This window comes from Gordonia heveisoli (assembly GCF_030315745.1).
Lineage (GTDB): Bacteria > Actinomycetota > Actinomycetes > Mycobacteriales > Mycobacteriaceae > Gordonia.
Genome location: NZ_JASXSH010000025.1, coordinates 1 through 54,441 on the forward strand (window position 1 = coordinate 1; position 54,441 = coordinate 54,441).

General features: G+C 67.3%; 46 protein-coding genes and 3 pseudogenes. 19 read left to right on the forward strand and 30 right to left on the reverse strand.

Going from position 1 to position 54,441, the window contains the following annotated elements; all coding sequences use genetic code 11:
* Positions 1 to 80: 80 nt before the first annotated feature.
* Together QSJ18_RS17860 and clpB are read right to left on the reverse strand one after the other, a co-directional pair.
* Positions 81 to 677, reverse strand: a complete 597-nt coding sequence (locus QSJ18_RS17860) for a DNA-3-methyladenine glycosylase I (protein WP_286327984.1) — start codon at positions 675 to 677, stop codon at positions 81 to 83.
* 123 nt (positions 678 to 800) lie between these two features.
* A complete protein-coding gene (gene clpB / locus QSJ18_RS17865) occupies positions 801 to 3,353 on the reverse strand; it encodes an ATP-dependent chaperone ClpB (protein WP_286327985.1) in 2,553 nt (850 codons plus the stop codon).
* A gap of 305 nt (positions 3,354 to 3,658) precedes the next feature.
* Between clpB and QSJ18_RS17870 the strand changes: the two genes are divergently transcribed.
* Together QSJ18_RS17870 and QSJ18_RS17875 are read left to right on the forward strand one after the other, a co-directional pair.
* The gene (locus QSJ18_RS17870; protein WP_286327986.1) at positions 3,659 to 4,927 is read left to right on the forward strand and encodes a cytochrome P450; all 1,269 of its coding nucleotides are present in this window, start codon (positions 3,659 to 3,661) and stop codon (positions 4,925 to 4,927) included.
* A gap of 35 nt (positions 4,928 to 4,962) precedes the next feature.
* The gene (locus tag QSJ18_RS17875; RefSeq protein ID WP_462476116.1) at positions 4,963 to 5,448 is read left to right on the forward strand and encodes a cupin domain-containing protein; all 486 of its coding nucleotides are present in this window, start codon (positions 4,963 to 4,965) and stop codon (positions 5,446 to 5,448) included.
* A gap of 18 nt (positions 5,449 to 5,466) precedes the next feature.
* Here QSJ18_RS17875 and QSJ18_RS17880 read toward each other — a convergent pair whose 3' ends face one another.
* Positions 5,467 to 6,474 (reverse strand): LacI family DNA-binding transcriptional regulator, encoded by a 1,008-nt coding sequence (locus QSJ18_RS17880; protein ID WP_286327987.1) that lies wholly within the window; start codon positions 6,472 to 6,474, stop codon positions 5,467 to 5,469.
* A 146-nt stretch (positions 6,475 to 6,620) separates the two neighbouring features.
* Between QSJ18_RS17880 and QSJ18_RS17885 the strand changes: the two genes are divergently transcribed.
* On the forward strand, positions 6,621 to 7,808 hold the full coding sequence (locus tag QSJ18_RS17885; RefSeq protein WP_286327988.1) for an acyl-CoA dehydrogenase family protein: 1,188 nt from the start codon (positions 6,621 to 6,623) through the stop codon (positions 7,806 to 7,808).
* On the forward strand, positions 7,805 to 8,956 hold the full coding sequence (locus QSJ18_RS17890) for a CaiB/BaiF CoA transferase family protein (protein ID WP_286327989.1): 1,152 nt from the start codon (positions 7,805 to 7,807) through the stop codon (positions 8,954 to 8,956). Before QSJ18_RS17885 ends, QSJ18_RS17890 begins: the two co-directional genes overlap by 4 nt.
* A 31-nt stretch (positions 8,957 to 8,987) precedes the next feature.
* Here QSJ18_RS17890 and QSJ18_RS17895 read toward each other — a convergent pair whose 3' ends face one another.
* From QSJ18_RS17895 to QSJ18_RS17905, 3 genes are read right to left on the reverse strand one after another with little or no spacing between them, the layout of a single operon-like run.
* A complete protein-coding gene (locus QSJ18_RS17895) occupies positions 8,988 to 9,572 on the reverse strand; it encodes an SGNH/GDSL hydrolase family protein (protein ID WP_286327990.1) in 585 nt (194 codons plus the stop codon).
* 56 nt (positions 9,573 to 9,628) lie between these two features.
* A complete protein-coding gene (locus tag QSJ18_RS17900; RefSeq protein WP_286327991.1) occupies positions 9,629 to 9,787 on the reverse strand; it encodes a hypothetical protein in 159 nt (52 codons plus the stop codon).
* Entirely contained in the window at positions 9,780 to 10,526 is a 747-nt protein-coding gene (locus tag QSJ18_RS17905) for an SDR family NAD(P)-dependent oxidoreductase (protein ID WP_286327992.1), read from the reverse strand. The genes QSJ18_RS17900 and QSJ18_RS17905 overlap by 8 nt, the downstream gene beginning before the upstream one ends.
* Before the next feature lie 178 nt (positions 10,527 to 10,704).
* On the opposite strand from QSJ18_RS17905, the gene QSJ18_RS17910 reads away from it, so the two are divergent.
* Positions 10,705 to 11,094, forward strand: coding sequence for a nuclear transport factor 2 family protein (locus tag QSJ18_RS17910; RefSeq protein ID WP_286327993.1), 390 nt, complete (start codon positions 10,705 to 10,707; stop codon positions 11,092 to 11,094).
* Between the two features lie 20 nt (positions 11,095 to 11,114).
* Here the strand turns inward: QSJ18_RS17910 and QSJ18_RS17915 are convergent, their stop codons facing one another.
* Complete coding sequence (locus QSJ18_RS17915) at positions 11,115 to 12,101, reverse strand: GlxA family transcriptional regulator (protein WP_286327994.1); 987 nt, start codon at positions 12,099 to 12,101, stop codon at positions 11,115 to 11,117.
* Positions 12,102 to 12,226: 125 nt separating this feature from the next.
* Here QSJ18_RS17915 and QSJ18_RS17920 point away from each other — a divergent pair, with 125 nt between their 5' ends.
* Complete coding sequence (locus tag QSJ18_RS17920) at positions 12,227 to 13,771, forward strand: DJ-1/PfpI family protein (protein ID WP_286327995.1); 1,545 nt, start codon at positions 12,227 to 12,229, stop codon at positions 13,769 to 13,771.
* Here QSJ18_RS17920 and QSJ18_RS17925 read toward each other — a convergent pair.
* From QSJ18_RS17925 to QSJ18_RS17935, 3 genes are read right to left on the reverse strand one after another with little or no spacing between them, the layout of a single operon-like run.
* Entirely contained in the window at positions 13,671 to 14,528 is an 858-nt protein-coding gene (locus QSJ18_RS17925; protein ID WP_286327996.1) for a sulfurtransferase, read from the reverse strand. The genes QSJ18_RS17920 and QSJ18_RS17925 overlap by 101 nt on opposite strands.
* A gap of 10 nt (positions 14,529 to 14,538) precedes the next feature.
* On the reverse strand, positions 14,539 to 15,414 hold the full coding sequence (locus QSJ18_RS17930) for a ribokinase (RefSeq protein ID WP_286327997.1): 876 nt from the start codon (positions 15,412 to 15,414) through the stop codon (positions 14,539 to 14,541).
* Positions 15,415 to 15,437: 23 nt separating this feature from the next.
* Entirely contained in the window at positions 15,438 to 16,199 is a 762-nt protein-coding gene (locus QSJ18_RS17935) for an MBL fold metallo-hydrolase (RefSeq protein ID WP_286327998.1), read from the reverse strand.
* Between the two features lie 34 nt (positions 16,200 to 16,233).
* On the opposite strand from QSJ18_RS17935, the gene QSJ18_RS17940 reads away from it, so the two are divergent.
* Positions 16,234 to 18,243: a phage holin family protein gene (locus tag QSJ18_RS17940; protein WP_286327999.1), complete on the forward strand. Its 2,010-nt coding sequence runs from the start codon at positions 16,234 to 16,236 to the stop codon at positions 18,241 to 18,243.
* On the opposite strand, the gene QSJ18_RS17945 is transcribed toward QSJ18_RS17940, so the two are convergent.
* The 4 genes from QSJ18_RS17945 to QSJ18_RS17960 all read right to left on the reverse strand — a co-directional run bounded on the left by QSJ18_RS17945 (position 18,230) and on the right by QSJ18_RS17960 (position 21,663).
* Positions 18,230 to 19,006: an enoyl-CoA hydratase gene (locus QSJ18_RS17945; protein ID WP_286328000.1), complete on the reverse strand. Its 777-nt coding sequence runs from the start codon at positions 19,004 to 19,006 to the stop codon at positions 18,230 to 18,232. The genes QSJ18_RS17940 and QSJ18_RS17945 overlap by 14 nt on opposite strands.
* A gap of 11 nt (positions 19,007 to 19,017) precedes the next feature.
* Positions 19,018 to 20,124 (reverse strand): enoyl-CoA hydratase/isomerase family protein, encoded by a 1,107-nt coding sequence (locus QSJ18_RS17950; RefSeq protein WP_286328001.1) that lies wholly within the window; start codon positions 20,122 to 20,124, stop codon positions 19,018 to 19,020.
* 103 nt (positions 20,125 to 20,227) lie between these two features.
* Positions 20,228 to 21,094 carry an SDR family oxidoreductase gene (locus QSJ18_RS17955; RefSeq protein WP_286328002.1) on the reverse strand — a complete coding sequence of 289 codons (867 nt, stop codon included), beginning with the start codon at positions 21,092 to 21,094 and terminating at the stop codon, positions 20,228 to 20,230.
* Between the two features lie 74 nt (positions 21,095 to 21,168).
* Positions 21,169 to 21,663, reverse strand: coding sequence for a MarR family winged helix-turn-helix transcriptional regulator (locus QSJ18_RS17960; protein WP_286328003.1), 495 nt, complete (start codon positions 21,661 to 21,663; stop codon positions 21,169 to 21,171).
* A gap of 165 nt (positions 21,664 to 21,828) precedes the next feature.
* Here QSJ18_RS17960 and QSJ18_RS17965 point away from each other — a divergent pair.
* A pseudogene (locus QSJ18_RS17965) lies at positions 21,829 to 23,323 on the forward strand (MFS transporter).
* An 87-nt stretch (positions 23,324 to 23,410) separates the two neighbouring features.
* On the opposite strand, the gene QSJ18_RS17970 reads toward QSJ18_RS17965, so the two are convergent.
* Both QSJ18_RS17970 and QSJ18_RS17975 read right to left on the reverse strand, forming a co-directional pair.
* Complete coding sequence (locus QSJ18_RS17970) at positions 23,411 to 24,154, reverse strand: GntR family transcriptional regulator (RefSeq protein WP_286328004.1); 744 nt, start codon at positions 24,152 to 24,154, stop codon at positions 23,411 to 23,413.
* A 22-nt stretch (positions 24,155 to 24,176) separates the two neighbouring features.
* A complete protein-coding gene (locus QSJ18_RS17975; protein WP_286328005.1) occupies positions 24,177 to 25,328 on the reverse strand; it encodes an acyl-CoA dehydrogenase family protein in 1,152 nt (383 codons plus the stop codon).
* Between the two features lie 165 nt (positions 25,329 to 25,493).
* Between QSJ18_RS17975 and QSJ18_RS17980 the strand changes: the two genes are divergently transcribed.
* Together QSJ18_RS17980 and QSJ18_RS17985 are read left to right on the forward strand one after the other, a co-directional pair.
* The gene (locus QSJ18_RS17980) at positions 25,494 to 26,492 is read left to right on the forward strand and encodes a MaoC family dehydratase (RefSeq protein WP_286328006.1); all 999 of its coding nucleotides are present in this window, start codon (positions 25,494 to 25,496) and stop codon (positions 26,490 to 26,492) included.
* Between the two features lie 44 nt (positions 26,493 to 26,536).
* Positions 26,537 to 27,691: pseudogene (locus QSJ18_RS17985) on the forward strand (CoA transferase); the annotation flags it as partial.
* Here QSJ18_RS17985 and QSJ18_RS17990 read toward each other — a convergent pair.
* Positions 27,579 to 29,042 carry a hydroxysqualene dehydroxylase gene (locus QSJ18_RS17990; RefSeq protein WP_353507225.1) on the reverse strand — a complete coding sequence of 488 codons (1,464 nt, stop codon included), beginning with the start codon at positions 29,040 to 29,042 and terminating at the stop codon, positions 27,579 to 27,581. The pseudogene QSJ18_RS17985 and the gene QSJ18_RS17990 sit on opposite strands and share 113 nt — an antisense overlap.
* Before the next feature lie 126 nt (positions 29,043 to 29,168).
* On the opposite strand from QSJ18_RS17990, the gene QSJ18_RS17995 reads away from it, so the two are divergent.
* Entirely contained in the window at positions 29,169 to 30,236 is a 1,068-nt protein-coding gene (locus tag QSJ18_RS17995; RefSeq protein WP_286328008.1) for a phosphotransferase, read from the forward strand.
* A 105-nt stretch (positions 30,237 to 30,341) separates the two neighbouring features.
* On the opposite strand, the pseudogene yddG reads toward QSJ18_RS17995, so the two are convergent.
* The 13 genes and pseudogenes from yddG to QSJ18_RS18055 all read right to left on the reverse strand — a co-directional run.
* Positions 30,342 to 31,193 (reverse strand): annotated as a pseudogene (gene yddG / locus QSJ18_RS20205) (aromatic amino acid DMT transporter YddG); the annotation flags it as partial.
* The gene (locus QSJ18_RS18000; RefSeq protein ID WP_286328009.1) at positions 31,190 to 31,696 is read right to left on the reverse strand and encodes an acyl-CoA thioesterase; all 507 of its coding nucleotides are present in this window, start codon (positions 31,694 to 31,696) and stop codon (positions 31,190 to 31,192) included. The pseudogene yddG and the gene QSJ18_RS18000, both read right to left, overlap by 4 nt.
* A gap of 78 nt (positions 31,697 to 31,774) precedes the next feature.
* Complete coding sequence (locus tag QSJ18_RS18005) at positions 31,775 to 33,136, reverse strand: MFS transporter (protein WP_286328010.1); 1,362 nt, start codon at positions 33,134 to 33,136, stop codon at positions 31,775 to 31,777.
* Between the two features lie 5 nt (positions 33,137 to 33,141).
* Entirely contained in the window at positions 33,142 to 33,903 is a 762-nt protein-coding gene (locus tag QSJ18_RS18010) for an SDR family NAD(P)-dependent oxidoreductase (protein ID WP_286328011.1), read from the reverse strand.
* A complete protein-coding gene (locus QSJ18_RS18015; protein ID WP_286328012.1) occupies positions 33,896 to 35,293 on the reverse strand; it encodes a protoporphyrinogen/coproporphyrinogen oxidase in 1,398 nt (465 codons plus the stop codon). Before QSJ18_RS18015 ends, QSJ18_RS18010 begins: the two co-directional genes overlap by 8 nt.
* 22 nt (positions 35,294 to 35,315) lie before the next feature.
* The gene (locus tag QSJ18_RS18020) at positions 35,316 to 37,352 is read right to left on the reverse strand and encodes an oxidoreductase (protein WP_286328013.1); all 2,037 of its coding nucleotides are present in this window, start codon (positions 37,350 to 37,352) and stop codon (positions 35,316 to 35,318) included.
* A 32-nt stretch (positions 37,353 to 37,384) separates the two neighbouring features.
* Entirely contained in the window at positions 37,385 to 39,031 is a 1,647-nt protein-coding gene (pruA, locus tag QSJ18_RS18025) for an L-glutamate gamma-semialdehyde dehydrogenase (RefSeq protein WP_286328014.1), read from the reverse strand.
* A 48-nt stretch (positions 39,032 to 39,079) separates the two neighbouring features.
* Entirely contained in the window at positions 39,080 to 40,321 is a 1,242-nt protein-coding gene (locus QSJ18_RS18030; protein WP_286328015.1) for an NAD(P)/FAD-dependent oxidoreductase, read from the reverse strand.
* The gene (locus QSJ18_RS18035; protein ID WP_286328016.1) at positions 40,318 to 41,040 is read right to left on the reverse strand and encodes a GntR family transcriptional regulator; all 723 of its coding nucleotides are present in this window, start codon (positions 41,038 to 41,040) and stop codon (positions 40,318 to 40,320) included. The genes QSJ18_RS18030 and QSJ18_RS18035 overlap by 4 nt, the downstream gene beginning before the upstream one ends.
* 26 nt (positions 41,041 to 41,066) lie before the next feature.
* On the reverse strand, positions 41,067 to 41,480 hold the full coding sequence (locus QSJ18_RS18040) for a RidA family protein (RefSeq protein ID WP_286328017.1): 414 nt from the start codon (positions 41,478 to 41,480) through the stop codon (positions 41,067 to 41,069).
* Between the two features lie 174 nt (positions 41,481 to 41,654).
* Entirely contained in the window at positions 41,655 to 42,395 is a 741-nt protein-coding gene (locus tag QSJ18_RS18045) for a GntR family transcriptional regulator (protein ID WP_286328018.1), read from the reverse strand.
* Positions 42,396 to 42,571: 176 nt separating this feature from the next.
* Entirely contained in the window at positions 42,572 to 43,471 is a 900-nt protein-coding gene (gene thpD / locus QSJ18_RS18050) for an ectoine hydroxylase (RefSeq protein WP_286328020.1), read from the reverse strand.
* A gap of 160 nt (positions 43,472 to 43,631) precedes the next feature.
* On the reverse strand, positions 43,632 to 44,324 hold the full coding sequence (locus QSJ18_RS18055) for an AfsR/SARP family transcriptional regulator (RefSeq protein ID WP_286328021.1): 693 nt from the start codon (positions 44,322 to 44,324) through the stop codon (positions 43,632 to 43,634).
* Between the two features lie 317 nt (positions 44,325 to 44,641).
* On the opposite strand from QSJ18_RS18055, the gene QSJ18_RS18060 reads away from it, so the two are divergent.
* The 8 genes from QSJ18_RS18060 to QSJ18_RS18095 all read left to right on the forward strand — a co-directional run bounded on the left by QSJ18_RS18060 (position 44,642) and on the right by QSJ18_RS18095 (position 54,375).
* Entirely contained in the window at positions 44,642 to 47,086 is a 2,445-nt protein-coding gene (locus QSJ18_RS18060; RefSeq protein ID WP_286328022.1) for a hypothetical protein, read from the forward strand.
* A complete protein-coding gene (locus QSJ18_RS18065; protein WP_286328023.1) occupies positions 47,083 to 48,324 on the forward strand; it encodes a hypothetical protein in 1,242 nt (413 codons plus the stop codon). Before QSJ18_RS18060 ends, QSJ18_RS18065 begins: the two co-directional genes overlap by 4 nt.
* A gap of 27 nt (positions 48,325 to 48,351) precedes the next feature.
* Positions 48,352 to 48,768 carry a hypothetical protein gene (locus tag QSJ18_RS18070; protein WP_286328024.1) on the forward strand — a complete coding sequence of 139 codons (417 nt, stop codon included), beginning with the start codon at positions 48,352 to 48,354 and terminating at the stop codon, positions 48,766 to 48,768.
* A gap of 33 nt (positions 48,769 to 48,801) precedes the next feature.
* On the forward strand, positions 48,802 to 49,944 hold the full coding sequence (locus QSJ18_RS18075) for a hypothetical protein (protein ID WP_286328025.1): 1,143 nt from the start codon (positions 48,802 to 48,804) through the stop codon (positions 49,942 to 49,944).
* 13 nt (positions 49,945 to 49,957) lie between these two features.
* Positions 49,958 to 52,054, forward strand: a complete 2,097-nt coding sequence (locus QSJ18_RS18080; RefSeq protein ID WP_286328026.1) for a DUF7868 domain-containing protein — start codon at positions 49,958 to 49,960, stop codon at positions 52,052 to 52,054.
* Positions 52,051 to 52,818 carry a copper chaperone gene (locus tag QSJ18_RS18085; RefSeq protein ID WP_286328027.1) on the forward strand — a complete coding sequence of 256 codons (768 nt, stop codon included), beginning with the start codon at positions 52,051 to 52,053 and terminating at the stop codon, positions 52,816 to 52,818. Before QSJ18_RS18080 ends, QSJ18_RS18085 begins: the two co-directional genes overlap by 4 nt.
* Before the next feature lie 168 nt (positions 52,819 to 52,986).
* Entirely contained in the window at positions 52,987 to 53,358 is a 372-nt protein-coding gene (locus QSJ18_RS18090; protein ID WP_286328028.1) for a hypothetical protein, read from the forward strand.
* A gap of 171 nt (positions 53,359 to 53,529) precedes the next feature.
* A complete protein-coding gene (locus QSJ18_RS18095; RefSeq protein WP_286328029.1) occupies positions 53,530 to 54,375 on the forward strand; it encodes an HpcH/HpaI aldolase/citrate lyase family protein in 846 nt (281 codons plus the stop codon).
* The last annotated feature ends 66 nt before the right edge of the window (positions 54,376 to 54,441 follow it).

Below are 54,441 nucleotides of genomic sequence, written 5' to 3' on the forward strand. Positions count from 1 at the left end.
CGCCACCAGAAACTTGGCGTCAGTACCGGCCACGGCAGAACACCCGCACGCACTCCGAATGAGAACGAGCCGGCGAACAGTCAGCGACGCGCGACCGACGACCGTGCCTGCGTGACCGCGGCACGGGTCACACATTCGTGGGCGTGGTCGTTGACGATGCCACTGGCCTGCATGAGTGCGTACATGGTCGTCGGCCCGACGAACCGCCACCCGCGCTTCTTGAGGTCCTTCGACAGCGCGAGTGATTCGGGTGAGGTCGTCTGACTGTGCGGCTCGGGTTCCGCAGCCGGCTCGTAACGCCAGAAGTAGCCGGGCAGTGAGCCTTCGGCGTCGATGAGGTCGGCCGCGTGCCGGGCATTGTTGATGACTGCCTCGATCTTGCCGCGATGCCGCACGATCCCGGCGTCGCCCAGTAATCGTGTGACGTCGGCGTCGGTGAACCGGGCGACCTTCTCGATGTCGAAGCCCGCGAAGGCAGTCCGGAAGTTCTCCCGTTTGGTGAGGATGGTCCGCCAACTCAACCCGGCCTGAAACCCTTCGAGCGATACCCGTTCGAAGAAGGCGTTGTCACCGTCGAGGGGGTATCCCCATTCGGTGTCGTGATAGGTGGTCTCCGGTTCGCGTGCCGCCCAAGCGCACCGGGTCACGCCGTTGTCGTCGGTCGTCACGTTGCCCACGCACCCACCATAGCGGGGGGCTACCGGTTCTCAATAGCGGAACCAGCGTCACCGACCAGCGACTCGGGCCCCTGAGGTTGCCTGCACCTCAGGGGCCCGATCATGGTCGGCCACAGCCGATCGTCAGCCGACGACCAGGGATTCACCGTCGGGACTGACATTCACCGGCACAACATCGCCGTCGCGGACGTCGCCGGCCAGCAACGCCTTGGCCAGCTGGTCACCGATGGCCTGCTGCACCAGCCGGCGCAGCGGCCGCGCGCCGTAGAGCGGGTCGAAACCGCGTTCGGCCAGCCATTCCTTGGCCTTCGGCGTGACCTGCAGTTCCAGTCGGCGCTGCGCCAGGCGCTTGCCGAGCTGGGCCAGTTGGATGTCGACGATGGACACCAGTTCCTCGGGGCTCAGCGCGTCGAAGATGACGACGTCGTCGAGCCGGTTGATGAACTCCGGCTTGAAGGCCGCGCGCACCGCCGCCATCACCTGATCCTTGTCGCCACCCGCACCCAGGTTGGAGGTGAGGATGAGGATGGTGTTCCGGAAGTCCACGGTCCGGCCCTGACCGTCGGTCAGGCGACCCTCGTCGAGCACCTGCAGCAGCACGTCGAAGACGTCCGGGTGGGCCTTTTCGACCTCGTCGAAGAGGACCACCGTGTACGGGCGCCGCCGCACCGCCTCGGTGAGCTGACCACCCGACTCGTATCCGACATAGCCGGGAGGGGCACCGACAAGCCGTGCGACGCTGTGCTTCTCGCCGTACTCACTCATGTCGATACGCACCATGGCACGTTCGTCGTCGAACAAGAACTCGGCGAGCGCCTTGGCCAGCTCGGTCTTGCCGACACCGGTCGGGCCGAGGAACAGGAACGATCCGAGCGGACGGTTCGGGTCGGCCACACCGGCCCGCGCACGACGCACCGCGTCCGACACCGCCTGCACCGGCGCACTCTGCCCGATGACCCGCTGTCCCAGCTCGGATTCCATGCGCAGCAGCTTGGCGGTCTCCCCTTCGAGCATGCGCCCGGCCGGGATTCCGGTCCACGACGACACGACCTGCGCCACGTCGTCGGGTCCGACCTCCTCCTGCAGCATCACGTCCTGGTCGGGATCGGTGCCGGTCTTCTCGATCGCGGCCTCCAATTCCTTTTCCAGGCCAGGGATCTTGCCGTAGCGCAGCTCGGCGGCCCGGCCCAGATCGCCGTCACGTTCGGCACGATCAGCTTCGCCGCGCAGACGTTCCAGCTCTTCCTTGGTGTCGCGGACGGCGTCGATGGCGGTCTTCTCCGACTGCCACCGGGCCGACAGTTCGTTCAGCTTCTCCTTCTGGTCAGCCAGTTCGCCGCGCAGCTTCTCCAGACGCTCCTTGGAGGCCGCGTCGGTTTCCTTCTGCAGCGCAACCTCTTCGACCTCCAGCCGGCGGACGACGCGTTCGACCTCGTCGATCTCGACGGGACGCGAGTCGATCTCCATCCGCAGCCGCGAGGCCGCCTCGTCTACCAGGTCGATGGCCTTGTCGGGCAGGAAGCGGGAGGTGATGTAGCGATCGGAAAGTGTTGCGGCGGCGACCAATGCGGAGTCGGTGATGCGCACACCGTGGTGCACCTCGTAGCGCTCCTTGAGACCGCGGAGGATGCCGATGGCGTCCTCGACGGACGGTTCGCCGACATACACCTGCTGGAAGCGACGTTCCAGCGCCGCATCCTTCTCGATGTACTTGCGGTATTCCTCCAGCGTGGTCGCACCGACCAGGCGCAGCTCACCACGCGCCAGCATCGGCTTGATCATGTTGCCCGCGTCCATGGCGGATTCACCGGTCGCGCCGGCGCCCACGATGGTGTGCAACTCGTCGATGAAGGTGATGACCTGACCGGCCGACCCTTTGATCTCGTCGAGCACCGCCTTCAGACGCTCCTCGAACTCGCCGCGATACTTGGCACCGGCGACCATCGACCCCAGATCCAGCGAGATGACGGTCTTGCCGCGCAACGATTCCGGGACGTCACCGGCGACGATGCGCTGGGCCAGTCCCTCGACGATCGCCGTTTTGCCGACACCCGGCTCGCCAATGAGCACCGGGTTGTTCTTGGTACGACGCGACAGCACCTGCACGACGCGCCGGATCTCGGTGTCGCGGCCGATGACCGGGTCGAGCTTGCCCTCCCTGGCCGCCGCGGTCAGATCGGTGGAGTACTTCTCCAGCGCCTGATAGGTCGACTCCGGGTCCTCCGAGGTGACGCGAGCGGTACCGCGTACGGCGACGAAGGCCTCGCGTAGCGCCTGCGGGGTCGCCCCCGCATCGTGGAGCAGCTTGGCGACGTCGGAGTCGCCGGTGGCCAGACCGACGAGGATGTGTTCGGTCGAGACGTATTCGTCGTCGAGTTCACCGGCGAGTTGCTGTGCTGCCGAGATGGCCGCGATCGACTCGCGGGAAAGCTGCGGCTGCGCACTCGCGCTGGACACCGTCGGCGCGCGATCGACCAGACCCTGCGCCTGCACGCGAACCCCCGACGGATCCACCCCGACCGCCTTGAGCAGCGGAGAGGCGATTCCATCGGACTGATCGAGCAGGGCGACGAGGATGTGAGCCGGACGCACGTCGGGGTTACCAGCAGCGGCGGCCGCCTGGACGGCAGAACTCAGGGCCTGCTGCGTCTTGGTGGTCGGGGTGAAGCTGTCCACGGGCGTGTACCTTTCTCTTTAGTCCAACAGACTCAAGTATGAGCCATTCAGGTTCTGCAACGCCAGCAGACTTGAGTCCATTCCACTCAACTTGCTTGCATTCTTGTGATGCACACCACATGACCTATCAAACGCTCCGCACTCCACCATGCGCTGATGGCACATCCACATGGTGGCCATCCAACTGCCGTTGGGCACGTGACACCGCAGCATGACCGTGCCGTCACTCGCTTTCGGCAAAGCCCGGCCGACATCCGTCCCGATCACCGACACTCGAAGGGACGCATCGCGGGAAGGATCATCTGGTGAGCACACCGACGACGAACGAAACGACACCAGACGATGCGGCGAAGATCTTCGCCGACCCGACGGCCTACGCCGACGAAGCCCGATTACACGCCGCGATGCGCCACCTGCGGGCCAACGAACCGGTGGTGCGCGTCGACCAACCCGGCTACCGGCCGTTCTGCGCGGTGACCAAACACGCCGACATCATGGACATCGAACGCGCCAACAACCTGTGGCTCAGCGCGCCGCGGCCGGTCCTGACCACCGCCGAGGCCGACGAACAGGCGAAGACGCAGCTGGACGCCGGCGGCGGGCTGCGCACCCTGATCCACATGGACGACCCGCATCACCGCAAGGTCCGTTCGATCGGTACCGACTGGTTCCGGCCGAAGGCCATGCGTGAGTTGCAGACCCGCGTCGACGAGCTGGCCAAACGCTACGTCGACATCATGTGCGACATCGGTCCGGAATGCGATTTCGTCGCCGACATCGCCGTGCACTTCCCACTGCATGTGATCCTGTCGTTGCTCGGCCTCCCCGAGGAGGACTTCCCGAGGATGCTGCAACTCACCCAGGAGCTGTTCGGCGGTGACGACGCCGAATATCAGCGCGGCACCACCCTGGAGGAGAAGTTCGCGACGCTGCTCGACTTCTTCAAGTACTTCACCACCCTGACCGCCTCCCGCCGCGACCATCCCACCGACGATCTGGCCTCGGCCATCGCCAACGGACGCATCGACGGTGAACCGCTCGCCGACGTCGACACCGCCTCCTACTACGTGATCGTCGCAACCGCAGGCCACGACACCACCAAGGACGCGATCGCCGGCGGGCTGCGGGCCCTCATCGAGAATCCCGACCAACTCGACCGGCTGCGCCGCGACCCGTCGCTCATCGACACCGCGGTCGAGGAGATGATCCGCTGGAGCACCCCGGTCAAGGAATTCATGCGCACCGCCGCCGAAGACACCACGGTGCACGGGGTTCCGATCGCCAAGGGCGAATCCGTCTATCTCGCTTACACTTCGGCCAACCGCGACGAGGACATCTTCGACGATCCGTTCACCTTCGACGTCGGGCGCACCCCCAACCAGCATCTCGCCTTCGGCTACGGCGTCCACTTCTGCCTGGGCGCGCCGCTCGCGCGGATGGAGATGCGCAGCTTCTTCACCGAATTGATCCCCCGCCTGGACTCGATCGACCTGACCGGTGCACCGGTACTGGCCGAGACGGTCTTCGTGGGCGGGCTCAAACACCTTCCGATCCGCTACTCCCTGCGCCGGTAGGCACCGACCGCCGGCACCGAGCCGAAGGAAAACCCATGCGTCCCACCATCACCCGACCGATGGCACGCCGGCTACGTCACGCGGTGGCGGCATTCGCGGCGACGGCACTCGTGATTCCCGCACTGCTGAGTTCAACGGTCGCCGATGCCACACCGTCGTCGGGGGTTTCGGCGGTCACGCTCGCCAAGGCCGATATCCCGGCCGCCCTCCTACCGTTCCTCCCCGACGGGATGCACGTCGAGGTTCGCGAGATCACCATCGTGCCGGGCGGCACCACGGGCTGGCACTACCACGACGGCAACCTGATCGGACTCATCCGCCAGGGCACGCTCACCCATCCCGGTTCGGACTGCACACCCGTCATCTATCGGACCGGCGACATCATCCGCGAACCGGCAGGCAAGGCCAACACCCACCAGGGCACGAACCTCGGTTCCGTGCCGGTGGTCCTCGACGTCCTCTACCTCATCCCCTTGGGTGCGCCACTGTCCGAAGACGCTCCCGCGCCCGGGTGCGCGTAGCCCCGGCAGAAGGCGTCCTCAGACGGTTGCCCGCACCACGAGTTCTACTGGTAGACGCCGCGATTCGACGTCGCGCCCGGCGACAAGGTCGAGCAGACCGCGTACCGCGGTGACACCGATGTCGCGTGCCGGTGAACGAACCGTGGTCAACGGCACCGGCAACTGCGCGACGATGGGGATGTCGTTGAAGCCGATCAGGGCCAGGTCGTCGGGGATGCGCAGGCCGAGATCGCGTGCGACGCCGAGCACTCCGACGGCGATCGTGTCGGAGACGGTGAAGATCGCACGCGGTCGGCGCGCGGTGTCGAGCAGTGCACGGCCGGCGGCGATACCGCCGTCGACCTCGAAGGTCGACGTCCGCACCCGGTCGGCCGGCAGCACGATTCCGGCGTCGGCGAGCTCGGCGGTGAAGCCCGCAAGGCGGTCGGTGGCCGTGGTGGCGTGTCCAGGTCCGGCGATCACGGCGAGGTCGGTATAGCCGCGGTCGAGCAGATGCCGGGCGGCGAGTCGTCCGCCGCGAATGTCGTCGCCCCCGACGAAGGGCAGCCCGGCGTCGGCATGCCGGGTGAGCGCGAGCATCGGCACGTCGGCCACCCGCAGTGATTCGATGAATTCACCTCCGGGTCGATGCAATCCGCTCAGCAGCAGACCGTCGACCTGTCGGCCCACCAGTAGTTCGATGGCGCGGCGTTGCGCCTCCGGATCGTCGGGCGGGCTCGACAACAGCACCGAGTAGCCTGCGCGGGCGGCTTCTTCCTCGACGCCCCGATAGGTCGTGGCGACCACGCCGTCGGTGAGGCGGGTCATCACGACGCCGAGGGTGGCGGTCTTGCGGGTGCGCAGGCTCGCCGCCCACATGTTGCGCTGGTAGCCCAGTTCGTCGGCCACTGCACGGACGCGCAAGGCCGACTCCGACCATCCGTCGGCGGGTTCGGCCTGCCGGAGCACCCGCGATGCCGTCGACACGTGCACGCCAGCGCGGTGCGCGATCTCCTTCAGCGTCGGCGGTCGCTGGACATTGGCCACGCTGGCCCCCTCACTCGTCTCCACCCGTTGACGTACGGCGTCGGAGCACCTACCTTAGTCGATGCAAACGTTCTCGCAATCGTTCTTACAAACGTTTGGGCCTGACTGCGAGAGCCGGTTCCACACCCACCCCCATGGAGGTTTCGATGTCCCGCCCCAGCACGTTGTCGCAGCTCTTCGCCCTCGACTCGCTTCTCGAACCCGAAGAGATCGCCATCCGCGACACCGTCCGGGACTTCGGCAACGCCCGCTTGCGCCCGCATGTCGCCGACTGGTTCGAGGACGCCGAACTCCCGGCGCGCGAGATCGCCAAGGAGCTCGGCCGGCTCGGTGCACTGGGTATGCACCTGGAGGGCTACGGCTGCCCGGGCACCAGCGCGATGGCCTACGGATTGGCCTGCCTGGAGCTGGAAGCCGTCGACTCGGGCATCCGCAGCCTGGTGTCGGTGCAGGGTTCACTGGCGATGTTCTCCATCCACCACTGGGGCTCGGAAGATCAGAAGAACGAATGGCTGCCGAGGATGGCCGCCGGTGACGCGATCGGCTGCTTCGGCCTGACCGAACCCGACTTCGGATCCAACCCGTCGGGGATGCGCACCAACGCCAAGCGCGACGGCGACGACTGGGTACTCAACGGCACCAAGATGTGGATCACCAACGGATCGATCGCCGACGTCGCCGTCGTCTGGGCGCAGACCGACCTGGAAGAAGGCGCACGCGGCATCCGCGGCTTCGTCGTCCCCACCGACACCCCCGGATTCTCCGCACCGGAGATCAAGAAGAAGATCTCGCTGCGCGCCTCGGTCACCTCCGAGCTGGTCCTGGACAACGTGCGGCTGCCCGGATCGGCCCTGCTACCCAAGGCCGCCGGGCTCAGCGGACCGCTGACCGCACTCGGTGAGGCGCGCTACGGCATCATCTTCGGAGCCATCGGTGCCGCCCGCGACTGCCTGGAGACCGCCATCGACTACGCCCAGTCGCGTGAGGTGTTCGACAAGCCGCTGGCCGCCTATCAGATCACGCAGACCAAGATCGCCGACATGGCCCTCGAAGTGGGCAAGGGCCACCTGCTGGCGTATCACATCGGCCGGGGCAAGGACCGCGGCGAGATCACCCCGGAGCAGATCAGCACCGGCAAGCTCAACAACACCCGCGAGGCCATCAAGATCGCCCGCGAATGCCGGACCATCCTGGGCGCCAACGGCATCACCCTGGAGTACCCGGTCATCCGGCACGCCAACAACCTGGAGTCGGTGCTCACCTACGAGGGCACCTCGGAGGTCCACCAGCTCACCATCGGTCGCGCACTCACCGGTTCGGCAGCGTTCCGATGAGCCCCGCAACCGCAACCCCCGGTACCGGCGCCCTCGACGGTCTGGTCATCGCGGATTGCGGCCGGGTCCTGGCCGGCCCGTACGCGACGATGCTGCTGGCCGACCTGGGCGCCGAGGTGATCAAGGTCGAGCGGCCCGGCGCCGGCGACGACACCCGCTCGTGGGGTCCGCCGTGGGTGGGCGACCAGTCGTCGTACTTCCTGTCGGTGAATCGCAACAAGCAATCGATCGCGATCGACCTGTCCGACCCCGAAGGACTGGCCGCCGCACGTCGGCTCGTCGACCGCGCCGACGTAGTGGTCGAGAACTTCATGCCGGGCACCCTCGATCGGCTCGGCCTCGGCTACGAGGCGCTCGCCGCCGATAGGCCCGACCTCGTCTACTGCTCGGTGACCGGCTTCGGCGGCAACAATCAGCTGCCCGGCTACGACCTGTTGATCCAGGCGGTCGGCGGCATGATGAGCATCACCGGACCGGACCCGGCGACACCGACGAAGGTCGGCGTCGCGGTCGTCGACGTGATCACCGGATTACATGCGGCCGTGGGGATCCTGTCCGCCCTGCGACATCGCGACCGCACCGGTGAAGGCCAGCGGATCGAGGTCAACCTGCTGTCGTCACTGCTGTCCGCACTCGCCAATCAGTCCTCGGCGTATGTGGCGGCCGGGGTGGTGCCGACCGCGATGGGCAACCGGCATCCGAGCATCGCGCCATATGGGGTGTTCGAGACCGCCGACCGGCCGTTCGTGCTGGCGGTGGGTAACGACCGGCAGTTCGCCGCACTGTGTGAGGTACTCGGCGCCCCGGAACTCGCGGTCGACGACCGATATGCGACCAACAGCGCCCGGGTCGCCCATCGCGAGGAGCTCGTGAAGACCCTCAACGACCTCCTCGGCACCGGCAGCGCCGACCACTGGTTCACCGAACTGACCGCGCGTCGGGTGCCGTGTGGGCCGCTCAACGACATCGCCGACGCCATCGCACTGGCTCAGCGACTGGGACTCGATCCGGTCATCACGATCGACGATCCGCACCGCGATGCACCGATCAGGCAGGTGGCCAACCCGATTCGGCTCAGCGCCACCCCACCGACGTACCGTTGTGCGCCGCCCTTGCTGAACGAACACGGCGCCCCGCCATCCGAGTAGTACCCGAGCGAGCACGGCTGTCGGGCCGGTCTCAGCCCGACAGCCGTGCCAGCGTCTCGACCACGGCGCGGGTGATCGTCCGCTGCCCCGCCAGCGTCGGATGAACACCGTCCGGTCCCTGCAGGTCCGGATGGGCGGGCACCCCGAACAGTCGCACGAGGTCGACCACCGGATCGCCGAAACCGGCTATCGCGTCGGCCAACCGGACGCAATCCTCGTTACGCCAAGTAGCCGACCCGAACCGGAACGGTGGATAGCCGGCGATGCGCTGCTCGATCAGGGGCGCCGGGGTCAGCCACAGCCAGCGAGCCGACGTCCGTTCCGCGGCGATACGGTGCATCTCATGCAGATTCGCCACGCTTTCGGACAAGCCGATCATCGGCTTCCCCCCGGCGACACGGGTGATGTCGTTGCCGCCCAGCCCACAGATGATCCAGTCCGGCGCCGGGTGCAGCATCGATGGCCATCGGCGCAGAACCATGGCCGACGAGTGTGCCGACAGGCCGGCGTTGACCACCTCGATGTCGTCGGCCGGCCGGATCTCGTGCAGCACATGTCGCAGGATCTCGGCCCAGGACTGCAGGTCGTCGGTGAGGCTGTCCCCGACCACGAGCACTCGGTCACCAGTGCCGAAAGGTAAGCGCCGCACCATGTCCACGACGGCCGACTCCTCTAGGAGGGCGACCGCCGCCGATCGGGCATGCGCCTCGAATTCGGCGATGCTCCGAAGATCACCGGCAGCGCATCGGCCATTCCGGGCAGGTAGCCGTAGAGCTTCTCCAAATGTGTGTACTGCATCTGCGCCATCACGGCGTCCGTCGCGCTAGGCACCTCGGGCTCCCTTTCCACCGTCGACGGTCAGCACCGTCCCGGTTGTGAACGAGGACGCCGGCGACGCCAGCCAGGTGACCGCCGCGGCCACCTCGGCCGGGCGACCCAGCCGTGGGATCGGCGCCATCGAACCGATCCGTTCTTTCACCTCGCCGTTCAGTCGGCTGATCGCGCCCGAGTCGACCGACCCGGGAGCCACCGCGTTGACGCGTATCCCGCGCTCGGCGTAATCCAGTGCGGCGGTGCGGGTGAGCCCGACAACACCATGCTTGGCAGCCACATACGCCGCCATCCCGGGTGCGCCGGCAAGTCCGGCGGTGGACGCCACATTGACCACCGATCCTCCGGCGGGCAGCGCCGCGAGCTCGTGACGCATGGCGACGAGGGTGCCCCGAAGTGTCACGCGCAGCACCCGGTCGATGTCATCGAGGGACAGCTCGGCGAGCGGCGCCGGCTGGTGCGTCAGGCCTGCGTTGTTCACCGCGATGTCCAGCCCGTTCCGCCGGGCGTACCCGACCAGGCCGGCAACCGAGTCGTCGTCGGTGATATCCACGGACACAATCGAATACATGATCCCCTGGGCGTCCAATTCCGCGCCGGTGACCGCCAACGCGGATCGGTCCCGGCCGGCGAGGATCAGTTGGGCGCCGGCCACCCCGAGTGCCCGCGCGACGGCGCGACCGATCTCGCCGTTCGCGCCGATCACCAAGGCCGTTCGGCCCTGCAATGCTGCGGTCATCACGCACCTCCATCGGATCACTTCTCAGCGTCCCTCGAGAATCCCGACGGGTCACCACCCACATACGCGACTCCTCCGACACCTTGTCCACCTTTCCCGACACCTCATGCCTGCGGCGGGCCACCGGCCTCGACCGCGGTCCACCCTGGAACTACCCACGGAGAAAGGGGCAACCACCATGACCACCGGTCACACCGTCAGCGCTGAAGCTCTCAAGCTGGGTCAGCGCTGGGCGGATGCGGAAGTTGACGGCGACCGAGAAGAACTCGATCGTCTTGGCGCCAACGGATTTCATCTGATCGGACCGGCCGGATTCGTCCTCGATCGAGATCAATGGCTCGCGCGGTTCGCGCCCGGAGCACTCGACATGGAAGAACTCACCTGGTCCGATGTCACGGTCACCACATTCACCGACGCCGCCTCACTCATCGGAATCGTCACGCAGAAGGCCACTTTCGCGGGACACCGCTCCGACGGGCGATTTCGGGTCGTGCATTCGATCATCACGGAGGATGGCGAGCTGCGGTTCGCGACCATCCAGTACAGCCCGCTCGCACCGGGACTCTGAGTTCGGCGAGACAGCAGCGATCAGCGTTGGGTCGCCCGATAGTGCGACGGCGACACCCCGTAGGTGGAGACGAATGCCTGGCGCAGGGCTTCGGCGGTGCCGAATCCGCAACGGCGCGAGATCGCCTCGACGGTCAGGTCGGTGCCCGTCAGCAGATTCGCCGCCGCCTCCGACCGCACGCGCCGCACATACCGTCCCGGCGTCGAGCTCATCTCCTCGTGGAAGAGTCTGGTCAGATGCCGTTCACTGACACCGGCGAGATCGGCGAGGGCCGGCGCCGACAGATCGTCGGCCAGGTGGGCGGCGATATGGTCGACGCTCTCGCGCACCAACGATCGGCCGACCGCGGGTGGCGTGGTGAACATACTCATCTGCGCCTGATTCCCGGGCCGCTGCAGGTAGGTGACGAGTTGGCGGGCGACCTCACGGGCCAGTTCGGCCCCCGCATCGTCCTCGATGAACGACAACGTGAGATCCAGTGCCGCGGTCACCCCCGCCGACGTGCAGACGTCGCCGTCGCTGATGAAGATGGGCCCCGGGTCGAATTCGACGCCCGGGAAGCGGCCGGCCAGATAGTCGGCGTGCGCCCAGTGGGTGGCCACCCGCTTGCCGTCCACCATTCCGGCCGCGGCCAGGATCCCCGCTCCGGTGCACACCGACGCGGTTCGCCGCGACTCCCGGCCCAACCGGCGCACGTGGGCGACGAAGCGTTCGTCATCCATCGCGTCGACATAGCCGATGCCGCCGCACACGATCAGGGTGTCCAGCGGGCCGTGTGACCGCTCCAACGCCATCTCCGCCTGCACGACCAGTCCGGTTCCGGTGGTGATCGGCGCGCCGCCAGGTGAGGCCAGCCGTGGTTGGTAGATCGCCCGGCCCGAGTACTGGTTGGCGAACTGCAGTGCGGACGTCACACAGGCGATGTCGAGGAGTTCGGCGGCCGGATACCCGACCACCAGCACCCGCCGCGGTTCGGTGTCGCGCGGAGTCGCTGCGGATCCGTTCATACCGTCCACGCTACGACCGGATCGACACCCAGTGGGAGATGTCTGCCAGACCGGCACCCCACGTTTTCGGACACAGGCTCGCTTCACCGTGGACCATCCGGCGGTGGCGGCGGAACGTGGCAGCCATGACCCCGACCCCGATGACCCCGACCCCGATGACCCCCACTCCAATGACCCCGTCTGGAAGTCCCCGGCCCGGACCGACCGCCACCCGGCGTGTGCTTCGGGTCGCCACCGTCGTCTCCGTCGGCCTGATCGTCGTCATCGCGGCGGCGGGGCTCGTCATCGTGGCGTCGATCCCGACCATGAAGAACGCGGCCGCCGACGTCTACCCCGCGCCGGCCACGGCGACGGCGGCCCCACCCGCCGTCGCGTATGACCCGAACAAGCCGACCGTCGCGATCCTCCTCGGCCAGGACGGCGCGAATGTCGCCGATACGTTGGCACCGTACGAGGTCCTCTCGCGCTCCGGTGGATTCAACACATATCTGGTCGCACCGGAACGACGCCCGGTCACGCTGGGCGGTGGACTCACCGTCTGGCCCCACCACGGTTTCGCCGACCTCGCGCAGATCGATCGGGACGGCCCGGAGATCGTCGTCGTTCCGCAGATGCACGGCGACCGGACCCCGGTCGAGCGGTGGATCACCTCGCTCCGACGAACCCGTCCGGCCACCGTCATGATGAGTGTGTGCGTCGGCGCCGAAACGCTGGCCAACACCGGCATTCTCGACGGACACAGCGCGACATCCCACTGGCTCAAGCTGATCGGCCTACGTCGGTCGCATCCCGAGGTCGAGTGGGTCGACGGCGTCCGCTTCGTCGACCATGGGACGGTGATCACCACCGGCGGAGTGCTGATGGGGATCGACGGCGCACTGCGCCTGGTGGAACGATTCGTCGGCGCGACGCCCGCCCGCCGGGTTGCCGACGAGATCCATTGGCGCGGATACGTTCCGGGCGGCGATCTGGGTATCGACGCCGCCGGTCCCCGGCCCGCGGACCTGCCCGCCGTCCTCAGCGCCGGGTACCGCTGGAACCGTCCACACCTCGGTGTCCTGTCGTCGTCGGGGGTCGGCGAGATCGAACTGGCCTCCGCGTATCGGCCCTACACCGAACTCTCCTACCTGGCCACCCTGTCGACCTACACCGCCGACGGCAACGCCATCACCACCGCGCACGGGGTGACCGTCGTTCCGAATCGCGCCGCCCGCGACACCGGTGGCGTCGACCGGATCATCGTGCCCGGCAAGTCCGCGGCCGAACGCCGGTTGGCTGACCGACTCGGCCTGCCGTCGGACATCGAGGTCGACTATCTCCACACCGACGACGCGTTCGGCTTCGACGGGGCGATCGCCGACATCTCCCGGCACTATGACCGCGCGACCGCGCGATGGGTCGCGAAGAGTCTGCAGTATCCGACGTCGGCCGGCGAGGTGGGCGACACCGCATGGCCGTGGGGACCCACCACGGTGGCGCTCCTGTTGATCGGCGCGGCCGGCGTGCTGATCTGGGGTCTCTACCGCATCCTGCGCTTCGCGGTCACCCAGCTCCGCAACACATTCCGGGTCACGGCTGCGCTCCCGTCCGCACCTCGCGGTCCGGATCCGACGACCACTGCGAGTACGACCCCGGAAACAGCCGCGCCCGGAATCCGGCAATCTCCATAGCCGCGACGGTATGCGCGGCATTCACACCCGACCCGCAATAGACGATCGGAGCGTCGTCGGCGGCGATTCCCAACGCCGAGAACCGCTCGCGCAGTTCCTCGGCCGAACGGAACCGGCCGTTGTCGTCGATGTTGGCACCGGTGGGGACACTGACGGCGCCCGGGATGTGTCCCGGTCGCGGATCGATGGGCTCCACCTCGCCCCGATAGCGTTCCGGCGCACGAACATCCAACAGCGCAGCGCCGCCGCTGCGCGCATCCGGGCCGGCGGCGACCTCGTCGATGGTCGCGGTCGACAACTCACCGCCGGTCAGCGTCGCAGATCCGACGCGTGGGGTACCGCCGTCCCCGGTCGACAGTCGGAATCCGGCCGTGCGCCACGCACCCAGCCCGCCGTCGAGCAGCCGGACGTCGGCGATACCGGCCCAGCGCAGCAACCACCAGGCACGTGCGGCGGCGAGATTCCCGATGTCGTCGTAGGGCACCACCGTGACACCGTCATCGATGCCCCAGCGCCGCACGGCGGCCTGCAGCTCGGCGACGTCGGGGAGCGGATGTCGCCCGCCTGCGGCACCGGCCGGTGGCCGCGCCAGTTCGGCGTCGAGGTCGACGAACACCGACCCGGGCACATGTCCGTCCAGGTAGTGCTCGTAGCCGCGGTCGTCACCGAGTTGCCAGCGCACGTCCAGGACGACCGGCGGGGTCGACGACAACATCAGTTCGGCCAGTTCGTCGGCGGTGATGGTCACGGCAGTCATATCGGCGAGCCTACCCACCCGCCGGAGACCGCCCGCCCAGATAGGCGGTCGCCGATCGGGCGGCGATGGCAGCAGCTTCGTGCAGTTCCACGCCATTCGCCAGGTGGGCGACCAGCACTCCGGCGAAATGATCACCCGCACCGGTGGTGTCGGACACGGGCACCTGCTCGACAGCGATCGCACCGATCCGCTCCGGGGTCGCCACCACGACTCCGGCCGGTCCGAGCGTGATGACCACGGTCGTCGCGACCTCCAACAGCTTCGTCGCGAGTTCTCGGGGGTCGCCGCCCGGATTGGCCGCATCCGCATAGAACGTAGCTTCGATCTCGTTGACCACCAACGGATCCGATACCGTGACGATCGACTCGGGAAGTGCGGCGACCGGACTGGGGTTGAGCACGAACCGCCGACGGTTGGCCCGGCACCAGTCCGCGACCGCGGCGGTCACCGCCGGAGGCGACTCCAGTTGGGTGAGCACCACATCGGGCTGCAACGACTCCAGCGCGCCGACCGTCGACTCCGGGCTCAGTCGCCCATTGGCGCCGGACACCACGATGATCGAGTTGTCCCCGGCCGCGTCGACCTCGATGACCGCCCGGCCGCTGACATCGTCGACAACGGCCACATGGGTCACGTCGACACCGGCCGAGCGTTGGGCCGCGACCATCGCAGCACCCGCGTCGTCATCCCCCACCGCCCCGATCAACGCGACCGCTCCCACGGTGGCCGCGGCCAGCGCCTGATTCGCCCCTTTGCCGCCTGCCCGCTCGGCCAGCGATGATCCGATGACGGTCTCGCCGATCGCGGGCCGCCGCTCGACCCGCACGATCATGTCCATGTTGAGCGTGCCGACGACCGCCACGCGTGCCTGCGTCTCCGCTGTCATGCCCCCATTGTGGCCGCCGCGGTTCATTGAAGGTCGGAACCCGGACTCAACTCGACCGCGTCGATGCCGTCACGACGGGCCAGCCGCACGAATTCGGCTCCGGGGGTGAAGAAACGGTCGGGGCGAATGCGATCGAACCCGATCGGCCACAGCGTGCCGAAGTGGATCGGCACGACCCGGCGTGCCGCGACGCGCCCGGCCGCGGTCACCGCCCGTGCGGGATCCATATGTCCCTCGCCCAGCGTCGGCCCCCATCCGCCGACCGGGAGCAGGGCCACGTCGACGTCGTGCACCCAGTCCTCGAGATCGGGGTACAGGTCGGTGTCGCCTGCGAAGTAGGTGGTGGCGTCACCACCGATGACGTAGCCGAGCGCCGGCACCGAGCGCGGCCCGCGCCGCCACCGTCGGCCGTCGTGGTCGGCGGGTACTGCGCGGATGGTCACGTTCCCGATCGGAACCTCGTCACCGGGCGCGACCTCGATCAACCGCGATCCGACTGACCGCAAGTCCCTCAACGCATCCGGTGCGCCTCGCGGCACGACGATCGGTACCTCGTCGGCGAGCATCCGCAACGACGGCACATGGGTGTGGTCGGCGTGCAGATGCGACAACACGACGACGTCGGGGTCGCGGACGTCCGGGCCGTCGGGCGACGGCCCCCGACGGCGACGGAGGTGCATCACCCGATCGGTCAGCACCGGATCGGTGAGCACCCGGGTACCGCGATCGGTGATGAGTACCGAGGCATGGCCCAGCCAGCGCATACGCCACGGTGTCGGGTCCATCCAAGTAGTGTCCCAAGACAACCGAAAGGACGCCATGCGCACGACCGCAGCCATCATCCGGGGTCTCGTCGAGTTCCTCATCCTGTGGGTGTCGTCGGCGTTCGCCATCATCGCGCTCGACGCGGTGCTCGACGGGGTGCGGCTCAACACCGTCGACATCGGCTTACACCAGGATTCGACGCTGCCCGCCGCCCTCGCCCTCGCGCTCGTGTTCGGCGTCCTGAACACCGCGCTGTGGCCGGTCGCGATGCGGGCGATGTCGTGGGTGGGGCCGGTACTGCTGTTCATCCTCGCCTTCGCGCTCGGCGGGGTGATCATGGTGCTCGCGTTGTACCTGGTGCCGGTCGCCGAGGTCGACCATCCGGCCACCGCGGTGTTGATGGCGGCACCGCTGTCGTTGTTCGGGTCACTGGTCGGCGGCGCGGTGGCGGCCCGCTCGGACACCGCCTACCGGCTGATGCAGGTTCGCCGACAACGGTTTCGGTTGCGCCACACCCCGCGTCCCGCGGACGAGACACCCGGACTGTTGTGCATTCAGATCGACGGCCTCGGACATGGGGTGCTGCGCCGGGCCATCGCCGACGGTGTCACCCCGACGCTGGCCGCGATGGTCCGCGAGACGCATACGTTGGTCGAGTGGCACACCGACTGGTCGAGTCAGACCGGCGCGACGCAGCTCGGGGTGCTCCACGGCTGCAATCACAATGTGCCCGCCTTCCGCTGGTACGAGAAGGAGACCGGCCACACCGCGGCGTTCAGCAATCCCCGCGACAACGAGCGCCGCGAGGAGGAACGGTCGGCGATCGAGGGCCTGCTGGCCAACGACGGCTCCAGTCGCGGCAACCTGTTCACCGGCGGAGCCGCCGACAACGTGTTGGTGGTCAGCCGGATGAAGGGCGCCCGACTCGGCGGCGGGGCGGGCTACACCTCGTATTTCCTCGATCCGGCGAGTGCGCTGCGCACCGTGCTCGGCATGATCGCCGAGATCATGCGCGAGTTGCGTCAGGCATGGCGCCAGCGGCACCGCGACATTCGGCCGCGGGTCCCGCGCGGCGGCGTCTACCCGTTCGTGCGGGCGTTCACCACCGTGCTGGCCACCGACATGACGACCGCGGCCGTGGTGCGGGACATGATCGAGGGCCGGTCGATCATCTACGTCGACCTGATCGGCTACGACGAGGTGTCCCACCACTCGGGTATCTCACGACCGGAGACGCTCGCCGTTCTCAGCCGGGTCGACGAGACCATCCGGCTGCTGCGTGCCGCCGCCGCGCAGGCGGACCGGTCCTATCGGCTGGTGGTGCTGTCCGATCATGGCCAGAGTCAGGGCGCCACCTTCACGCAACGGTATGGAGAAAGCTTGCCGCAGTTGGTGTCCCGACTGTGTGGCACCGAGGTCGCGACCGTGGACGAGCGAGCCGCGTCGGAAGGTCGGCTGTATGCGGCCGCCAGTGTGAACGCCACCCCGGATCCGGGGATCGAAACCGAGACCCTGCCCACATCGGAGCCGGTGGTGCTCGGATCCGGAAATCTCGGACTGATCAGTTTCCCGGACCTGCCCGGCCGGGCCACCCGCGAGGCGATCGAGACCGCACATCCGGGTCTGATCGACGCATTGCGCACCCACCCCGGTGTCGGTTTCCTCCTCGTCGCGTGTGCGGACGGCACGTCGGTGGTGCTCGGCGCCGGCGGTTGCGTCGACGTGGCCACCGGCGTGGTGCGGGGCGTCGACCCGCTACGGGATCTCGGCGCGGACGCCTTGCGAAAGATCAGGCGCACAGACACTTTCGACAACGTCGCGGACATCATGGTCGGTGGCGCGTATTGGCCCGAGACCGACGAGATCGCCGCCTTCGAGGAACAGGTCGGGTCGCACGGCGGGATGGGCGGACCGCAGAGCACGCCGTTCCTGCTCTACCCCCACGAGTTACCGGACCCACCCCAGCCGGTGCACGGCGCGGAGTCCGTACACCGAATCTTGGCCGGCTGGCGGGACGCCGCGTCGCCCGTCGACGACGCGGCGGCACCGGTCAGCGGTGGGTGAAGTTCGGTTGGCGCTTCTCGACGAAGGCCGCCATCCCCTCCGACTGGTCGTCGGTGGCGAAGGTCGCATAGAACAGCGAACGTTCGGCGCGCACCCCCTCGGTCAGTCCCGACTCGTAGGCGCGGTTGACCGCTTCCTTGGCGAGGGCGGAGGCGATGAGCGACTTGCCCGCGATGGTCTGCGCGGCCTCGATCGCAGTGGCGCGGGCCTCCTCGGTGGGAACCACGCGGGCGACCAGACCGGCACGTTCGGCCTCGTCGACCTTCATCTGACGGCCGGTGAGGATCAGGTCCATCGCCTTGGACTTGCCGACCGCGCGGGTGAGACGCTGTGAGCCACCGATTCCTGGGATGACTCCAAGGTTGATCTCCGGCTGTCCGAAGACCGCGTTCTCACCGGCGATGATGAAGTCGGCCAGCATGGCCAGCTCGCAGCCGCCGCCGAGGGCGAAGCCGGTGACCGCCGCGATGATCGGGGTCCGGGTGCGCGACAGCTCGTCCCACGCGCCGAAGAAGCTCTCGCTGACGACGTCGGCATAGGACTTCGACGACATCTCCTTGATGTCGGCACCGGCGGCGAAGGCACGCTCGGAACCGGTGATCACGATGGCACCGATACCGGCGTCGGCGTCGAATTCCTTAACCGCACCGACGACTTCGTTCATCAGTTCGGTGTTGAGGGCGTTGAGCGCCTTGGGACGGTTGAGGGTGATGATCCCGACCCGTCCGGTGGTCTCGACGATGATGGTCTGATATTCGGCCACGAGGGTCCTCCTTATGATCCGGCGACGACGTCGGCGGTCCGGTCGTCAAGAACGGGGTCGTCAAAAACTAGGTCATTGTCCAACGGTGCGAAGAATCGCTCGATGTCGGCCTCCGACACCGCCTGCGCCCACGCCGGATTGCGATCCTTGTCGATGACCTGGGCACGGATTCCTTCGGCCATATCCGGATGTTCCAGGCAACGCAGGGACACCCGATACTCGCGCACCAGGGTCTGGCGCAGCGATTCATCGCCTGCCGCTGCACGCAGCGAACGCAGTGTGACCGCCAGTGCGGTCGGGCTCTTCGCAGCGATCGTGTCGGCGACCTTGTCGGCCTCCGAGGTCCCGACGGCCCGCGCGCCCTCGATGATCTCGGCGACGGTGTCGGCGGCGAAGACCTTCGAGATCCACTCACGTTGTGCGGCGATCTTCGACTCGGGCGGCGTCGTCGCATAGCGATCGAGCGCGGCCCGCAGTCCGTCGGTACCGATCGCGGTCCGGAAGGCGTCGAGGGATTCCGCAAGCACATAGTGATCGGCGAGTCCGAGCGCGATGGCGTCGGCGCCGGACAGCGACCCCGCCGTCAAACCCGCGTACGTACCGAGATTGTCGGGGACCCGGGACAGCAGGTGGGTGCCGCCCACATCGGGTACGAATCCGATCCCCACCTCGGGCATCGCGAGCCGGGTCCGGTCGGTGACGATCCGGGTGTTGGCATGTGCGGAGATCCCGACGCCACCACCCATCACGATCCCGTCCATCAATGCGACGTAGGGCTTCGGGTACGACGCGATGTCGGCGTTGAGGCGGTACTCATCCCACCAGAACCTTCCCGATGGCGAGTTCTGCGCGGCCTCGTCGCCGCCGGCACCACCGGCCCCGCTGATGGCCGACGCGTCACGATGGATAGCGACGATGTCGCCACCCGCGCACAGCCCGCGCTCTCCGGCGCCGGACAGGACAACCGCCTCGACGGCGTCGTCCGCTGCCCACTCGGCGAGCTTCGCCGCCATGGCCAGCGCCATCTCATGGTCGAGCGCGTTGATCGACTTGGGTCGATTGAGGACCAGGTATGCCGCCGATCCGTTCCGTTCGGCCAACACCGACGGTTCCGTCATGGGAACACTCCTTCGCTGCACAGATGGTGGACATCAGCTTCCCCAAGATAGTTGCATATCCTAGTAAACCGGTCCAGCCCCGACTTCCCGATACCCGGGCAGATCAGTATTGGGCGACCTGCCCTTCTTTCGGGGCCCGGTACATCCGCCAGAGCATCTTCGGCACGCCGCGCAGCGGCAGCGGAGTGGGCCATTCCCGGGTGCGCAGCAGTGCCTCGGTTCCACCGTCGACGGTGATCACCGCACCGGTCATGAAGTCGGCCGCGTCGGACAGCATCACCGCGACCCACGCGGCGAGTTGTTCGGGTGTTCCGTACTCACGCACCGGCACGGGGAAGGACTTGACGTTGCGCGCCTCGGCGCCGTCGAGCTGGGCGCGGAGCAACGGTGTCATCACCGGGCCCGGGGCGATGATGTTGACGCGAATCCCCGCCGCCGCCCACTCATTGCTGACCGCGCGCATCCGCGCCCAGTGAGCTACCGCCGTCTTCGACGTCGCGTACGCGAGCGGTCCCGACAGCATCGCGCCCCGGCGTCGAATACGGCGCGCCGCACGTTCGGTGTCACCCGTGGCGACCAGCCGCCGAATCACCGACTTCGACATGAAGGGTGTCGCGGTCGTCGAATTCGAGCCGAACACAACCACCTTCGCCTTGTGTCCGCGGGCCAGCGCCGGACGCAACCGATCGAGGAGTTCGGTGACACCGAGGTAGTTGACCTCGAGGATCATCTGCTCCCGACCCGGGGCGGGGCCGACGCCGGCCGCGAGCACCGCGCCGGCGAGCACCCCGTCGCATCGCTGGAGCACCTCGATGGCCGCGGCGGCCCGACCCGCCGGGGTCGACAGGTCGGCGACGACGTCGGTCTCGTCACGGTCGACGCCGATCACCACATGCCCATCGGCACGCAACTGCGCCGCGACCGCGGCACCCATCCCCGATGCCGCACCGGTCACCACATATGTGCCCAACGAAAACTCCTCCCCATGGTCGATCGCCCAGCGGTCTACGCCGGGCACCGTGGATCGGTGTCCACGGATGATTGTCAGCGGGCGACCGGCTCCTCATGGCCGTGTCGATATCCCAGCACCCGGTCGTAGGCGTCGTTGAATGCCCGGAGCTGCCGGCACAGCGATTCGGGATCACCGGGCGCGAGGTCGGCGAAGACGCGTGTCAGACGGTCGACCCGCAGCTGTCCGTCGTGGCGAAAGGTGTCACGGCCCAACTCGGTCGGCTGGATGTGCTTGCTCAGCGAACCCTCGACGTCGATGCGTTCGAGGTATCCGTTCTTGATGGCCGCATTGACCTGGCGGTTGACCGTCGACTGTTCCAGATCGAGGTCGACGGTCAGCTCCCGCAGCGTGCGCGAGCGCCCGTCGGCGAGCACCCACAGGATCGCGAACGCCGAGTTGTCGAGCACCGCACCCGGATAGACGTGCGTCTTACGCCGCGACATCCGCCGCAACTGCTCGACGAGGTCGGCGTACAGATCTGAGGGCCAGGGCGCCGAACCGTCCCCGGACGTCACAGTTCCCGTCACCAGCCCGACCCTTCCACCAGACGCTGCGCGCGTACCGCCACAACGCCACAACTGTACGACTTCAACCGAATGTCCTTCATCACAGTCCACCGATCGGCATCGGTGTCCGATTCGTTGTATGTAGCTTACATATGTATCCTGCATAGGTCCTGAAGGAGGTTGCGCATGAGCCGGGCACCAGAACCGCAGATCGACGCGGCGATTCCACACGCTGACACATCGAGATCGAGCATCGGCACGATCATCGTGCTGTGCTTCGGCGGCCTCGTCGCCGCGCTGATGCAGACGCTGATCATCCCGATCCAGCCCGAACTGCACGAACTACTCGGCACCACCCGCTCGAATGCCTCGTGGGTCATCACCGCCACCCTGCTGGCCGCCGCGGTCGCCATGCCCGTCGCGGGTCGCCTCGGCGACATGTTCGGCAAGCAGCGCATCATGGCGATCAGCGCAGTCCTGCTTACCGTCGGCTCCCTCATCTGCGCCCTCAGCGACACCGTCGGTACCGCTGATCGTCGGCCGTGCCGTTCAAGGTCTGGCCATGGGCTTTATCCCGGTCGGTATCAGCCTGATGCGTGAGGTCACGCCGCCCAAGGTCACCGCGATCGCCGTATCCGCGATGAGCGCGACGCTCGGCGTCGGCGGTGCACTCGGGCTGCCGCTCGCGGCCTGGATCACCGAGGAATGGGACTGGCCGGTCCTGTTCTGGGTCTCCACGGTCCTGGGCATCATCGTTACGATCCTGACCGTCACCGTCGTCCCCCGCGTCAACGACGCCGCAGGCGGCAAATTCGACTTCGGCGGCGCCCTCGGCCTGGCCATCGGCCTGGTCGCGATGCTGATGGCCATCTCCAAGGGCAAGGACTGGGGCTGGGATTCGGGCACCACCCTCGGCTTGCTGTTCGGCGGCCTCGTCGTGCTGCTGATCTGGGGAGCGTTCGAGCTGCGCCAGTCCGATCCCCTGGTCGACCTGCGCACCACCGCCCGCCCGGCGGTACTCCTGACCAACCTTGCCGCCACCGCCATCGGCTTCGGCATGATGGCGCAGTCGATCATCGTCCCGGCCCTGCTGGAAACCCCCGACGGCCTCGGCGGCTACGGACTCGGCCAGACCGTCCTGCAGGCCGGGCTGTGGATGGCGCCCGGCGGTCTGATGATGATGATCTTCTCGCCGATCTCCGGAATCATGATCAACAAGATCGGCGCGAAGTACACCCTCGCGATCGGTGCCTCCGTCCTCGGCGTCGGCTACCTCGTCGCCTACTTCATGATGGACGCCCCGTGGCAGCTCATGATCGCCTCGATCATCGGTACCGCCGGCGTCGGCATCGGCTATGCCGCGATGCCCACCCTGATCATGGGCGCCGTCCCGATCCACGAAGCCGGGGCCGCGGTGGGCCTCAACGGTCTGATGCGTTCGATCGGCACCACGGTGGCGTCGGCGGTAATGGCACTGCTGCTGGCGAGTTCGACGTTCGAGGACGGTGGCCGCGAATGGCCGGAACAGTCGACCTTCGAATGGGCGTTCCTGATCGCCGCGGTCGCGGCGTTCGTCGGCGTGGCCATCACCCTGTGCATCCCGGTAGCGCGCCGTAAGGCCGCCGAGATCTCGGTCCCCGTCGAGAGCACCGAACAGGATGGCGTCAAGGCCAACGCCTGACGACTTCGGCAACGCGCGCAACCGAATACGAGAACACCGCCCGATCCGTGATTCGCGGACGGGCGGTGTTCTCGTATGTCGGTTTCGTCAGGCCTGTTCCCGACGCAGCGTCACGCGGTAGGTGTAGTACTCGGGCAGGAAGTGGCTGACCGCGAGTTCCACGGCCACGCCCCGCCGGTCGGAATACATGCGGTCGACCCGCAACACCGGGCGTCCCTCCGCACAACCGAGACGTTCGGCGACGACGGCGTCCGCCGCCACCGCGGTGATCGATTGTGCGCATTCCACGATCGGCGACACCAGATGCGGCTCCAACAGGCCGATCATGGTGTACGAACTCGACGCGCCCTGAGCCACATCCGGCGAATCCACCACCAGCCGGGCGATCTCCTCGGGCCACCACACCGTGGTGACCACGAACGGCGTGCCGTCGTGGATACGACAAAACACGATGCGGTACACCACATCCGTGTCCAGACGCAGCCGCCCGGCGGCCTCCAGGTCGACACTGCGGGTTGGCGCTTCGAGAACCGTCATGTCGGTGTCAGCCGACAGATTCATCAGATCCTCGATCGACCCGAGTTGCCGGAGATAGCGGCCACGCCCCTGGGCTGCGAAGGTGCCGCGCCCGGGCACGCGGTACACCACCTGATCGGCCACGAGTTCCTGGAAAGCGCGTCGTACCGTCTGCCTGCTCAAGCCATGGGCTTCGGACAGTTCGGCCTCGGTCGGCAACCGAACGCCCTCGGGGAACTCCCCGTCGGCGATGCGCCGGCGCAGATCTTCGGCCAGCGTTCGATACGCCGGTTCTTGTCCGCCTCGCGTCGCCATGGCTGTGGAGCCTACGCGGTACTCAGATCCCGCCGCGCGAGACCAGCTGCGCGGCGATCACATTCCGCTGGATCTCGTTGGTGCCCTCGCCGACAATCATCAGCGGCGCGTCGCGGAAGTAGCGTTCGACATCGAATTCGGTGGAGTAGCCATAGCCACCGTGAATACGCACGGCATTGAGCGCGATCTCCATCGCCACCTCCGACGCGTACAGCTTGGCCATCCCGGCCTCCATGTCGCAGCGTTCGCCCGAGTCGTAGCGCTCGGCGGCATGCCAGGTGAGCTGACGTGCCGCGGTGAGCTTGGTGGCCATGTCGGCGAGATAGTTGCCGATGGACTGATGCTTCCAGATCGGCTGTCCGAAGGATTCGCGCTGCTGGGCGTATGCCAGCGAATCCTCCAGTGCCGCGGTCGCGACACCCAGGGCACGGCATGCGACCTGGATCCGGCCGGTCTCCAGCCCCTTCATCATCTGCCCGAAGCCCTTACCGGCCGCACCGCCCAGGATCGCCGACGACGGGACGCGATAGCCGTCGAAGGAGAGTTCGCAGGTCTCCACACCCTTGTAACCGAGCTTGGGAAGATCACGCGACACCGTCAGCCCCGGACCATGTTCGGCCAGCACGATCGAGATGCCCCGGTGCCGGGGCGTGGCGGCCGGATCGGTCTTGCACAGCAGGGCGATCAGCCCCGACCGCCGTGCGTTGGAAATCCACATCTTCGAACCCGAGATCACGAGGTCGTCTCCGTCGGGGCGGGCGATGGTCGTCATCGCCTGCAGATCCGAGCCGCCCCCGGGCTCGGTGAGCGCCATCGTCGCCCGCAGCTCGCCGGTCGCCATCCGCGGCAGATAGGTCTGCTTCTGCTCCTCGGTGCCGAACAGAGTGAGCAGCTTCGCGACGACGGTGTGCCCACCCATCGCCCCGGCCAGACTCATCCAGCCGCGCGCCAATTCCTGGGTGACCTGCGCGTAGCAGGGCATCGACACCGGGGCGCCACCGAATTCCTCCGGCACGGCGAGCCCGTAGATCCCCAGATGCTTCATCTGGTCGATCCATGCCTCCGGGTAGGTGTTGGCGTGCTCGACCTCCTGCACGGTCGGCTTGACGTCGCGATCGATGAACGCGCGCACCGTTTCGACGAGGAACGCCTCTTCGGAATTGAGCTGGGCCATGTTGGGAACCACCGATCACCTGAGCTGGATCATTTGTACGGCCATATTCGTACTGAGGTCCCGCAACATTGTCAAGCACTTCCACCCAGCTAGGACTTCTGGTAGGAACTTAGGAAGTCATTTTGGCCGTACATTTCGTGAGAACCGCGACCCGAGGAGAATCGAGTGAGTGCACCGGTGGCCGTCGGCGGCCCCTACTTCGACGAGCTGACCCACGGCCAGATCTTCGACGACGCCCCATCGGTCACACTGACCGCCGGGCTGGCGGCCGCCCACCAGGCGATCGTCGGTGACCGGCTGCGGCTGCCGCTGGACGCACGGCTCTCGGCGACGGTCGCCGGCGACGGCGGCACCGTCGCCCACCCTGGCCTGGTCGCCGACCTCGCGATCGGCCAGTCGACGATCGTCACCCACCACGTCAAGGCCAACCTCTTCTACCGCGGTCTCCGCTTTCTGCGTTACCCGCGGGTCGACGACACCCTGACCACGGTGACCGAGGTCGTCGGGCTGCGGGAGAACACCGTCAAACCCGGCCGAGTCCCCACCGGACTGGCCGCCCTGCACATGATCACCACGGACCAGAACGACGAGGTGGTCCTGGACTTCTACCGCTGCGCGATGCTGCCGCTGTCGACCGACCCCGATCCCGACCGCATCCGGCACGCCGACGACCTCGCCACGATCGGACCCGCGATCGCGCAACCCCCGGTCGTTCCGGCCTGGGACCTCGACGCCTTCCGCACCAGCCTTCGCGGACAACACTTCTCGACCGATCTCGCCGGACAGACGTTCCGGTCCAGCGGCGACGTGGTGTCCAGCGCGCCAGAACTCGCGCGGCTGACCCTCAACATCGCGGCCACGCACCATGATGCGCGGGTGGGTGCGGCAGGCCGACTCGTCTACGGCGGACACACCATCGGCCTGGCGCTCGCCCAGGCGACACGGGCACTGCCGAATCTGGTCACCGTGGTGTCGTGGGAATCCTGCGATCACACCGGGCCGGTCCACGAAGGCGACACTCTGAGCAGTGAACTCACCGTGACCGACGCGGTTCCCGCCGAGCGCGGCGGCCTGGTGCGGCTCCGGTCGGTGGTCCGCGCCCACGAGCCCGACGACACCAGCCGCGACGTACTCGACTGGGACTTCTGGGCACTGCTCGCCTGACCGCCCAACCCAGCACCTGCCCACTGAACCAAGGAGCCATCCCCATGTCCGAGCCGACCATCGAACGCCCCCTCGACGGGGTGCGGGTCGTCGAGGTGTCGAGTTTTGTCGCGTCCCCGCTCTGCGGCCTCACCCTGGCGCAGCTCGGTGCGGAGGTGATCCGCGTCGATCCCATCGGCGGGGCCTCCGACATCAACCGCTGGCCCCTCACCGACGGCCACAACGGCGCCGACCCCGGCAATTCCATCTATTGGACCGGCCTCAACAAGGGCAAACGCTCGGTCACCGCCGATCTGCGGTCGGCCGACGGGCAGGCGTTCGTGCAGCGACTGATCACCGAATCCGGTCCTGGCGGTGGAATTCTGGTGACCAACGCCGGCGGGCGCGACTGGATGAGCCATGACACCCTCGCGGCGCTGCGGCCCGACGTGATCACCCTGGAACTCCTGGGCGGCAGCGACGGTTCGCCTGCCGTCGACTACACCGTGAACGCCGGACTGGGTTTCCCGACGATCACCGGACCCGTCGACCACTCCGGCGTCGTCAATCATGTGCTTCCGGCCTGGGATGTGGTGTGCGGACTGTACGCGGCACTCGCAATCACCGCGGCGGTCCGCCGCCGAGACCGCACCGGCACGGGCACTCGCATCCGACTTCCGTTGGAGGACACCGCACTCGCAATCTCCAGCGTCCTGGGATATTTGACCGAACCGCAGGTGAACGCGGGCACCCGGCCGGCGACCGGCAACGACGTATACGGCACCTACGGGACCGATTTCGTCACCGCCGACGGCAAGCGATTCATGGTCGTCGCACTCACCCGCAGGCACTTCCGCGACCTCGTCACCCTGACCGGGGTCGGTGACGCCGTTGCCGCGCTGGAGAGCGCCCTTGACGCCGACTTCGACACGGAGGCAGACCGATTCACCCACCGCGCGGTACTCAACGCGCTCTTCGCCCGGTGGTTCGCCACCCATGACGCACCGGCCGTCGAATCGGGGCTGGCGGGCATTTCCACGCTGGCACAGCGCTACCGCAGCTTCGACGAAATGATCGCCGAGGGCGTCCTCGCCGACAATCCGCTGTTCACCGAACTCGATCAGCCCGGCATCGGCCACTATCTCGCCGCCGGACTACCCGCGACCTTCGACGGCGAACTGTACGGTACCGGACCGGCGGCCGCACTCGGCGAGCACACCGAAAGCCCCTGGTCCCCACCGAACCCCGGCTGACCAGCGCCCCGACCACCGCGCCGCTCCCCGGCGGACAAACTACTGTCCAGTCGGTGCGCGTCCAGTCCCCGGCCAGCGCCAGCCCGCGCACGGCAGTCCGCTGATCGGGGCGGATACCGGCCGTCCCAGGTCGCTGCGCGAAGGTCGACTTCGGCATCCGGACCACATGGCTGTGTACGACCTGCGCCGCGGCGGCGCCAGGGAAGTACCGGCGCAGCATCCCCATCTGGATCTCGGTGATCTCCGCATTCGACTTCTGTGTCAGCTCGTAGGACGCCGACACCGTCGTCGAATACAAGTAGTTGGCCGTGCAGTCACGTCCGTGCATCTGTTGGCGATCCCAGACCTGTTCAAGGACTCCCTCACCGCCATAGAGGATCTCGCCCCAGTCCGTCATACCGATGTCGCGGTCGAGGTAGAGATTGACGCTGACGATCGGTACCGGCGTCAGCTGCTGCGCCGCGGCGTAGATCGCCTCATGGCCGGGCACCTGATCGAGTAGCCCCCTGATGTTCCACACCGGAACCGCACAGATGACCGCGTCGGCCGCGACGGTGTCACCGCCGGCGAGCGTCACCCCGGTGACGGCACCGTCAGTCACATTCACCGACGACACCACCGCACGGTGGCGAACCTCCACACCATGGTCGGCAAAGACCTTCTCCGCCCCGGCGATGAAGAGGGTGTCCAGGTCGACGCTCGGATAGCCGATCGACACCGGGGTGCGTGTCGCGATGGCCCGGCGCATACCGGTCACCAACAGGTCGGCCGGTACCTTCGCCGAGGAGATCTCCGTCTTGTCGCCGGTCAGCCCGATGACTATCCCGTCCCACAACGCATCCCGCGCCGATTGCGGCATCCCGATCCGTCGAAACCATTCATCGGCGGTGACATCGTCGAGCCAAGCGGGCTGGCGCAGTGCCTGGGCGACCAGCCGGGTCTGCGCGCGTACGGTCCGCAGCCGGTCGACACCTCGGACCCCGGGCAGGTCACCGAACGCCGCCCGCAAGCCGCTGATCCCACCGAACCCCGACCGTCGTGTCGCCCCGCCTGGCATCCGGACCGTCATATGTCCGGGGAATTCCACAAATTTCCGCGTTCCGACACTGTCGAGGTAACGCATCAGATGCTCGTAACCGCTGGCGAAGACGTGTTGCCCGTTGTCGGGTACATCGTCGACGGCCGCCAGCGGCATCGATATGGTGCGTCCACCCAGCGATCCGCGTCGTTCCAACAGCGTCACCCGATGGCCGGCCTCGGTCAGCCATATCGCCGACGCCATCCCGGCCAATCCCCCACCCACGACCACTACGTGCATGCCGGTCAGCCTAGGCACTTCTCGGTGCCCGCTGAGCGGGAACGGCGTATCGATCCGGCTCGGCGGCGACGCCGACCCCCTAATCTCTGCTCAGGGCCAGGCCTCGACGCGGCGGGAAGGGACGATATGACGACCACACAGCTGGAGATCCCCCACGATTGGGAGGCCATCACCCCCGAATGGATGACTCGGGCGCTCGCCTCACATTTCCCCGATGCCGAGGTCGCGAATGTGTCGGTGGATCACCGCGACGACGGCACCAACCGGCGCGCGCGGCTGCGCGTCGACTACACCGCGGGTGACGGACCGGCCACCGTGTTCGTCAAGGGCGCCGACCCCGGCCACAAAGAACTGCTGCGGATCACCAGCGGCCTGTTCCACGAGCCTCGACTGTTCCGGTCCGGCGTCGACCTGCCGGTTGAACATCCTCGGGTCCTCACCGCCCTCATCGACGAACCCGGCTACGACTTCTTCCTCGTCATGGAAGATCTTTCGGCCCGGGGTGCCGATCCCCGCGACGCCACCCGTCCGCTGACCCCCGAACAGGCTGCGAGCGGCGTGCGCGGCCTCGCTCGGATGCACGGAAAGTATTGGGGTGGGGCGGTACTCGACGATCCTGCACTGGACTGGCTGGAACCGTTCACCGCGTGGGGCGGCATGGAGATCGCGCCGCTGCCCGCCGCGCTCGACCGACTCGGCGACGATGCGCCGCCCCAGGTGCTGTCGCTGACGATCGAGTCCCTGCTCGACGACGTCTGGAAGCCGTATATCGACAGCTTGACCCGTGGACCGCAGACCCTGCTGCACGGTGATCCGCACGTCGGCAACACCTATCTGCTCGGCGACCAGCTCGGCTTCCTGGACTGGCAGGTGGTCCGCCGCGGCAACTGGTCGTTGGATCTCGGCTATTTTCTGCAGGGCGCGTTGACCATCGAGGACCGACGCGCCCACGAGGACGCGCTGCTCGAGGAGTACCGCGACGCGCTGGCGTTGCCCGCCGCAGTCTTGCCGTCGAAGAGCGAGATCCGACTCGGCTATGCCGCATCGGTGGCACACGGCCTGACGCTGTGGCTGTGCACGGCGAGTGCCGGGGAGCTGTGGCAGCGCCCCGACATCGCGCTCGCTCTGGCACAGCGCTATTCCGCGGCTTACGCTGACCTCGACACCTCCGGTGCCCTGGCCGCGATCGGGTGAGGCGTCCTGTTCAGACCCCGTCGAGAAGCTCGGGCCGCAGGCGCGGATCCGGCGCCCTGGCAACCGACCGGCTACCCGCCAGATCGCCAAGGAGGTGGCTGCCGAGCCGACGACGACCAGCGCGACACCGATCCAAAAGTGGGCGCCCAGAACGGTACCCAGGATCACCGCACTGAGCGCGGCCGAGATCACCGGATTGAAATACGACACCGCGCCCAGGAAGGCGACATCGCCGCCCTGCACGCCGATGTTCCAGCAGACGTAGCCGCCCGCGATCACGGCCGCGGTCGCGGCAACCGTGACATATGACCAGATCGTCACATGCTGATCGGCCGCACTCGGATGTCGTAGGTGCACCAACCAGGTCGTCATCGCCGTCAAGGTCATGAAAAGGGTGACCCCGTCCGCACCATCGGACAGACGCGGGGTCAACACCGAATAGAACGCCCACACCACCGAACCAGTCAGAGTGAGCAGGTAGGGCAGCGGGTTGTCGGCGACATGCGCAACGATCGCCGCCGGGTCCAGACCCTCGTCGCCGGCGACCACCCAGGCGACGCCGAGGACCGCGACGACGACACCCGGCAACAACATCGCCAGGGTACGTCGCGCCGGCCCCACCGCCACCGCGAGCACGACGGTGAACGCGGGCCAGAGGTAGTTCACGATGGTGACCTCGATGGCCTGGCGACTGTCATCGGCCAAGCCGATCGCGAGTGCGAGAGACACCTCGTAGAAGACGAACAACAGGCCACAGATAAGCAGGTACCGCAACGGCATGGTGCGCAGATCACGCGGCCGACGCAACACCCAGAGCCAACCGGCCGCTGCTGAATAGATCAGTGCTGCACCGAGCGTCGGGCCGAAGGCAACCGTGGAAGCCCGGACCAGCCCGGCCATCGCACCCCACAACAGCACCGACCGTATCCCGATCGCGGTTGCCGTCCGCGCTGTCATCGCACACCTTCGTCGGGTGGAATCGCGTGCGGCGCGGCGAAAGCCGATCTCAGCGCGCGGCGTCGGGCGCGGGCCGATGCATATCGCTGCCGCGCCGTCTCGCTGTCCAGCGGCACCGGATCGACCGGCATCGGCCGGCCGTCCGCGTCCACTGCGACCATCGTGAAATACGAGCTGTTGGTGTGGCGGCTGGTCTGCGCCTCGATGTTCTCGGTGTCGACCCGGATACCGATCTCCATCGACGTCCGTCCCGTGTAGTTGACCGACGCCGAGAACGTGACGAGTTCACCGACATGGATGGCGTCACGGAAATGCACGCGGTCCACCGACAGCGTGACGACGTAGGTACCGGCATACCGGCTCGCACAGGTATATGCGACCTGGTCGAGGAGTTTGAGCAGGCAACCGCCATGAACATTTCCGGAGAAGTTGGCGAGATCGGGGGTCATCAGGACGGTCATGGTCAACGATGTCGGGCGCGTGCGCGTCGGCGCAGGGGTCATGGCAACTCCGATTGGGGGGACAGGAGACGGCGGATCCGGGCGACGGCGTCGGCGCCCGGATCCGCCAGGTCGGGATGGCTAGGCTCGCACCGCGTCGGCGGGCACCGCCGGTTCGATGCCGGCGGCCTCGTTGAGGGAGCGCCCGTTGGTCTCCGGAGCCCAGGCGATACAGACGATCAGGCCGATGACGGTGACTCCGGCGCCGAGCAGCATCGTGGTACCGAGACCCAGGTGGTCGAGGCCGATCGGCAACAGGTAGGTGCCGACCGCCGCGCCGATCCGGCTCGCCGACGTGGCGACCCCCACAGCCGTTCCGCGAATCTCGGTGGGGAACAACTCGGTCGGGTAAGCCCACTCCAGGATGCTCGGGCCGCCGGAGAAGAGCGCATAGGCGCAGAACGCGACGACTACGACGCCGATCGAGGCGTTCGGGAACAGACCGAGCACGGCCAGCGGGACGACCATGAGCGCGAACGACCAGATGATCAACGGTCGGCGCCCGACCTTGTCGATCAGCTTGATGGCCGGGAACAGACCGACCAGGAAGACGATGCTGATCAGCAGCGACCCCAGAATCGAGTCTTCCGACATGCCAAAGGCTTCCAGGATCGTCGGGCCGAAAGTGTAGAGCGCGAACAGTGGGATGATCTGGCAGGTCCAGAACAGACTGACGAACAGGGTCCGCCGCCCGTACGGCTTGCGGAACGCGTGGGTGAAACCCATGCCGCTATGTGACTCGTGTTCGGCGAGGATGTCGAGTTCCTCCTCGCTCGGCACCCGGCCCAACGCCTGCTCGATACTGTCGCGCGCCTCATCCCGATGCCCGTTGCTGATCAGCCAGCGCGGCGACTCGGGTGTGCCGTGCCGGGCGACCATGATGAGCGCGGCAGGGACCGCGGCGCTCGCCAGCACCCAGCGCCAGGCGTCGTCGCCGAGCATCTCGATGAACACGAAGCCGACCACATAGGCTGCGGCCGCACCGGCGAACCACCACGCCATCAGCATTCCCATGCACCGTCCGCGTTCCTTGCGCGGCAGCCATTCCGACAACATGGCGGTGGCGATCGGATAGTCCGCACCGATCGCGATCCCGAGGAGGAGCCGCAGCAGGATCAGCTGCCAGCCCTCCTGGACGAACAGGCACAGGATCGAACCGACCAGCAGCGCGCTGAGATCGAGGGTGTACATGAGCTTGCGGCCGATGATGTCGGTGAGCCGGCCGAAACCCAGGCCGCCGATGAACAGGCCGACCAGCGCGGCCGCGCCCACCAGACCCAGTTCGGTGGCCCCGAGACCCAGCTGGGTCTCGATTCCGGCGATGACCACGCCGATATTGCCGAGGATGTAGCCGTCGAGGAAGGGGCCGCCCGAGGAGAGCAGGACGAGTTTGCGATGGAAGCGGCCGTACGGCGCCTCGTCGATGACGGAATGAGTGGTCATGGTGATCAGCTCCCAACGGTCCAGGGATTACGTGAGCCGACGGTCCAGCCGCCGTCGACAAGGATTTCACTTCCGGTGCAGTACGATGCATCGTCGGACGCGAGAAAAGCCGCAACCGTTGCGATTTCGCGCGGCTGCCCGATGCGCCCGAGGGGCGCGTTGTCATATTCTGTGGGTACCACCCCGGCCGGCGCACCCATGTCGGTGGCCACCCCGCCGGGATGAATCATGTTGACGCGGATACCCTTCGGTCCGAGCTCCCCGACCGCGGCCTTGGAAAGACCAAGGAGAGCCGACTTCGTCGAGGCATACGCAGAGGTCAGGTCGAGCGGCGCGAACGACGAGATCGAGACGATGTTGACGATCGAGCCACGCCCGAGGTCGGCCATCTGCGGTGCCACCGTCTGCATCCCGAGGAAGACGCCGACCTGGTTGACCTCGATCAGCTTCCGATACCGCTCCAGCGACGTGTCGCCCAGTTCGCCGTGAAAGTAGATCCCCGCGTTGTTCACCAGCACGTCCACATGGCCGAACCGAGCGACACCCGCCTGAAGCGCCTGCTGCCACTGGTCTCGATCGCTGACATCGAGATGGACTGCCAGCGCCCGGTCCTCGCCGATCTCGGCTGCCAGGTCCGCCGCCACGTCGTCGAGGACATCGGCGATGACAACCTTGGCCCCACGCTCGGCGAACAGCCGTGCCTCGGCCTCACCCTGGCCACGTGCACCACCGGTGATCATGGCAACCTTGCCGGTGAGATCAGACATGAGATCCTCCCGCCGCCATCCCAGCTATCTCCAGCTGAGGGCTGCTCGCGGGGACCGCGAGAGCACTGAGGATATCTTGTGCCGCAGCGAATCCCGACTGTACGGCGGTCTCGGTGTACCACGTTCCGAGGAAGTCGCCGGCCAGCATGATCCGACTACCCCGGCGGGTCAGCGTCGGCTGTAACCTCCCGCGTCCTGGGAAGCAGTACGCCAGTCCCTGCTTCCACCGTTCGACCTTGGCCTCGGTCACCAGCGACGGGAAGCCCGGAAAGATGTCGTCGAGATCGGCGTAGTAGCGATCGAGGATCTCTTCGTCGGGCAGATCGATCAGCGGCCGCGCGAAGCGTGCCGGCGAGAAGGCCATGATGCTGCTACCCGGCCGCCGATGCGATTCCGCACCACGCGCCGTACTGGACATGTTGAAGAAGACGTTGAACGCACGCTTGGGCGTCGCGATCGCATACGAATCGTCCCACTTCTGCCGAGTCGTCTCGTTGGTGAGGAACGCGGCACTGACATACGGTCCGTAGACGATCTTGCCGAGCGCGTCACGGACATCGGACTCCAGATCGGGGGCGAGGTCCCGCGCCACCGGCGCCGTCGTCGCCAACACGACATATTTGGCCTTCACCTCGTGTTCGGTCCCACCGTGGGAGTACCGGACGATCGCATGATCGCGTGCGTGCACCACTTCGTGCGCCTGCGCACCGATCTTCGCCCGATCGCCGAGCTCGGCGCCGATCGTCTCGGTCAGCGTCGACGGCCCGCCGATGATGTTGCGCGACAACCCACCAGAGCGGTCCCAGACCAGGTGGAAGTACCCGACACCTGCCCCGGCCGAGACCTGTTCGGGATCGCCCGCCGATCGGCTCACCGTCGGGCGGAAGAGGGCATCGGCGTCGTTGGGTAGTTCGCCCACGAATTCGCTGAAGGTCTGCTCGCCCAGGAAGTCATAGATCCGCTGCTGCCGAACCCGATAGTCCTCACCGTCACGCGGTGCCGCGATTTTGGCGTAGCGCATGACATTGAGCCGAACCTTCGCACCCGCCTTGACAAGTGCGGCGCGGTCGCGCCACGACATCGGGACCCGGAACGGGTACGTCTCCACCCGTCCATCGGTGATCAGCTTGCCGTTCATCGCCAGCCCGGAAAGACTGCCCGGCACCGGCGTTGAGTCGACCCCGACGGAGGCGAGCAGTTCGCCGGTCGCCGAACCCGGGCCGTTGTAGACGTGGCCGCCCCAGTTGAGCCAGTACTCGCCGCGCCGCTCCGAGTGGATCCGACCGCCGAAACGGTTGTCCCTCTCCAGCAGCAAGATATTGCGATGCCGGAGCCGGTGCGCCGCGGAGAGTCCCGCGAGTCCACCTCCGATGATGATCGCGTCGTACATGATTGGACTCCTTTGGTGAGGTTCAGATCGCCTGGCAGAGACGATTGGCGTCGAGGATGGCGGCGTGGACGTTGCGGCTTGTCACCGCGTCGCCGATGCGGAAGAGCTGGAATCGGCTGTCGCCGTTGTGGGTCACGTGCTGTGGTCGCAACGCGAGCAGATCGCCGAAGTCGAGGTCGCCGCGGTTGCGGGAGTGCGGTTTGAGGTCGAAGTACAGCTCGTCGTTGGGTACCGTGCCGTGTTCGGCGATCACCTGGTCCACAATGCGGGTGCTGGTGACGTCGACATGCGCATCGCGCAGGGTCACCGCCAGCTTCCGGTCTTCGGTGCGGGCGACCGCGACCAGCTCGGCGTTGAGCGTCGTACGCACACCCTGTTCGGCGAAGGTCCGGAGATAGGCCGGGTAGTTCGACGCACCGACCAGGGGGGCCACGGTCCGTTCCGGTGTCACGAATTCGAGGTCGGCGCCCGAACGGGCGACCGCCTCGGCGACGTTCATACCCTGATGATCCCCGTTGTCGTCGTAGAGCAACACCGTCTCACCGGGATTGGTCTCCCGGGACAGGATCTGCCAGCCGTCGGTGATGAGGTCGGCGCCCTTGACGGTGCCGGCATCCGGGATACCACCGGTGGCGACGACGACGACGTCGGCATCCTCGGCCAGGACGTCATCGACCTCGGCGAAAGTGTTGTACCGGAACGTGACACCCAGTCGGCGACATTCGGCGACGCGCCAGTCGACGATGCCGATCAGGTCACGGCGGCGAGGGGCGGCCGCCGCGACGAGCAACTGCCCGCCGGGCTCGCTGGCCGCCTCCAGCACGGTGACCCGGTGCCCGCGTTCGGCGAGGACCCGCGCCGCTTCCAGCCCGGCTGGCCCGGCACCGACCACGACGGTCGACTTCGAGTCGGGCGCCGGCGCCACCTCGTGCGGAATGCTCGTCTCTCGACCGGTTGCGGCGTTGTGAATACAGAAGGCGTCGGCCCCCTCATAGACCCGGTCGATGCAGTAGCCGGCACCGACACACGGACGGATACGATCCTCCTCGCCGTCGACGAGGCGGCGCATCAGATGCGGGTCGGCGATATGGGCGCGGGTCATCCCCACCAGATCGACCAGCCCCGCCTCGATCGCATGCCGTGCGGTCGGCAGATCCGCGATGCGGCCCGCATGCAGGACCGGGATGTCGATCGCAGCCCGGACCCGCCCGGCGAAGTCGAGATGCGGCGCCGACGGTGTGCCCATCGGGGCGATGATCTCGGCCATCGTGCGGTCGGAGTCGAGGTTGCCACAGATCACGTTCACGAAGTCGATACCGGCTTCACCGAGGCGGCGCACCACCTCGATCCCCTCGTCGACGCTATTACCTCCGTCGCGGCCCTCGTCGACGCCGATCCGGATGCCGACGACGAACTCCTCCCCGACCCGGTGGCGGATGGCGCGCACCAGATCAAGGGGAAACCGCAGCCGGTTCTCCAGACTGCCACCCCACTCGTCGTCGCGATCGTTGATCGCCGGGGACAGGAACTGATCGATCAGGTGGCTGTGCGCCATCAGCTCGATTCCGTCGAGTCCCGCTGCCGCACAACGTTCTGCTGCGTCGGCGTAGGCGGTGACGATGCGGGTGATATCCCAATCCTCGGCCGCCTTCGGAACCGCCCGATGCGCGCGTTCACGTTGCCCCGACGACGACACAATGGGTAGCCAGTCACCCTCATAGTTGCTGGTCCGCCGACCCGGATGGGTGACCTGACTCATCACCAACGCCCCGTGCTCGTGTACCGCGTCGGCCACCTTGACGAGGTAGGGCACCACCTCGTCGCGGTACAGCGCAATGTTGTTCACGAAGGCCGGCGCCTCGGGCGAAACACAGGCCGCGCCACCGATCATGGTCAGCGCGAGCCCACCCTTGGCCTTCTCCGCGTGATACCGCAGATAGCGATCCTTGGGCATGCCATCTTCGGCGTACGCGGGCTCATGTGCGGTGGACACCACGCGATTTCGTAACCGCAGATGCTTGAGCTCGAACGGCTGCAGCAGCGGGTCGTTGGTTGGCATGTCGTGCTCCGGGGGCTGGTGGGCCGGACTTCTCAGTCGGCCAGGTACGGGTAGCGGTAGTCGGTGTCGGGGCTCAGGTTCTCCTTGACGAAGCGGCCGGAAACCCAGCGCTGCAGGGCGAGCGGCGAACCGATCTTGTCGTTGGTGCCGGATGCCCGAGCACCGGCGAACTGCTGCTTGCCGATCGACATCCCGGCAGGTTTGTCGTTGATCGCGACATATCCCGACGCGTCGCGCAGTACGTCGAGCGCCTGGGCGATCGCGCTGCGTTCGGTGGCGTACACCGATGCGGTCAGTCCGTAGGGGCTGGTCCGGTCGGCGAGCTCGAGCACCTGCAACCAGTCGTTGTCCTCGTAGACGAAGACCGTCAGCAGGGGGCCGAAGAATTCGGTGGACAGGGTGAAGGCATCGGGATCGGTGGTCTGCAGAATCGTCGGGCGCACGAAGTAGCCGACGCTCTTGTCGCCGGTTCCACCGGCCACCAGCGTGTGCGTACCCGAGTCGGTGGCCTTCGCGATCGCGCCGGTCACCCGGTCGAAGGCGGTCTCGTCGATCACCGAACCGAGGAAGGTCCGATGCTCGGCGACATCACCGACGACGAGTGAATCAACCTGCGCGGCCAGTGGTTCGGCAATCTTGCGCCAGATGCTGCGTGGGATGTAGGCCCGCGATGCCGCCGAACACTTCTGCCCCTGGAATTCGAAGGCGCCGCGGGTCAGCCCGGTGATCAACGCCTGCGGATCGGCGGACACATGTGCGACGACCGCATTCTTCCCGCCGGTCTCGCCGACCAACCGCGGGTATCCGCGATAGCCGTCGATATTCGCCGCGACCTTCTTCCACAGGCTGCGGAACACCTCGGTCGATCCGGTGAAACTGAGCCCCGCAAGATTCGGGTCGGCCAGTGCCACATCGGTGACCAGGCGACCGTCACCGTGCACCGTGTTGATGACGCCCGGGGGCACTCCGGCTTCCTCGAAGATCCGGCGGACGACATCGGTGCTCACCGCCGACTTCTCGGATGGCTTCCACACCACCGTGTTTCCCATCATTGCGGCCGTCGCCGGGAGGTTGCCGGCGATGTTGGTGAAGTTGAACGGCGTCACCGCCAGCACGAAGCCCTCCAGACCACGCTGGTCGAGGTAGTTGTTCTCTCCTTGAGTCGAGCGCGGCTGGTTGGCGTAGATCTGCTCGGCGTAGTGGGCGTTGAAACGCAGCAGGTCCGCCAGCTCACAGGCCCCGTCGATCTCGGCCTGGTGAAAGGTCTTGGACTGGTTGAGCATGGTCGCCGCATTGATCTCGTCGCGGTACTTGCCCGCGACCAACTCGGCGGCGCGCAAGAAGACCGACAGTCGATCCCACCACGGTGTGCGCGACCAGTCCCGGCGTGCGGCGAGCGCGGCGTCGATCGCCGAACGCACATGCCCCTCGTTCGCGAGACTGAGCTTGCCCAGAACCCGGCGATGATCGTGTGGTGACACCACATCCTGGGTTTGCTCGGTTTCGATGATCTCACCGTTGATCTGCAGTGGAATCGACTGCGTAGTACCGCCGATCCGCTTGATCTCCTGCAGCGTCGCCTCGGCCTCGGGTGAGCCCGGGCAGTAGTCGCGAACGGGTTCGTTCACCGGCTGGGGGACGTGGAAGTTGCCGGCAATATTGTGCAACGCTCCGGTCATTGGATTTCTCCTTGCGAATCGGTTGGGTCGATGGACGTGGTGTCCGGGTCAGAATCGGTTGAGTCGGAACGGTTCCAGCTCTTTACATGGGGCGCCCTGGGCGATCTCACGGGCGGCCAGTGCGCCGGTGATCGGCCCCAGCGTGACTCCGAGGGTGCCGTGCCCGGTGGCAACGTAGAGCCCGTCCTGTCCGTCGGCCGGTCCGATCACCGGCAGATCGTCGACAGTCGTCGGACGGTGCCCGACCCATTTGACCTCGACGTCGGTGGGCCGCCAGTTGTCGAGGTAGCTGAGTCCCTGCCGGATCACCGTCGCCAGTCGCTTGTGGTTCAGTTCGTGGTTGCGGACACCGATGTCGAAGGTCCCGGACAGTCGGACCGAGTTGCCGAAGGGGGAACAGGCGACCATGTTCTCGTACAGCTTGAGCGGATGCGTGGGCGCCACACCGGTGCCAAATGCGGTCATACTGGTGCCCTTGGCGGCTTCGAGTGGAACCTTGATTCCCAACGGACGCAGCAGCTCACGCGTCGGATAGGCTGCGGCCACCACAACCTGATCGCTGCGGAGATCACGTCCGGACTCCGTCGCGACCAGCCAACCGCGGTTCGAGTCGCGCCGTATCGTGGTGACCCTGTCGTGTTCGACGACGGTTCCGCCGTTGGCCACCAGGGATTTGGCCAATCCCTGTGTCAGGGTCTCGGGACGCACGTGGCGTTCGGTTTCCAGATGCAACACACCGGCGATGTCCCGATGCAGCGCAGGCTCGAAGGCCCGCACGTCGTCGCCGCGATATACCGAGAGTCCGCCCTGGTAGCCGAGCGAACGCATGCGGCCTGCCAGCTGTTCGTAGTGCTCGAGATTGCGTTCCTGCTTGAACACCACACCGAGTCCGTCGGTGTACTGATCGAAGCTGACACCGCGGTCGAGCAACGCATCGAAGTGGTCGAGTGCTCCGCGGGAGAACTCTTGCAGCGCAGCTGTACCCGCGGCGTTTCGCTTACGCGAACTGGCGCGCAGAAAGGACAGGATCCAGGCGGCGAAACCGGGTTCGAGGTGCGGCTGCATCCGCGCCGGACCCTCACGGGATGTGAAGCTGGCGAACGCATCTCGCACAGCTCCGGGCGCGGCTCGTGGCGTCGATAAGAATGGCGTGATCCAGCCCGCATTCCCGGCCGACGCCTGCGCACCGACTGCACCGGCATCGACGACAGTGACGTCGTGCCCGAGTTCGGATAGTTCATAGGCGCAGGCGAGTCCGACGACTCCCGCACCGACAACAGTGGTCTTCATGACTTGCTTTCTGTTGAGGGGTCGAGCAATTCGCGCACGGTTGACCGCGCGGATCGATAGGTACGGTCGAGAATCCCGGCAGCGGCGACTCCGTCATTGCGCTCGGCCGCGTCGATCAGATCGGTGAGATGACTCCAGGTGGACACGCCGCGCTCGGCTGCGTTCGCCGCCCAGATGTTCTTGTAGGGCCGGCATGAATCCCACAGGCCGCGAACCATGGTGGTCAGCAACTGATTCGGCCCGGCCGTGTACAGCGTGGTGAGGAGTTGCTCGTCCTCGGCGACCGCAGCTGCTACGTCGCCGCGGGCCGAGGCCTGCTGCAACCGATCCAGTTGGCCGCGCATGGCATCGACAACCCGGTCGTCGGCATACTCTCCGCCCGCCCGCGCGGCCGCCGGCTCCAACAGGATCCGAACGTCGTAGGTGTGTTCGAGTTCCTCGATGCTCAACTGCCGGACGGTCGCGCCTCGATACGGCTCGATGTGAATCAGCCCGGCCTGTTCGAGACGGCGAAAGGCCTCTCGCACCGGCATCTCGCTGGTGCCCACCAGGGTTGCCACCTCCCGGATCCGCAGCGGCTTCCCGGGCGCCCACTCCCCCGTCGCGATGCGCTCATGCAGCGCATGGAACACCTGATCGGTCAGGAGGGTCGAGTCTCCTCGACGCCCAAGCCGCACCGGTGCCGGTGGCGTCGAGGTGAATCCGATGGTGTCGGTCATGAGTTTGCTCTCGCGCTCGGTCCGGTTCATGCCCGACGGTGGGCCACGGCGTCGAACTCGACCTTCGAAGCACCACGGAACCTCGACACCTCGACGGTGGTGCGCACCGGCAGCCCATACGGTCCGATGACATCGAGGTAGACCTCGTTGAGAGCCGGCAGCAGCTCGATGTCGTCGACGAATCCGCTGATCTTGAGAACCGTCGACCAGTCGGCGCCGCCCGCTTGAAGTGCGTCAAAGAGATTGCTGAGCGCCACCCGGACCTGCTCGGAGAAGTCGTCCGGCACGGTTCCGTCGCGACGGATCGGGAGGGCCCCGCTGGTCCAGACCAGGTCGCCGAACGCGACGGCGGACGAGTACGGGGCCGCCGAGCTCTTCGTCGGTACGTCGAAGAGTTCGCGGCTGTCCGCGCTGGTCGTGGCGGTGACGGACTGTTGCATGTGACCTTGCCTCCATGGTCTCCGGCTTGTGATGCAGCCCACCATAAATGTGATCACATATCCCAGTCAAGTAGTTGTGATCACATATCGCCACGGGGTTTGAGGTTGAAGTCCCGAGGTGGAGCCGACGGATAGGCCGCCGTCACGCCCGGCTGAATCGCCCGACGGAGGATGTCAGCGCGACAAGTGGGCCGGTGCGGCGCCGTCGACCGTCAGGATCTTCCGGATCGCGGTCTTGGCGTTCTCGTATGACGCCCGCACCACACGCTCGGCAGTGTCGGCGTCGTTGACCCGGACAGCGGCGATCAGTTCGGGCTGATACGACCAGATCTCGACATGGCCGAGACGGTCTGGTCCGCCTGCCCACAGCGCCTTGTACGGGCGGCAGCGGTCCCACAGACCGTGGATGATGTCACGAATGATCTCATTGCCCGCAGCGCGGTACAGCTCGTCGAGCAGCGCTTCGTCATGATGCAGAGATCCCGTGACATCGCCTGAGGCAGTGGCAGATTCGATAATCGCGTAGTGTTCCTGCATGCGATCGGCGACGGCCGGGGCGGCGGCGAGTGCGCCGAGTCGGGCGGCCTCGCCTTCCAGCAGGATCCGGACGTCGTAGGCGTGTTCGAGTTCGGCCGTGTCGAGCCCGCGCACCCGGGCGCCCTTATACGGCTCGTGGATGGCCAGTCCAGACTCGACCAGCCGTCGGATCGCCTCGCGGACGGGCATGACGCTCGTCCCGACCAGGTCGGCGATGTCGCGGACCCGCAGGCGATAGCCCGGTGCGAGCTGACCGGAGACGATCCAGCCGCGCAGGGTCTCGAATACCTGGTCGGCCAACGGTGAAGCGGCGACCGTCGACGAGACGGCAGGTCCGGAAGACTCGTCGGCGCGAGTCGGTAGGTCCGCTTCAGACACAACCAAACAGTACCCGTGCGCGACCGATCGCCGATGCGGACACGGGTACCGCGCGTACGCACCTACCTTGGTCGGTGCGCTAGATGATCCGACCGCGGACGCATGCCCCCCGTACGCACCTACCTTGGTCGGTGCGCTAGATGATCCGACCGCGGACGCATGCCCCCCGTACGCACCTACCTTGGTCGGTGCGCTAGATAGTTGGGCCGCGGTCGCGTGGCGCCGAACGGCTCTCGTAGCGCATTCGACTTCGCGTTGAACACCACGAACAGGTTGCTACGCGGATAGGGCGTGATGTTGCCGGATGACGCGTGCATGCAATTCGAGTCGAAGTAGAGCGCAGAGCCCGCAGGCCCGGTCACCGTGTCGATGCCGAAGGTGTCCGCCAACACGGTGACCTCGGATTCCTCGGGGGTACCGAACGGCGGTCGATACGAGGACAGCGACTCGTCGTGATAGCCGTCCGGGGCGGCTCCGACACAGCTCACGAAACTCTGGTGTGAGCCGGGGATGATCATCAGCGCACCGTTGTAGGAGTGGTTGGGCGTCAACGCGATCGATACACTCAGCGCCCGTGGCGCGGGCATACCATCTTCGGCGTGCCAGGTCTCGAAGTCGCTGTGCCAGTAGAACGGTCCGCCCGCGAAGCCCGGCTTGAGGTTCACCCGGCTCTGGTGGATGTACACGTCGTCGCCGAGGACCTGTCGTGCGACCCCGGCGATGTCGTCGCGGGCGCAGATCTCGGCCACCAGATCACTGAGCTGGTGGACCGCGAAGAGCGACCGCACTGTGCCACCGTCGGATTCGCGGATGACACGGTCGTCGGCGCCGAGCCGGTCGGCGATGACGGCGACCTCGTCGAGGCAGTGACGGATGTCCTCGGCGTCGAGCACGTCACTGCGCTGGTGAAACCCGCGTGCCGCATAGGAACTCAGATCCTCGGCCGCCCACGGGCCGGGATCGTCGGGCGCGCCCCACACCACCGGATGTGGTCGCGGCTCCATCGGAACAGGCGCGGACAGTCGCGTGCGATAAACGTCGACCGGACCGGTTGCTGTTTGAGTTGTCACGATCATTCGATCCTTTCCCTCAATCGGCATCAATGTCACATCAATGACCGCATGTTCACTTGTCGTCGGCGCGATCGGCGCCACCTTCGAGGCTGACAGGCAATCTCGTCGAGGACAAACCAACTGCGTATCACCCTGTCTGGAGCGCAGCTCACCCGCCGGAACCTCATCCCCGGCCGGCGCGGCCCCCACCGAGACCGTCGACCAGCGCGGTCACCTCCGGTCCCGGTTCGACGCCGAGTTCGACATCCAGCACGTCCCGGTAGTGCCGGTAACGGCGCCACGCCTCGTAGCAGTTTCCCTCGTCAAGGTGAGCGCGAATGAGCGCCATGACCGCCGACTCGCGGAGCGGTTCGGCGCACACCGCCGCCAGTCCCGCGCGCGTCGCGAGACCATACTGTCGCAGGTGGGTCGAGGTTCGGCACGCCTCCTCCAGCCCCTGCACCCGCACCAGGTGAAAGGCGTCCTGGTCGTCGGCGAGCCACTCCTCGTACCAACCGGGAAGCAGGTCCCGACTCAGTAGATCTATCTGGCGGACGTCCAGCGGCGCACCGGCCAGCGCGGCATCGGCGGCCTGCCTGGCCTCATCGAGGTCCACCTGTGCGTCGATCCGGATCTCCCAGGATGACGCGCTGACCCAGTCGCAGGGGATCTGCCAGATCGCGCGACGCAGATTGGCACGGGCATGAGTTTCGGAGATCGCCGGCCACAGGCGCATACCCATCAGGCCCCGCTGCACCACGGGACCGTGGACGGCGAGATAGGCGAGGGCGCGCCGGGCTGCGGTGGGCAACTGTTCCTCAGGCGTCAACGACAATCGACCGAGTACGCCGACCCGCCGGATGCCTGCAGCACTCATGGCGTCGCCCTTCACCCCCGGTGAGGTTTCCCGTTCATGCGCGCGGACTTGAGTATCCGCGCCTGGCGGACAGCCCGCAAGACGCCACGGCAGGCAACGGTGAAGCGACGCCTACCGGACGCATTCAGGACGCACAGAGAACGAGAAAGCCGACATTTCGGCCAGATTCGGCGCATCCACGACAAACGATCGCGGACACGGATCGACTCGGACCGACGCGGACAATTTCACTGCAGGCGACCCGGCTCGGCTGTCCGACGACCGGCACCACCCGCAATGACCCGAGTTCCACACTCCGAACGACACGGAGGACCGCAATGTCGACCGACCAGTCATCGATCCTGTCGGCGCTACCGGAGACCCCGTTCGCCGAACTCCAGCCGACGGCCGAGACCGAGGAACCCGAAACGGTCGGGCTGCTGCCGTGGACGGAAAGCCCGTCACCATTCGCTGAGGCCGTCGGAACCGGCTTCGCTGCCACCGACGAACTCACCGATCAATTCGTGGACACCTTCGAGGAGTTCCGCGACGAGGCCTTCGACGAGGCCCTTGCGGAGCTGGTCGCGGAAACCTCCGAAGCGGCATCGGTAGAAGGTCATGGCGAGGCCCTCGAGGGTGTCGGCGACCGGCGCGAACAGCTCGCGGCCGCGCACCTCGGCCCGATCGAATCCGAGGCCGAGCAGTGCATCCAGCGATTCATCGACCATGTCGGGCACACGACACCGGAAACGATGAGCGAAGCCGAACTCGATCGACTCCTCGAAGGATTCGATCCCGGTCCGGCATCGTTGTCCCCGGCCGGCGAACAGTTCCTCGGTGGGCTTATCAAGAAGGCCAAATCGGTGGTCAAGAGCGTCGCTCGCGTCGCATCGGATGTCGTCGGCAAACTACCGTTCCTCGGACCGATCCTCGACAAGCTCAAGGGTCTGGTCAAGCCGTTGCTCCGGCGCGTCCTCGGGATGGCGATCGGACGCCTGCCCGCCGCGCTGCAACCCACGGCACGTGGCCTCGCCGCGAAGCTGGGCATCGCCGAGACCGAGTCGTTCGACGAACTCGAGGAGGAGGCGGCCGAGGAGAGCCTCGCCGAGGGTTTTGCGGGAGCACCGGTGGGCGTACTCGACCCGGAGACACTCGCCGAATCCTTCGACGCCGCGCTCGCCGAGGCGGTGGTCAGCCCGGAGGCGGAGGAGGGCGAGGCCTTCGGACCGGCCGATAGTGCGGCCGAGCAGACGGGGCAGGGCACCGAACTGGAACGACTCGCGGCAGCCCGTGGCCGCTTCATCACCGGGGTGCAGTCCGCCGGCCCCGACGCCGATCTCGGTCCGGTGACCGAGCAGTTCATCCCGGCGATCCTGCCCGCCCTCAAACTGGGACTACGCCTGATCGGTCGTAGCAAAGTCGTCAATTTCCTGGCCAAATATGTGGCCGGACTGATCTCGAAATGGGTGGGTCCCGCGCTGGCGCAGCAGTTGTCCCGATCACTCGTGGATGTCGGGCTCGGTGTCATCGGACTGGAGTCCGGTGGCGGCAGCCTCGAAGCCGAGACGGCGCCGGCGATGCTCGCGGCCACCGTCGAGGACACCGTGCGTCGAGTGGCCGAGCAGCCCGATCATGTCCTGGAGGACGAAACCCTGATGCAATTGGCCGTCGCCGAGGCCTTCGAACAGGCCGTGGCGGCGAACTTCCCCGCCCCGCTGGTCCGCCCGGATCTGCGTCCCGCACCGACGCTGGGCGGAACGTTCGTCACGCGGCACCCGCGGTCCCCACACGCGTACAAGAAGTTCACCCGCACCCCCGAGATCGAGGTCACCGCCGCACAGGCCGCAGCGGTTCGGACCTTCGGCGGTACCACTCTCGACTCCGCGCTCCGCGCACGCGGATTCGTGCTGCCGGCACGTTTCCGGGTCGAGATCTTCGAGGCCGGGATCGGTACCACGCTACCGACCCTCGCACGGATGGAGCATCTGCTGGGGCCGGGTGAGACTCGCGGCGCCTACGGCCGACTCCATCCCCTCACCACCGCCGCGGCGACCACCCTGTTGCGGGAACCGAAGTTGGGTGTCGACGTCCCGTCCCGGTTCCTGCAGTCTCGGCATCGAATCGCGGTCGGACAGCGCTTCTTCTGCCTACGGCCGGTCGGACAGTCGCCGGTGGCCGCCGCACCGGTCTCCCGTTCGACGACGAACTGCGATGCGACGACGCCGAGCGACCGGCGCATGCGCATCGACGTCGGTCGTGATCGGGCGCGCCTCGCGCTCTACTTCGCCGAACCCGACGCCCAGCAGATCGCGGCCGCGATGGCCGCCGACCGTACTAGTCCGGTGCTGCTCAAAGCACTCCTCGCCGCCCTGCGCGCCTCCGGCCGAGCGGTCGGTCGGAGTGACGGCGCCGTGCGCATGCGGTTACAGCCGAAGCCGACCACCGGGTTCGCACTGCGTCGCGGGGAATCCGAACTGGAGCGGTCCTGGGAAGCACAGTGGGAGAACGAGATGGAGCGCCGCGCCTGGGCGAGCCGCCCGCCGCGGCGTCATCATCACCGCGTCGCCCCCGCCCAACGCGCCGCGCTACGCCGCCGCATTCACGCGGCCGCCGGTACCGCATTGTCGTCGTGGACGCGGTCACACGGTCAGGAGTTCGTACGTGCGACTCAAGACGCGCGCTGCGGTGTCACCGTGCTGATCACCGTGCAAGGTCTCCGGGCCGCAACCCCGAACGCGGCGGCCGTCGACATCCGCGTCGTCCCGGGACGGCATCGGCCATGACCGCCGCCCTCGTCGACGACCTCGACCGTCAGCTGCAACACTGGCTCGGCGCGACCCGCGCCTGCCTGGATGCGGAGTCCTTCGCCAGCCGCCAGGCGTGGGACTCGCTGGAGCAGACTGTCGGGCTCCCGGTGCGGACGCGCCTCGCGCATACCGTCGACGAGCTGATCCGCGCCGGCCGCGCCGCCGAGAACTCCGTTCGCCTCGCCCGCACCCAACCGACCCAGGCTTCGGTCGCCGAGTCGGCGGTGGACAACTTCCGGCGTCGATACCTACAGGTGGAAACAACCTTGGCCTTCTTCGGCGCCGCGGTGAACTCACGTACCAGTCCCGGGCTGCGGGCCACCATGGCCACCCTCGACCAGCTCGCCACGCAAAGCATCGAGACCGCGCTGACCGGGACCGGGATCCCGGTCCCGCCGGTGTTGACCTATATCGGGGACGGACTGGGCGCCAGCATCATTCGAGCCGGCATCCGCCTGTGGGATCCGGGTACGGTCAATCCGGTCGCGGCCGTCAAGATCGTGCGCCACAACCTGTATCGCCCCACCTCACTGTTCCACGAAACAGGCCATCAGGTCGCCCACCTCACCAACTGGAACGACTCCGTCCGCACCGCTCTCGGCCGTGAGCTCGCCGATGACCCGGCCCTGCGCGCGATGTGGCAGCCGTGGAGTAGTGAGATCGCGGCCGACGTCTACGCGTTCTGCCTCACCGGGTACGCCGCGGTCCCGGCACTCTACGACGTCGTCGCCGACCCCCGCACCATCTTGCGCTGGCCGCTGGGTGACCCACATCCGATCGGTTGGCTACGGGTGCTGCTCGGTGTCGCCATGTGCCGCAACGCCTTCGGCACCGGACCGTGGGATGAGCTGGAACGGGCGCTGATCTCCGCCCACTCACCGGCCACCGCAGACGCGTCGACCGCCCCATTGCTCCGACGCTCACACGACCGGATCCGTGCCATCGCCGAAGCCTGTCTGTCCGCACCGGTCCCGGGTCTCGGTGGCCGGTCGATCACCACCGTCGCCGACCCGCAACGGGTTTCCCCGCAGGCGTTGTCCGAACTGGAGCGTCTGACCGGACCGGCGTTGTGGACCTCGCCGCACTGGCGCGGGACCGAAGGTATTCGGATCGTTGCGCTCGCAGGTCTTCGAGAAGCCGAACAGCCCGGCCGGGGTGGGGATTGGGTGGATCGCGCGCAGCGCTGGTTCAGTGCCCGTCCGGTCGCCGCGTGAGCCGTCACAGATCAGGAGGAACTCGCCGTGGACAACAAGAATCCGACCGTAAAGAGTCTCGATCACCGCATCAGTGGCGTCGAGGAACAGCTGTCCGGGCTGGCTGATGGGCTGGCCGGCGTCGAGGCCTCGTTGCAGGACCTCAACGACAACACCCAGGATCAGTCCGCGCGTATCTGGGCAGCCCTGGGCGTCGTCGGCGAACTCGACGGCGTCGTCAAAGGCATCGCCGAGGTCGCCGAATCCCTCACCCCCATGCGCCAGTTCGCCCCGCCGACCACCTACGAGCCGCTCGCACCGGGCGTTGCCAGAGCGCTCGGCGCCATCCGTACCGCATTGGGCGATCGGAGCCCGCTCGACTTCAACAGCCTCACCACCGACTGGGATGGCCCGGTCGGCTTCATCGGTGAACCGATCTCCGACTACCGGTCCGAGAATCGCTAGGCCTGACACACCCCGTCCCGACAGGAGCGCATCGTGATCCCCCAACTCGTCGATCAAATCGCCGGCACGCTGGCGGGCCCCGATCCCCGCGCGCAGGCTCAGGCCATGGTGCTGACCGCGGATCCGCTCGACCTCGTGCTGCGGATGGAACAGGTCTGGGACACCGCCAACATCTGGTCCCAGCCGACGTCCCCGGCCGGTCCCGCCCGCGCTGCGCTGTTCAATCTGGGCGCATTCGCCGGCGTCCCCTTGCCGACCGAACCAGCCTGGGATCACCTCATCTACGCCTATGCGATCGAGAACACCCGCGCGGCACAGATCCTCGGCCGCGTGGTGCGCGCCTTCCGCGCCGGAGAAGGCCTCGGTGTCCCTTCGGTGGCCACCCAGCGATGGCTCGATGTCACCGAGGCCCTGCTGTTCAACGCCAACAATCCGTTCCCCGCATGGCTGTCGACCAGCGGATTGCGTCCCGACGCCGAGGCGGTGCGACGCAACGCCTACTTCCGTATGTTCGGCATGGATCTCGCGCACGGCACCGACGCCAACGGCCCGTATCCTTTCGAGAAGGCCGAGGCATCCAACCGCGGCTTCGTCGCCCTGTTCGAGGAACTGCTGTTCGAGCTGTGGCGGGCCATCGAGAATGTTCGAAACCTGGTCGCAGGCAACACCACCGATGACGACCGGATCTACCGTCTGGCCGAGCAGATCCGTTTCATGCTGCGCTCCCGGCGGATCAACGGCGTGCTTGCGCGTGAGGAACTCGCCGCGACGACGGCGCTGGGTTGGGCGGAGCTGACCGTCAGCTCCAACACCCCGGTGGTCATCGACCTGAGGGCCTCGGCGACGAGTTCGGCCGACCGGCTCAAGGTCATCGGCGAACGTGTCCGGCTGAATGCGCATTCCAAGGCGGCCCAGTTCTTTTCGATGTCCGCCGAGTTGTCCTTGATGCTGCGCGCGATCGAGGGCGGGTGGATAACCGGCAGCGGCCAGTCCTGGCTGCTCTATCAGAACACCACGCCCCCCGCCGTCCCCCCGCTACCGCCAGGGCAGCGCCCGCTCGGCGTCGAGGTGCGCAGGGTCATCACCGAATGGGCGGCGGCCTCCGGTCACGAGCTCAAGCAGCGGGCCACCCCGATCACGCTGGTGCAGACGGCGGCACCGGCAGTCCGACGCTGAGACGAGGTGCGCCATGCCAGATCTGGACGGAACCGGCACCCAGTCACAGGCCTCCGACGCGGGTTGGGGTGAGCGCTCGCCGTTCGCCGATCCGGCCGAGGCCGAAACGGTGACACCGGGGGCGGCGTCGCCGTTCGTCGGCGGCGAGCAGCCGGCCGGCAGCGAAACCGCCTTCGGCGGTGAACACTTCTTCGACCCGGCACCGGCCGCCCAGGGCGAAGGGGTCGTAGGATGCGGCGGACCAGTGGCCGGGACGCCTCCGCTGATCTTCCGTGGCAGTGATGCGGCGCATTCGGCCAATCCCTGGGTCGGACGCGCGCAGACGCTGCTCAACGTGTTCCTCGCCCGATATCGAGACAGCGCCGAGACCTGTAGCGACCGTAGTAGCGCGACCCGGCAGTTCATGGTCACCATGCGCGGCAGGCTCGCGCAGATCAAACAGGATCCGCTGGTCGTGGACTGCAAATTCGGCCAGGGCACCGAGATCGCCACCATGATGTTCCAGGCGTGTCGAGGTCTCGTCCGCGACGGCAAGATCGGTCCCAAGACCTGGCCGGAACTCCTCTCCCTGGACGCGGCTCCCACCCCGGCACCGACCCCCACGCCCACGCCGACCCCCACGCCCACACCGCCCACGACCCCGGATGTGCGTGTACGCGAGGACGTCTGGCGTCTGAGCATCACCAGCACCTGGCATCCGACCATCCTGTGGTACGCCCGTGCCGTCGGTGCACTCAAGGCGCGCACCGATCCCGCCGACCCGTTGGCGTGGAGGCACCTTGGGCACCTGCACGGCGTCTTCGATCGGCCGTCCACCTGGCCGGCCGGCGCGCGGTGGAATCAGTGTGAGCACGACGGCTGGCATTTCCTGCCATGGCATCGCGCTTACCTCCATCACTTCGAACGCATTGTCCGGGCCGAGATCCAGCGTCTCGGCGGCCCGGCCGACTGGGCACTGCCCTACTGGAACTACAGCGACCCCACCCGGCGCCAGGACGTCCTGAAACTGCCGCCTGCGTTCCGCGAACGCACCCTGCCCGATGGCTCGCCGAATCCACTGTTCGAACCGCAGCGCGCCGCCGGCACCGTGAACGGCGTCCCGGTGTCCATGAACGCCGCCACCCTCACGCTCACCACCGACGATGTCGACACCGACACCGCTTTCAACGAGACCCTGTTCACCGATCCGCAGGCCTTCGTCCCCAGATTCGGCGGTGGCCGCGTCGCCGCACCGCACCACGACGGCAGCGACGGTCGAGGCGGACGCGGGCTACTCGAATCCCGACCACATGGCTGGGTGCACAGCCGGATCGGCGGTCTGATGGGCCAGTTCGAGACGGCGGCCGAGGACGCGATCTTCTGGTTGCACCACGCGAATATCGACCGGCTGTGGGAAGCCTGGCTCCGGAGCGGATCCGGCCGAGCCAATCCCACCCAAACCGACTGGCTGGATGTGACCTGGCGCCTCGGAGCCGGCGCGGCGCTGACCACGATCCGAACTCGAGACCTGCTCGATCCGCGTAGCGCACCACTCGGATACCGGTACTCGGACATGCCGATCACCCCGACTCCCGAGGTGGCTCTCGAAGCCGATACCGGCGGCGCGGGCGAGGGTCCGGCCCGGCCACCTGAACTCGTCGGTGCCAGCTTCGAGGCGATTCCGCTCGGACCGCAACCCACCTCGGCCAGGGTGAGCCTAGGTGCTCCGGCCGGTCCGTCGGCGGAGTTGCTGCGCCAGTCCGAGGCCATTCCGGACGGCGTCCGCGTCTACCTCCGACTGGAGAACATCACCGGCACCCGCGTACACACCGCGGGGGTCTTCGTCTACCTGAACATCCCCCCGGGCGGCCGACCGGCCGACTATCCGGACCGGCAAGCCGGTGCGGTGACCATGTTCGGGGTCGTCGAGGCCTCCCGCGCCGACACCGGGCACGGCGGTAGCGGAGTCAGTACCACCTTCGACATCACACGCATCGCGCGTGCACTCGCCGTTGCCGGCCAATGGGATTCGACGAAACTCGACGTCACCTTCGTACCGGCGCCGGACTCGGCGGGCAACGTCGGAGTTGGGGACGTCAAAGTCGGACGCGTGAGCGTGTTCTACGCATGACTCCACCCACGACGCTCGGCGGACGCGTCGGACCGCTGACCCAGTTGCACTGGCACCATCCGGAGTGGCCGGTGTACGTCGTGGCGCAGTTCGGCTGGCTGGTCATGCTCGTACCTCTTGTCGGCAACCCGGGTCTGATGACCCACGGGTCGGCACATCCAGGAGTCATCGGCCTTGCCATCGGTGCGGTGGCCATGTCATGCGCGATGATGGCACCACTCGTCCTTGACCGGTGCCATCACCTGGCGGTGTCGAGTCTGTGGACGCGCCGCTACCGTGCCATCGGCGCCTACCTCGTCGGATATCTCGGGGTGTGGGCCGTGGTCGGGTGTGCGATGGTCGGCATCGGCCATCTGGCGGCCTCGGTGTTCGGTCGGATCCCGGTGGTGGCGACCGCCGCCCTGGTGGCGATCGGCGTCGCCTCGGGAGACGGTCATCGGCGACGTCTCGCACGATGCTCGGCCACCCGACCACTGGCCCTGTCCGGATGGCGCGCCGATCGTGATTGCGTCGTCGCCGGCGTCGCGATGGCAGGCCGGTGCGTGGCCACCTCGTGGGCGCTGATGCTGCTGGCCATGGTCCAGCACGGATTGATCGTCGCGGTGCTGGCCGCCGCCGTGGTACTCGGCGAGCGACGAGGTCCCCTCACCCACCGCAGTGCATGGTGGTGCACGGTCGGCGTCGGGATCCTCGCGACCGTGCTGACGCTGAGCGCGTACGGTGCCGGCATCGGCGCGCTGCCGCAACCGCATGGCGGGCACTGAGTTCCCCGGCGTCATTCCGTCGTTCGACGTCAGCCGGATCGGCTCGGGTGCAGCGCAATTCAATCGAATGAACTCATGCCATCCGGCTGAACGATTAGCCGGTGCCGGGGCTTTCGCCGTGGCGTTCGGGCCGGTTGTATCGACGGCACACCCCCAAAGGAGCACACCATGAACCCCCGACGCATCGCCACCACCCTCGCCGTCTCGGCCGCCGCACTCGGCCTCGGAGCCGGAGCCGGACTGGCCCAGGCCACCCCCGGCCAGTACACCATCGGCGGAGACGTCCGTGTCGTCGTCGCCGTTTCCGACGGCAACTGCGCCACCGTCACCTGGCCCAAGGGCACCACCTCGACGATCTGCGACACCGAGAGCGTGATTCAGAACGACATCACCTCGGGCGACCGTTTCGGCGCGTCGGTGATCAGCTACTCCGGCGGCGGAGTCGCCTGCTCGGTTGTCGACATCTCCAGCGGCGACATCATCTACAAGGACGCGGCCGGCCCCGGCGCCTCCGCGGACTGCCTGCGTAAGGCCAACTGAGGTCCGCCACCACCGCTGATGCCCGCCGGGACGATACGCGCCACACGCGGATCGTCCCGGCTGTCGTATATCCCACACACCGTTTGCCGAGATTTTCAAATCGGTGATAGAAAATACTGGTTGATCCGATCAACTCCGTGCCACCACCCAGCAAGGAGACGCCCCCCCCCCGTGCCCACCATCCGCCGACGAGTAGCCCTGGTCGCCCCCGCATCGGACGAACGCAAAGCACGCAAGGCGCTGTCATCAGCCGCCGACGAGGTCATCCTCGACCTGGAGGACGCCGTCACGCCCGACCACAAGGAGTCGGCGCGCACGACGGCGGCCCGGCTGGTCGCCGAGTTCGGGACGACCCGCCCTACGTCCATCCGCATCAACGGTTTCGACACCCCGTGGGTCGACGCCGATCTCGCGGCCTGCGCACAGATGGGACCGGCACTGACGTCCGTGGTGCTGCCCAAGACCGAGTCGGCGGCCCAACTGGCGCACGCCGCCGAGCAACTCGGCGACAGCCCCGCACGCCTGCAGGCGCTGATCGAGACGCCTGTCGGCATCCGCGACGTCGACGACATCTGCCGCGACGCCCCGCGCCTGGACGCGGTGATCCTCGGTTACGCCGACCTGGGGGCCACCCTGGGCCGACCCGCAAGCGCACCCCGGACGGTCTGGCATCCCATCCAGGATGCGCTGCTGGTCGCGGCTCGCGCCGCGGGCATCTCGGTGATCGACGGCCCGCACCTCACCATCGCCGACGACGACGGGTTCCGGTCGGCGAAGATCTGGACCCGCGATCTTGGATTCGACGGCACCTGGGTCATCCATCCCGCCCAGATCGACACGGCCACAGACCTGTTCACACCCAGTGCCGAGGCGGTCGCCGACGCCCGCCGAGTACTCGTGGCCTTGACGGAGGCGGCCGCCCGAGGCGAGGGTGCCGCCGCCCTCGACGGCCGGATGCTCGATGAGGCGCTGGCGGTCACCGCGCGCCGGGTATTGGCCAACCACACCGGAGACTGACCCGCCGACCGCGGTGGGGGGGGGGGGGGGGGCCGGGGGGCCCCCCCCCCCCCCCCCCCCCCACAA

What these genes read in the sequence shown, in the direction of transcription:
- QSJ18_RS17905 (WP_286327992.1), bottom strand. Translation starts at nt 10,526, where the DNA reads ATGACCGCAGCATTGCAGGGCCGAACGGCCTTGGTGATCGGCGCGAAC.
- QSJ18_RS17975 (WP_286328005.1), bottom strand. Translation starts at nt 25,328, where the DNA reads ATGGCCCAGCTCAATTCCGAAGAGGCGTTCCTCGTCGAAACGGTGCGC.
- QSJ18_RS18090 (WP_286328028.1), top strand. Translation starts at nt 52,987, where the DNA reads ATGAACCCCCGACGCATCGCCACCACCCTCGCCGTCTCGGCCGCCGCA.
- QSJ18_RS17930 (WP_286327997.1), bottom strand. Translation starts at nt 15,414, where the DNA reads ATGACAGCGGAGACGCAGGCACGCGTGGCGGTCGTCGGCACGCTCAAC.
- QSJ18_RS17990 (WP_353507225.1), bottom strand. Translation starts at nt 29,042, where the DNA reads ATGCACGTAGTGGTCGTGGGTGGGGGATTGGCCGGGATGGCGTCGGCG.
- QSJ18_RS18055 (WP_286328021.1), bottom strand. Translation starts at nt 44,324, where the DNA reads ATGAGTGCTGCAGGCATCCGGCGGGTCGGCGTACTCGGTCGATTGTCG.
- QSJ18_RS17885 (WP_286327988.1), top strand. Translation starts at nt 6,621, where the DNA reads ATGTCCCGCCCCAGCACGTTGTCGCAGCTCTTCGCCCTCGACTCGCTT.
- QSJ18_RS17925 (WP_286327996.1), bottom strand. Translation starts at nt 14,528, where the DNA reads ATGACTGCCGTGACCATCACCGCCGACGAACTGGCCGAACTGATGTTG.
- QSJ18_RS17910 (WP_286327993.1), top strand. Translation starts at nt 10,705, where the DNA reads ATGACCACCGGTCACACCGTCAGCGCTGAAGCTCTCAAGCTGGGTCAG.
- QSJ18_RS17875 (WP_462476116.1), top strand. Translation starts at nt 4,963, where the DNA reads ATGCGTCCCACCATCACCCGACCGATGGCACGCCGGCTACGTCACGCG.
- QSJ18_RS17935 (WP_286327998.1), bottom strand. Translation starts at nt 16,199, where the DNA reads ATGGACCCGACACCGTGGCGTATGCGCTGGCTGGGCCATGCCTCGGTA.
- QSJ18_RS18080 (WP_286328026.1), top strand. Translation starts at nt 49,958, where the DNA reads ATGCCAGATCTGGACGGAACCGGCACCCAGTCACAGGCCTCCGACGCG.
- QSJ18_RS18065 (WP_286328023.1), top strand. Translation starts at nt 47,083, where the DNA reads ATGACCGCCGCCCTCGTCGACGACCTCGACCGTCAGCTGCAACACTGG.
- QSJ18_RS18085 (WP_286328027.1), top strand. Translation starts at nt 52,051, where the DNA reads ATGACTCCACCCACGACGCTCGGCGGACGCGTCGGACCGCTGACCCAG.
- QSJ18_RS18000 (WP_286328009.1), bottom strand. Translation starts at nt 31,696, where the DNA reads ATGACCCCTGCGCCGACGCGCACGCGCCCGACATCGTTGACCATGACC.
- thpD (WP_286328020.1), bottom strand. Translation starts at nt 43,471, where the DNA reads ATGATCGTGACAACTCAAACAGCAACCGGTCCGGTCGACGTTTATCGC.
- QSJ18_RS17950 (WP_286328001.1), bottom strand. Translation starts at nt 20,124, where the DNA reads ATGACGGAACCGTCGGTGTTGGCCGAACGGAACGGATCGGCGGCATAC.
- QSJ18_RS18040 (WP_286328017.1), bottom strand. Translation starts at nt 41,480, where the DNA reads ATGCAACAGTCCGTCACCGCCACGACCAGCGCGGACAGCCGCGAACTC.
- QSJ18_RS18020 (WP_286328013.1), bottom strand. Translation starts at nt 37,352, where the DNA reads ATGCCAACCAACGACCCGCTGCTGCAGCCGTTCGAGCTCAAGCATCTG.
- QSJ18_RS18015 (WP_286328012.1), bottom strand. Translation starts at nt 35,293, where the DNA reads ATGTACGACGCGATCATCATCGGAGGTGGACTCGCGGGACTCTCCGCG.
- QSJ18_RS18060 (WP_286328022.1), top strand. Translation starts at nt 44,642, where the DNA reads ATGTCGACCGACCAGTCATCGATCCTGTCGGCGCTACCGGAGACCCCG.
- QSJ18_RS17970 (WP_286328004.1), bottom strand. Translation starts at nt 24,154, where the DNA reads ATGGCGACGCGAGGCGGACAAGAACCGGCGTATCGAACGCTGGCCGAA.
- QSJ18_RS18030 (WP_286328015.1), bottom strand. Translation starts at nt 40,321, where the DNA reads ATGAAGACCACTGTTGTCGGTGCGGGAGTCGTCGGACTCGCCTGCGCC.
- QSJ18_RS17995 (WP_286328008.1), top strand. Translation starts at nt 29,169, where the DNA reads ATGACGACCACACAGCTGGAGATCCCCCACGATTGGGAGGCCATCACC.
- QSJ18_RS18005 (WP_286328010.1), bottom strand. Translation starts at nt 33,136, where the DNA reads ATGACCACTCATTCCGTCATCGACGAGGCGCCGTACGGCCGCTTCCAT.
- QSJ18_RS17915 (WP_286327994.1), bottom strand. Translation starts at nt 12,101, where the DNA reads ATGAACGGATCCGCAGCGACTCCGCGCGACACCGAACCGCGGCGGGTG.
- QSJ18_RS18010 (WP_286328011.1), bottom strand. Translation starts at nt 33,903, where the DNA reads ATGTCTGATCTCACCGGCAAGGTTGCCATGATCACCGGTGGTGCACGT.
- QSJ18_RS18035 (WP_286328016.1), bottom strand. Translation starts at nt 41,040, where the DNA reads ATGACCGACACCATCGGATTCACCTCGACGCCACCGGCACCGGTGCGG.
- QSJ18_RS17890 (WP_286327989.1), top strand. Translation starts at nt 7,805, where the DNA reads ATGAGCCCCGCAACCGCAACCCCCGGTACCGGCGCCCTCGACGGTCTG.
- QSJ18_RS17920 (WP_286327995.1), top strand. Translation starts at nt 12,227, where the DNA reads ATGACCCCGACCCCGATGACCCCGACCCCGATGACCCCCACTCCAATG.
- pruA (WP_286328014.1), bottom strand. Translation starts at nt 39,031, where the DNA reads ATGACCGGAGCGTTGCACAATATTGCCGGCAACTTCCACGTCCCCCAG.
- QSJ18_RS17940 (WP_286327999.1), top strand. Translation starts at nt 16,234, where the DNA reads ATGCGCACGACCGCAGCCATCATCCGGGGTCTCGTCGAGTTCCTCATC.